Source organism: Pseudomonas sp. Sample_14 (assembly GCF_004307515.1).
Taxonomy (GTDB): Bacteria; Pseudomonadota; Gammaproteobacteria; order Pseudomonadales; family Pseudomonadaceae; genus Aquipseudomonas; species Aquipseudomonas atacamensis.
Window position 1 is genome coordinate 124,754 of the sequence record NZ_RCOC01000067.1, and the last position, 40,640, is coordinate 165,393.

Genomic DNA, 40,640 nt, shown 5'->3' on the forward strand with positions numbered 1-40,640 from the left:
AGCGAGCTTGCTCGCGAATGCATTGGGTCAGGCAATGAAGATGTTGAATGTGCCGACGTCTTCGCGAGCAGGCTCGCTCCTACACTGGATTTTGCGTGTCGCCGGGATTGGCACACGCCGCGAAAACCTGTGGGAGCGAGCTTGCTCGCGAATGCATTCGGTCAGCTATGACGATGTTGGATGTGCCGCCGTCTTCGCGAGCAGGCTCGCTCCCACACTGGATTTTGCGTGTTGCCGGTATTTGGCACATGCCGCTCCCACAGGGATTGGGGATTGAATGAAGACCGATGGTTCAGCACAAAACAGTGTAGGAGTGAGCCTGCAGCGAGGCTCAGACTTGCAACAACTGCCGGGTCATCGCCATCGAGGTTTCCAGCGACTGTCCGGTGCGCTGCAATTTGTTCAGCAAACTGGCGCCGAGCCAGAGCTGATACAGCGTCTCCGCCAACTTCCGCGCATCTCCCTCCGGCAGGCTTTTGTCGGTCTGGCCTTGTTCGATGCATTCGGTGATGCGCGCGACGATGCGTTCGGCGCCGTCGCGCAGGGTCAGGCGCATTGATTCGGAGAGGTCGGCGACTTCGGCGCTGAGTTTCACCACCAGGCATTCATCGCCGTGGCCTTCGAGGGTGCAGCGGTTCCGCCAGCCCTGCCAGTAATCCATCAAACGCTCGAAGGCAGTCAGCCCAGGCAATGTCAGGCGGCGCTCCATGTCGGCGAGGTAGTCGACGAAGTAATCCTCGAGCAGCGCCTGGCCGTACAACTCCTTGGATTTGAAGTAGTGATAAAACGAGCCCTTGGGCACGCCGGCGGTCTGCAGGATCTCGTTGAGGCCGACGCTGGTGAAGCCCTTCTCGGCCATCATCCGGTGGCCGGTGTCGAGCAAGTGTTGGCGGGTGTCGTCAAAGGTCGGCTTCATGGTGCGCAAAATTCCAGACAATAGACCAGTCGTATAGTTTTCAGGACCGGGAGTTTGCCATAACCGACGGGCAAAAACATTTTCTGAAAAAATTACTAGACGACTGGTCTAATTGGAAACTATGCTGCGCCCCGACACACAAATTCATGCGGCACCGACAACAAGCGAATCCCTCGCCTTCTGCCGATGCCAGACCAACCCAAGGGTGCTCTATGAAAATCTTGATGGTTCTGACTTCCCACGATCAACTCGGCAACACTGGCAAGAAAACCGGTTTCTGGCTGGAAGAGTTTGCCGCGCCCTACTTTGCCTTCAAGGACGCCGGCGCCGACGTCACCCTGGTATCGCCTGCCGGCGGCCAGCCGCCACTCGATCCGAAAAGCGATGAGCCAAGCGCGCAGACTGCCGAGACCGATCGCTTCCGCGCCGATCCGGCCGCACAACAGGCACTCGCCACCACTGGCCGTTTGGCTGACGTGAAGGCTGAGGATTTCGACGCAGTGTTCTACCCAGGTGGCCACGGCCCGTTGTGGGATCTGGCCGAAGACAAAGCCTCTATTGCACTGATCGAAGCCTTCGACCGCGCCAACAAACCTCACGGTTTTGTCTGCCACGCACCGGGTGTGTTGCGTCATGTGGTCCGCGCTGACGGCCAGCCAATCGTCAAGGGCCGTGATGTCACCGGCTTCACCAATGCCGAAGAAGCGGCGGTCGGCCTGACTGACGTGGTGCCGTTCCTCATCGAAGACGAGTTCCAGCGTCTTGGCGGGCGCTATTCGAAAGTTGCCGACTGGCAGGTGCATGTGGTGGCTGACGGTCAACTGGTCACCGGCCAGAACCCGGCCAGCTCTGCCGCCGTTGCCGAAAAGCTGTTGAAGATGCTCGGCTGAATCCCTCGCTCCAACCCGATCAACGCCGCGTGCGTACCGCCCGGCGTTGTTTTTTTGCCCAGTCACTAGTCGACTGGTCTAATCAGATTCAAGGCTTACTCCATGAATAACGCTTTCTTCACGCCTGCCAAATTGGGCGCACACACCCTGAAAAACCGCATCGTTCTGCCGCCCCTCACCCGCCAGCGCAGCACGCAACCGGGCAATGTCGCCAACGAGTTGATGGCCGAGTATTACCAGCAGCGCGCCGGTGCCGGTTTGCTGGTCACCGAAGGCACGCAGATCGAACCGCGCGGCCAGGGTTATGCGTGGACGCCGGGCATTCATACGCCGGAGCAGATCGCCGGTTGGCGCAAAGTCACCGAGGCGGTGCACGCCGTGGATGGCGTGATCTTCGCCCAGCTCTGGCATGTCGGTCGGGTCTCGCACACGGCGTTGCAGCCCAACGGAGACGCGCCGGTGTCGGCCTCTGCGGTGGCGACGGACCGCGTCAGCGTGTTCATCGAAACCGCGCCCGGTGTCGGTGAACTGGTGCCGCCGTCCGCGCCGCGCGCGTTGAGCACCGATGAAGTGCAGGAACTGATTCAGCTGTACATCCAGGCCGCGCGCAACGCGATGGATGCGGGTTTCGACGGCATCGAACTGCATTGCGCCAACGGTTATCTGGTCAACCAATTCATCTCCGCCCACAGCAACCTGCGCACCGACCAGTACGGCGGCTCACTGGACAATCGCTTGCGCTTCTTGCGCGAAGTGGTGGCCGGCGTCGCCGAATGCATTGGCAAGGACAAGGTCGGTGTGCGTTTCGCGCCGTTGTTTACTACCACCGATGAAGCGCGGACGTATCTGGGCCTGGTCGAGGAAGATCCGCACACAACTTACATTGCGGCGATCAAGATTCTTGAAGACGTCGGCATCGCCTACCTGTCGATCGCCGAAGCCGACTGGGACAACGCGCCAGCGATGCCGCAGACCTTTCGCCAGGCCGTGCGCGACACGTTCAGCGGCGCGATCATTTATGCCGGCCGCTACACCGCCAAAACCGGGGCGCAATTGCTTGAGTCGGGGCTGGCCGATCTCGTCGCGTTTGGCCGACCATTCATGGCCAACCCGGACCTGCCGGCGCGGATTGCCAATGACTGGCCGTTGAATCAGTTGAATCCGGCGACGGTGTATGGCGGCGGTGCCGAGGGTTATATCGATTATCCGACCTACCCCGCTTAAGAACCCCACACAAATCCCTGTGGGAGCGAGCCTGCTCGCGAAGGCGGTGGGTCAGTCAGCATTTGTATTGACTGACAGGACGCTTTCGCGAGCAGGCTCGCGCCCACTACAGGATGTCAGTGGCCGCTAAAACCTATACATAGCAAACAATCTGTATAACTATTGGAGTTCGAATCGCTCACCGGACTTCGCTCCATGCCCCCTGCCCACCGCTTGCTCCTGATCCTCGGCGACCAGCTGTCTTTCGACCTGGCCTCCCTGCAGCCACTCGACCCCCAGCACGACCTGCTGCTGATGGTCGAGGTCATGGAGGAAGCGACCCACGTCGCTCATCATCCGCAAAAAATCGCCCTGATCTTCAGCGCCATGCGCCACTTTGCCGAGGCGTTGCGCGATAAAGGCTACCGTGTCCAATACGTCCGCCTCGACGCCCCGGACAACAGCGGCTCAATTCTCGGCGAACTACAGCGCTTGCAAACCCTCACCGGCGCCGAACAGATTCATATCACCGAATGCGGCGACTGGCGCCTTGAGCAGTCAATCAAAGATTCGGGCTTGCCCGTGCATTGGCATTCAGACCGCCGTTTCCTCTGCTCCCGCGAAGAGTTCTCCAATTGGGCCAGCGGCAAGAAGCAGCTGCGCATGGAGTTTTTCTACCGCGAGATGCGGCGCAAGAGTCGGCTGCTACTCAATGGCGACGGCACGCCGGTCGGCGGTGCGTGGAATTTCGATGCGGAGAATCGCAAGGCGCTGCCTAAACACGCCAAACCGCCCTACCCGGCACGTTTCGCCAATGATGCAATCACCCAAGAGGTGCTGGTATTGGTCGGCGAGCGCTTCGCCAGCCATTACGGCACGCTGGACGACTTCAATTACCCGGTGACCCACGCCGACGCCCAAGCCCTGTGGCAATACTTTCTCGACTATGCGCTGGCCGGTTTCGGTGATTACCAGGACGCCATGGCCAGTGATGAGCCGTTTCTGTTTCACGCGCGGATCAGTGCCGCGCTGAACATCGGCCTGCTCGATTTGCGCCAGCTGTGCAGCGATGTCGAGGCGGCTTACTGGTCGGGGAGCATCGGCCTCAACGCGGCCGAAGGCTTCATTCGACAGTTGATCGGCTGGCGTGAATACGTGCGCGGTGTGTACTGGCTGAAGATGCCGGATTACGCCGAGGGCAATGTGTTTGGCAACACGCGCCCGCTGCCGGAGTTCTACTGGACGGGTGAAACGCAGATGAACTGCATGCGCCAGACCATCGGCCAAAGCCTGCAACATGCCTACGCGCACCACATCCAGCGGCTGATGGTCACCGGCAACTTTGCCTTGCTCGCCGGGATTGCGCCGAAGGAAATCTGTGAGTGGTATCTGGCGATCTACATGGACGCCTTCGACTGGGTCGAACTGCCCAACACCCTTGGCATGGTCATGCACGCCGACGGCGGTTACCTCGGCTCCAAGCCTTACTGCGCCAGCGGCCAGTACATCAATCGAATGTCGGATTACTGCGGCGACTGCGCCTACAAGGTCAAGGAAAGCAGCGCGGACGATGCCTGCCCGTTCAACGCGCTGTACTGGCACTTCCTCATGCGCCACGGCGATATCCTGCGCGGCAATCAGCGCATGGGCATGATGTACAAGAACCTCGACCGCATGCCGCTGGCCAAGCAGGATGAACTGTGGCAACGCGGACAAATGCTGTTGGCGAAACTGGATAACGGCGAGGCTTTCTAGTGCGCCTCAGGCCTGCCCGGCCATCCCGTTGCGCCCCGCCGCTTTCGCGCGGTACAGCGCCTGATCGGCGGTCTGGATCAACGCCGGCAGCGAATCCAGCTGCGCGCCCGTCCCCACCGCCATGCCGATACTCACCGTAATCCGAGCAAACGGACTGCCCGGGTGGGCGATGTTCGCTTGCTGCAAACGCTCGAGCATCAGTTGCGCCACCACCGTCGCCCCGGCGCTGTCGGTGGCCGGCATGATCACCGCCATTTCCTCGCCACCGTAGCGCGCGACCAGATCCGAGGGGCGTCGCACGCAGCCTTCAAGAATCTTGCTGACCGCTTGCAGGCAGGCATCGCCAGCGACGTGGCCCAAGGCATCGTTGAACAATTTGAAGTGGTCGATATCGATCATCAGCAAGGCCAGCGAGGTCCCGTCACGCTGCGCGCGCCGCGCTTCCACCGTCAGCGTTTCATCGAAACAGCGGCGGTTGGCCAGGCCGGTCAGAGCATCCTTCAGCGCCAGTAATTCCAGCTGCCGATTGGACGCAAGCAACTGCTGTTGGGCATCGCGCAACGCCTCTTCAGCCTCGGTGCGGCGGCGGATATCGAGAATCAGGAACCAGCCGATCAATCCGGTCAGCCCCAGCAGCCCGATCACTACCACCGCCGACAGCGCCGCTTCGATGCGCCACGCCGCCAGCGCTTCATCCTTGCCCAGGGCCACGGTGGTGATCAGCGGCAGCGTTTCGCTTTTGCGGAACGCGTACAGCCGCTCGACGCCGTCGAGGCTGGAGGTGTAGGAGGCAGTGCCGACAGAACGGTCGACGAGGTATTTGGCGTAGATCGGCGATTTGGAGAAGTTGCGGCCCATGTCCTGCTCGCGGAACGGGTAGCGCACCAGCAGCGTGCCATCGGTGTAAGACAGACCGATCGCGCCATCCTGGCCAACGTCGAGTTTGCCGAACACGCGCAGGAAGTTCTCCACCCCCAGCGTCACCGCTACCACGCCAGCGAACTGCCCGCCATCGTCGTTGAAGCGCCGACTGATGGTCACCACCCATTCGTGATTGGCACGGCTCTGGATCGGCGGGCCAATGAGGGGCTCGCGGCTCGGGCTGTCACGGTGGTGAATGAAATAGGCGCGGTCGCTGCTGTTGGCGCCCTCCGGAATCGGCCGGTTGGAGGACATCAGCCAATGCCCGTTCCGGTCATAGATGATGATGCCGCTGAGCTGGGGCATCAGCGGCTGCTGGCGGTCGATCAGGCTCTGGATGCGCTGAATCTGCGCCGGGCCGTTGCCCTCGGTTTCCAGACGTTCCACCAGCCCGAGCAAGAGCAGCGAGCTTTGCCGGACGATGCCTTCGGTGTAGGTGTTGAGCGCCTGGGTCAGGTTCAGGCCATGCACATCCACCTCGGCCAGCGCACGCTCGCGGGAAGACCAGACTTTCCAGATCGTCAGCGAAGTCAGGGAACAGCCGATCACCAGCAGCAGGAGCATTACAAGGCGAGTATCACGCTTCACGTCAGTACCTTAAGGAAGTCCGGTATCCATTCCAGCCATCATTCGAACGTCGGCACTCACGGCGGCCACGTGTTCCTGGGCGCAAGCATACAAGCAGTGTGCAGCGGCTGCAGCAACAGAGTGTGCAGCGCTATGCGGCGGGTTTGAGGATTTCCACGAGAAAATCGATGAACACGTTGATCCGGCTCGATCCACGGTGGTTGGGCAGGTACAGCGCGTTGATGCAACTGCTGGCGCTGCCGGGGTTGACTTCATAGTGCTCAAGCAAGCGCGTCAGGCGCCCGGCGGTGACGTCGTCGCGCACCAGCCAGTCGGCCAGCAGCGCCACACCGCCACCGCCAATCGCCGCTTCGCGAAGAATGTCGGCGTTGTTGCTTTGCAGGCGGCCCTGGACGTTGAGCTGAATCGGCTCTTCGTCGCCCTGAAAGGTCCAGTGATGATGGCTGCCGCCGTAGTCGAAGCGCAGGCATTGATGCTCAAGCAGATCCCGCGGATGTTCGAGCACTGCGCTGCGCGCCAGATAATCCGGGCTGGCGACAATCCAACGCTGAAAGTGGCCGACGCGTTTGCTGACGATGTCCTCGCTGACCACCGTCGAGCCGAGCCGCACTGAAACGTCGATCTGCTCGCTGAGCAAATCGCTGACCTGATCGCTCAGCGACAGACTGATCTCCAGCCCGGGATGGCGTTCAAGCAAGCGGCTCAGGTGCGGCGCAATCAGTCGCCGGCCAAACTCCACCGGCACGCTGATGCGCAAGCGGCCCTGGGCATCACTGCCACGATCGGCGACCACCGCATCGGCTTCGTCGATGGCATCGAGAATGGCCACGGCCTTCTCGAAATAGGTCTGGCCGGCGACGGTCACGCTGGTATTGCGCGTGGTGCGATTGAGCAGGCTGGCGCCCAACTCGTTTTCCAGCCCCGCCACTTGCCGTGTCACCGAAGACGTCGAAATCCCAAGCTTGCGCGCCGCCGAGGAATAGCCCCCGCAGCGCACGGTTTCAACAAACATCTTCAAGGCCAGCAACTTGTCCATAAGCGGGATCCGGTGGTGAGGGAACGCCGCTGATTGTGCATCAGCGCCCGCCACACGTCTTGTATCGTCGTGCTTGCCGGACCTCATCGCGACCTCAGACATCAGCCTTGCGACTCAGGAACAACGCCAGCGCCAACGCCGGCAACACCGCCACGGCGACGGCCGAGAGGTTCCAGCCGAAGTGTTCGTACAGCGGGCTGGCGACCAGTGAGCCGAGGGCGCCGCCAACAAAAATGCTGGTCATGTACACCGCATTCAGGCGTGCGCGGCTGTGCGGGTCGAGGGCGTAGACCTCGCGCTGGCCGAGGACCATGTTCAGCTGCACGGCAAAATCCAGCAGCACCGCACAGACCACCAGCCACACGTAACCACTGCCCGGCAGCGCGGCGATCAACAGTGACAGCGGCGCCAGCAGCAACGCCACCAAGGTACCGCGACGACCGTGCCCGGCATCGGCCAGACGCCCGGCAATCGGCGCGGCAATCGCACCCACCGCGCCGACCAGAGCAAAGATCGCCACCTGCGCCTGGCTGAAACCGTGGTGACGCATCAGCTCAATTGGCGCGAGAGTCCAGAACAGGCTGAAACTGGCGAACAGCAAACCCTGATACAGCGAACGCTGGCGCAACACAGGAAAGCGTCGGGCCAAGGCAAACACCGAACCGATCAACGCGACATAGGTGGCTTTGTGCGTCGGCACCCGGCGCGGCAATGCCACAGCGGTGATCAACGCGATCACCGCCATCAGTGCCGCCGCGCTGTAAAACACCCCGCGCCATCCGAACACTTCAACCAACAGACTCGACAGCGGCCGCGACAGCAGAATCCCCAGGAGCAGGCCGCTCATGATATTGCCGACCACGCGTCCCCGGCTGGCTTCCGGCGCCAAATGCGCGGCCAACGGCACGAGAATCTGCACCGCCACCGAGGTCAGGCCGATCAGCAAAGAGAGCAGCAGAAACAGCGACGGCGAATGAGTCAGGCCAGCACACAGCAGCGTGACACTGGCAGCGAGGGTGAAGCCCACCACCAGACGACGGTTCTCCATCAGGTCGGCCAGCGGCACCAGCAGCAACAAGCCCAGCGCGTAACCGAACTGCGTCAGCGACACGATCAGGCTGGCATTGGCGCTGGACAGGCCGATCTGCGGCGCGATCAGTTCGACGATGGGCTGCGCGTAATACAGGTTGGCGACGACCGCGCCGCAGCAGAAGGCCAGAAACGCGACCATCAGGCCGGAGAGTGAAGCAGGCTGTTCGGCCGGGGCCGCAACGGCAGGGTTGCCCGTAAGCATGGTGACACCTCGTTGAGTTCGGGAAAGTTGTGCCAAGGCTACGGTCAGCCGGCGGGGGCGAGAATCCGTGCCACTGGCAACGCACTGATGCGTGGCGCGCAACGTTGCTTGTGGCGCAACGCGCTGTTGCGCGGGCCGGTGATTCTCCGCTGCAAGGGTCTTCTCTACGCTTTGGCCCTGGCGCTGACGTCCGCATCGGCGCCCTTCCCCGGCTGCTACAAGGAGCGTTTCCATGACCCGCACTGCACTCGTCCTGCCACTGTCCGCCGCGTTTTTCTGCCGACCATGAACAGCCATTTGCTCAAATCCAGAACCCTGTGGATCAGCGTCGCCGTGCTCGCGGTGATCGGCCTGATCGTCGCCGTCGCGCTGATGTGGCGCCCGGCGATCGCACCAATCAAACGGCCGACGTCATTCGATACTGCGCAGTTGCAACGCGGCGCACGGGTGGTCGAGGCCGGCGACTGCGCGGTGTGCCATACCCGCCCCGGCGGCGAATACCTGGCCGGCGGGCTGCCGCTGGTGACGCCGTTCGGCACGCTGTACAGCACCAACATCACCCCGGATGCGCAGACCGGCATCGGCGAATGGTCACTGCCGGCCTTCGAGCGGGCGATGCGTAAAGGCATTGCCCGCGACGGCCACTTTCTCTACCCGGCCTTTCCCTACGTGCACTACCGGCGCATGAGCTCCGAAGACATCGCCGACGCCTATGCCTACTTGATCAGCGGCCCCGCCGTACACGCCCCTGCGCGGCAGAACCAGATGAACTTCCCGATGAACATCCGCCCGCTGGTGTCGTTCTGGAATCTGCTGTTTCTGCATGGCGAGCCGCTCACGCCGCTGGCCGAACACAGCGCGGCATGGAATCGCGGACGCTATCTGGTCGACGGCCCGGGCCACTGCGCCGGCTGCCATTCGCCGCTGAACCTGATTGGCGCGGAGAAATCCTCGCAATATCTGCAGGGCGGCAGCGTTGATGGCTGGGAAGCGCCGGCCCTGGTCGGCCTCGGGCAGCGCGCCAATCCGTGGAATCGCGAGCAATTGGTCGGCTATCTGCGCGCCGATGTCGTCGATGGCCACGGCACACCCGCCGGCCCGATGCGCCCGGTCAGCCTGAGTCTGGCGCGCTTGCCGGCCAGCGAAGCCGAGGCGATTGCCGACTACCTGCTGAGCCTGCAAAACCCGCACGCGGTGAGCGAAACCACCGCGAAAAAGCAGCCGAGCAGTCCAGCGGATCACAGCACCGGCGCCCTGCTCTTCAGCAGCGCCTGCGCCGGATGTCACGCACCCGCCGCGCCGATGCGCGAAATCGACGGCCGCCCAGGCCTGCAAAGCACCTCGGCACTACAAGCGGCCAGCCCGCGCAACTTTCTCAAGACCGTGCTTGAAGGCGTGCCCGCCATTCCCGGCGCGCCCGGCCCGGTGATGCCGCCGTTCGCCGCCAGCCTCGATAACGCCCAGCTCGGCGCACTGGCGGCGTATTTGCGCGAGCAAGCCAGACCCGAGCAGCCATGGACCGACCTTTCTTCCACTATTGAAGCGTTACGTCAGGAGACGAAATGAGCCAGATCACTCTCACCGTCAATGGAGCCGCCCAAGCGCTGGAGCTGGAACCGGACATGCCGCTGCTGTATGCGCTGCGCAACCACTTGAACCTCAACGGCGCCAAGTACGGCTGCGGCCTGGGCCAGTGCGGCGCGTGCACGGTGATCGTCGACGACCAACCGGTGTTCGCCTGCCTCACGCCGTGCGCAGGCCTTGAAGGGAAAAAAATCCGCACCGTGGAAAGCCTCGGCAGCGCAGACAAACCCGGCCCGTTGCAAGCGGCATTCATCGACAAGCAGGCCGCGCAATGCGGTTACTGCATCGCCGGCATGCTGATGCGCGCGCAGGCGTTGCTCGAACGCGATCCGCACCCGGACGAACAAACCATCCGCGAACACATGGCCGGCAATCTGTGCCGTTGCGGCACGCACTTGCGCATTATCGAGGCGATCAAACAGGTGGCTGGGCACAACGGGAGCCTGACATGAGCGAAGCAAACGGCTTGAACCCCAGCCGCCGGGCCTTCCTGCGTGGCGGCGCGTTGCTCATGGCTTTTACGCTGATGCCGGTAGCGCGGCGTGTCTTGGCCGACACCGAAGTCGACACCCTCGGCACCGTAGTGCTGGCCCCCGATCTGCCCGGCAGCCTGCGCACCAACCCATACCTCGACGCGTGGATTCGCATCGGCGCCGACGGCATCACCGTGTACACCGGCAAGGTCGAACTGGGCACCGGGGTGAAAACCGCGTTGCTGCAAATTGCCGCCGAGCGTTTGCAGGTGCCGGCCAGCGCAATCAACTTGCTCACCGCCGACACCGCGCTGACGCCGAATGAAGGCTACACCGCCGGCAGCCACAGCATTTTCGACAGCGGCACCGCGCTGTACAACGCCGCCGCGCAAGTGCGGGAAATGCTCGTCGACGCCGCCGCGCGCAGTTGGCAAGTCGATGCGGCACAACTGAGCACTCGCGACGGCATCATCGAAGGGCCAGCCGGTCAGCGCATGGCATATGCCGACGCGGTCAGGCATGTCGATGTGCACCAATACGCAAAGGCGCAATCACCGGCGATGGCGGCGGCCGATTTCAAACTGATCGGCCACAACCTGCCGCGCCTGGACATTCCGGCCAAGGTCAGCGGCGGCGCGGCATTCGTCCAGGACATGCGCCTGCCGGGCATGCTGCACGCGCGTGTCATCCGCCCGCCGCGTCCCGGCTGCACGCTTCAGGCGTTCGATGCCGCGTCCATCGAGGCGTTGAACGGCGTGGTCAAAGTGATTCGCGACGGCAACTATCTGGCCGTGGTCGCCCGTGATGAGTGGCAAGCGATCAAGGCCATGCGCGCCGGCATGGAGAGTGCCAAGTGGAGTGGCGGCGAGGCGATTCCCGAAGCCGCCGGGATTCACGATTTGCTCAAGCAACTGCCCTCCAAGCGCTATCCGATCAGCAACAACGGCAATCCCGGCGGCGCGACCGAAACGCGCTTCAAGGCGCGGGTGACCAAGCAGTACTTGATGCACGGTTCGATCGGCCCGTCCTGTGCGGTGGCCTGGTTCAACGACGGCGTGCTCACGGTGTGGACCCACACTCAGGGCGTCTATCCGCTGCGCGCAGGCATCGCCGAAATGCTGCGTCTGCCGCCGGACCGCGTGCGCTGCATTCATACCGAAGGCTCGGGTTGCTACGGCCACAACGGCGCCGATGATGCCGCCGCCGATGCCGCGCTGATCGCCATGCGCCTGCCGGGCACGCCGGTGCGTGTGCAATGGATGCGCGAGCAGGAAAATCTCTGGGAGCCGTACAGTTCGGCGATGGTCACCGAAATCGATGCCGGCCTCAGTCAGGGCCGTTTGCAGGACTGGAACTACGAGCTGTGGACCACCCCGCACAACGAACGCATCGTCAACGCTGGTCGCCTGCTGCCGGCACGCCTGTTGGCGAAACCCTTCGCTTCGGCGCCTTCGGTGCCGATCGCCCAGCCCGAAGGTGATGGCGATCGCAACGCGGTGCCGCTGTACGAGCTGGGCGCGACGCGGATCAACATGAACTTCGTCACCACCATGCCGCTCCGCACTTCGGCCATGCGCTCGCTGGGTGCGCACATCAACATCTTCGCCATCGAGGCAGGTATTGATGAGTTGGCGATCAAGGCCGGGCTCGATCCGCTGGCGTTACGCCTGGCGCATCTGCGCGACCCACGTGCCCGGGCTGTGATTGAGCGCGTGCGTGACGAAATCGGCTGGCCCCACAAGAGCAACGAGCCCGGCGCGGGGATCGGTTTTGCCTTCGCCCGCTACAAGAACATCATGGGTTACTGCGCCCTCGCGGTGAAATTGCGGGTGCATCCGCAGACCGGCGAGATCCGTGTCGATCATGTGGTGACAGCGGTAGATGTTGGCCAGATCGTCAGCCCCGATGGCCTGCGCAATCAGGTCGAGGGCGGCATCGTCCAGTCGGCCAGCTGGACGCTCTACGAAAAAGTCGCCTACGACGCCGGCGGCATTCGCAGCTACGACTGGAGCGGTTATCCGATTCTGCGCTTTACGCAATTGCCAAAAAAAGTCGACGTGCATTTGCTTGATCAACCGGGCGAACCCTTCCTCGGTGCTGCCGAAATCGTCCAAGGGCCAATGGCTGCGGCTCTCGGCAACGCGGTCAGCAATGCCACCGGCCGGCGCTGGCTGAATCTGCCGCTGACTCGCTCGACCCAACCCGCCTGAACCACGCCCGCGTTCATCAGCGATGAGCGCGGGTGCCGTTGCGTTGCGCGCAAAACTGCGTAGCGCCGGCCACGGATTATCAGCCCCGCCACCCCCGGTTAAGTTACCTGCACAGCGCGCGGCACCTGGCTGCCGCACTTGAACCCTACTCATCGACATCCGGAGCTACCCATGACCCGTCGCCTGTTTCAACCCATCGTACTCGGCCCTTACACCCTTGCCCATCGCGTGGCGATGGCGCCCCTGACCCGCTCGCGCGCTGGCCAGCCGGGCGACGTGCCGACCGCAATGAACGCCGAGTACTACCGCCAACGCGCCAGTGCTGCGCTGATCATTACCGAGGCCACGCAGATTTCCCAACAGGGCCAGGGTTATGCGTGGACGCCGGGGATCTACACCGATGCGCAAGTTCAGGCCTGGCGCGAAGTCAGCACGGCGGTGCACGCGGCCAACGGTCTGATCTTCATGCAGCTGTGGCACGTCGGCCGGGTCTCGCATCCCAGCTTCCAGCCGGACGCCGGTTTGCCGGTGGCGCCGAGCGCCCTGCCTGTGCCGGGCAAGACTTTTATCGTCGATGAACAAGGCAACGGCGTGTGGGGCGATGTGCCGGTGCCGCGCGCCCTCGAAACAGCGGAAATCGCCGACATCGTCGAAGACTACCGCCGCGCTGCGCGCAACGCGCTGAACGCAGGCATGGACGGCGTGGAGATCCATGCTGGCAACGGCTATCTGCTCGACCAGTTTCTCAACAGCAACAGCAACCAGCGTGATGACGCCTATGGCGGCAGTGTGGAAAACCGTGCGCGGTTTCTGCTCGAAGTGGTCGCCGCCGTCGCTGATGAAGTCGGCGCCGAGCGCGTCGGCGTGCGTCTGACGCCAATGGGCCGCTTCATGGGCATGGGCGATGACACGCCTGAAGCGACCTTCGGTTATCTGGTCGAGGCGCTCAACCAGTGGAATCTGGCCTACCTGCACCTGGTCGAGCCGGCCATGGTTGGCACGGTCAAGGACGAAAACTTCGACCCGCGCTGGGACGCGATCATCGCCCAGTTGCGCCAGACCTGGAACGGCGTGCTGATCCTCGCGGGCGGTTACGACGCCGAGTCCGCTGAACAGGCGCTCAACGCCGATCGCGCCGACATCATCGCCTTTGGCCGGCCATTCCTGGCCAACCCGGATCTGCCGCGTCGGCTGCACGATGGCCTTGAGCTGAACACGCCTGATCCGAGCAGTTTCTTCGGCGGCGATCAGCATGGTTATGTCGATTATCCGTTTCACGCCTGAGGCTTGGGCTTCATAACTTTTAAGGTTTGTTTAAGGACTTTAAATAAAGCCTGCGGCCAGACTTTGCCCATCGATCAGGAGAGCCGCCATGAACCCGCAATCGGTGAAGTCAGACCCTTCCTGCCACTCGGCTCGCCCACTGGGCGCACTGTCCGGCTGGCAGGAACGCCGCGCCAAGGCCTACATGCTGCACGATCTGAGCCGCAGCCTGCGCGTCAGCGAGATTGCCGAACATTGCAATCTTTCACGCAGCCACTTTTCCCGGGCGTTCAAGATCGTCACCGGCTGCTCGCCTCAGGAATGGATGCTGAAGATGAAGATCGACAAAGCCAAAGGGCTGTTGCTGACCTCGATGGCGATTACCGAGATTGTTTATGAATGCGGATTTTCCGATCACTCGCACTTCACCCGTACGTTCGGGCGCATGGTGGGGATGCCGCCGAAGGTCTGGCGCCAACTGATGTGCGGAGCGCGGGTGGCGCTGGTGGATGCGGATGTCTGGCGGCTCAGCGATGGGTTGCTGAATTCGACGATGGGCCAGCGCTTGACGGAACTGCGGCCCTGAGTCGGATTTCAAAGGGTTTTGTTCACTCCTCCCTTTTGGCCGCGATTTTTCGCGGCTTTTTTTTGAACGGCGCACCGCCGTTCGGCATTGGAGTGGCGGTGAATTCACCCCTCACCCCAGCCCTCTCCCCGAGGAGAGGGAGCCGATTTGTGTGCTTTTCCAATCCTGAGTTCAACTCGGACTTTCACGTCGGCGTATCTCCCCCAAACACCCCGGTCAGTCCCCTCTCCCTCCGGGAGAGGGTTAGGGTGAGGGGCTTTTGTTTTTGCCAAACCTGAATTCAACTCGGTATTGCACGTCGGCGTATCTCCCCCAAACACCTCGGTCAGTCCCCTCTCCCTCCGGGAGAGGGTTAGGGTGAGGGGCTTTTGATCCTGGCGTCCGGCGCCAGCGGCAGTCTGAAGCAGATCCGCGCGCCCTCTTCGCTGTCTTCCACGCGCAACGTCCCGCCATGGGCGCCAATCACCGTTCGGCAAATCGCCAGGCCCATGCCCATGCCGCTGCCCTTGGTGGTGAAGAACGCATCGAAAATTTCTTCACGCTGATGCTCGGCGATCCCCGGCCCGTTGTCTTGAAAAGCCACGCAGACCTGCCCATCGGACAGCGTCGACGCAATCACCAGGCGCCCGTCAGTCACGCCCTGCCCAGCCATCGCTTCCAGCGCGTTGACGATCAGGTTGTAGATCACCTGCTGGATCTGCACCCGATCCCCCAGCACCGGGTCAGCAGCGTTGAGTTGCGTGTGCAAGCTCACCCCGCGATTGTGCAAATCGCTCGCCGTCAGTTGCACGACCTCACCGATCAACGCGTCAATCGACACCGGCAATCGTTGCAACGGCGCCTGCCTGGCCAGGGCGCGCAAGGCCTGGACGATCTCGGTGGCACGGGCGCTGTCGGAGCGGATGTCTTCCAGTCCCTGGATAGCCTCGTCGAGATCAGGCGTGTCGCGCTTGAGCCAGCGCAGACTGGCCGAGGCGTTCGATGAAATGCCCAGCAGCGGCTGGCTGATTTCGTGGGCGATCGAGGCCGATAGTTCGCCCATCATTTTCAGGTGCGAGTTGCGCGCCAGTTCCGCCCGCGAGCTGCGCAAGTCGGCTTCCATCTGCGCGCGCAAGCGGTTGTCTTCGACCAGTTGCGCGTAGAGCCGCGCGGTCTGCAGCGACACCGCTGCCTGCGAGGCGAGGATTTCCAGCATGGTCAGGCGTTCGGCGCTGAACAGCTTCGGTACCAGGCTGTTTTCCAGATACACCAGACCGATCAGCGCCCCCTGCTTGAGCAACGGCAGGCACATCAGCGAGCGCGTCTGCCGTTGCTGCAGATCAGCGCTGTAGGCTTGCGGGCAGTCGGCGCGGGCATCGTCAAGCACCAGCGGCGTGCGCGTGCGCATGGTCGAATTGAGTACTGAAACCGGCGCGATCTGCTCCAGCGAGCGATCGTTGTCCTGACTGACCCGCACGTTGCCCGCCTCGACATGCGCGGCAGCGGCCAATTGCAACTCACCCTCGGCGACCAACAGCAGCGCGCCGCGATCGGCACCGGCCTGAATCATCAAGTGATTCATCAAGGTCTCCACCAGCCGATCGAGCAACACCTCTTGCGAGACCGCGCGTGCCGCTTCAATGCCGACTTCCAGGTCAAGGCGCACCCGCGTCACCGGCGTTCCCGCTTCCAGGGAATGCTCGTGGGCGAGAAACGGATACTGCGCTTCGAGCTGGCGCGCCTTGGCTTCAGCGCCCCACAGCACATAGCAGTCGCGCGCAACACGCAGGTGATGATGCGTGCCGGAGACCAGGCCGTTGGTCAGGCAGACCTCGGCCAGTTGCTCATGTGCCAGTGCTTGCTCATGGATAAATCCGGCAGCGGCCGCCGCGATTTGCGCTTGGTCGAAGCAGCGAATGGCGGCCAGCCCTTCGCCGCGCACGCGGGCCATCGCGCCTTCGATCAGCAGCAGTTTGTTGCTGAAGGTCGAAGGATTGAGCTCGACCCATGGGAGAAAACGCTGCCGTTGCTGCTCCAGTTTCTGCAGTTTTTCGGCAACAGAGCCCGGCGCCTCGGGACTGGCCAGTGCCAAGCTGTAGAACAGGTAGTAATGCGCCAGATCAATGTGCGCCGGCAGCGACCAGGTCAACGCCTCGGCGTCTTCGAAACGGCGCAACGCGTAACGCACTTCGCCGAAATGCAACGCCGACATGCCCGAATACAACCACATCCACAACAGCGTCGGCTGTGAAACACGGTCGCGATGCAGCGGGCCAAAACGGTCATGTTCCAAAGCATCCAGCATTGCGATCGAACGAGGCTCAGGCCCGTTGCGCAAGTCGCTGGCAAACGCCTGTTGCGCCAGCAGAATGCGCTCGATGTCGATGTAGTGAAACTGCCGCACCCAACTCAGGCCGACGTCCAGCTCGTTCAACACGTTTGGCAGCGGCTCGCCCATGAACAGCAGATCGGATCCGATGTGGTTGCAGGCGTAACACGACATGCCCAGATCGCCGCCGGCCTGACCGCACTCAAACGCGGCGAAAGCCTTCTGCCGCGCGTAGGCCATCGGCCGGGTCCACGCGCTGACCTGATCCAGCGCCACCAGCGTGCCGGTGCGCCCCGCCTCATAGCCGTGCAGATCAGTCAGTTCCAGCGCCAGTTCGGCGAAAGCAACACCATCCAGATATTCGCCATAACGGTCGGCGATCATCACGCCGTACCAGGCGAAACCGTAGCCGCTGCTCGGCGTGGTGCCATGGAGCAAAGTCAGTTCGACCATCTTCGCCAAGTGCAGAAAAGCAATGTCGTCATGCACAAAGAACGAGGCGATCAGCGTGCTCAGCAGCTCCATCGCCACTTCGATTCGCGGCTCGTTGGCTTTGGGCAACGCCGTCAACTCAGCGATCCGTCGCGCACCGACCAATTGCCGAACCCGTTCGAACGCTTCGCCCAGTTGCGCCTTCGAGGGGTGTCGCTGCAGGTCGATGTCGAGCAACGCGAGACCGGCCAGCGCTTCGCGGATCGCGCCGTGGTAATCGGAATGCAAGGTGCGCAGGCTGGCGCGCAGGCGGTAGGTTTTCGCACGGTCCAGCACGGTGGCAGCGTGTTCCAGGCAATCGTCGAGACGCTGTTGCGCGCCGGGCAGATCCGCCAGCAACATCGCGCAGTCGGCTGCCAGCCAGCGCGCCGCGAAGGCTTGCGGGTAGAGCTGCGTCCAGCCGTTGTCGCCGAGTAATACCTCGGCGCTGCGCAAATAATCCACGGCCTGCTCGACAGCGGCGCTATCGCGGGCGCGCTCGGCAGCTCCGAGCAATAACTGGATGAACTCAGCGCGTCGAGGCGCTTGCAGCGCATTGCCGGCGCTGCGCTGAATCTGACTGGCGATGTCGAAGACCCGCGCCTGCCGCTGCTCGCCGCATTGATCGAGCATGGCGGCCGCGATGCGCGCATGCTCAGCCGAACGCCCGGCCGGTGCGGTCAGCGCAGCGGCGGCTTCCAACACTCGATCGTGGGGAAACACCAGTTGGCCCGGCTCGCGCAGGAGAAATCCGGCGCTGACCAGATAATCCACGTCACGCAGCAATTGCGCCGGATCGTCCCCCAGCAAATCGCCCAACAGCGTTTCGTCACAGCGGCCACCGACGTAACCCGCGGTGCGCAACACTTCACGGGCACTGGCCGGCAGACGCTGCAAGCGTTGCACCATCAATTCGGCCACGTTGTCGGCGTAGCGATAGCCGTTCACTTCGGCCTGATCCCACACCCAGCGCCGCGTCGTCGCGTCGAAACGCAGCAGACGCTCGTCCACCAGCGCGCGCGCCACCTGGCTGACGAACAACGGATTGCCGGCTGTTTTGAAATGCACGACGCGGGCCAGCGCCTCGAGGTTGTCGACGTCAGCATCGAGTTCGACCGCCATCAGCTGCGCAACGGCCTGCACCGACAGCGGCCCTAGTCGAAGGTCACTGACTGGCAGCGCGGGTGCTCTGCGCATCTCATCGAGCCAGCCGCCCGGATGCTCCGTCAACTCGCCCTCGCGATACGCCAGAACCAGCAGCAGATGCCGCGTCGGTCGGGCGATAAAGGCTTTGAGAAACGCCTGCGTCGAGTCGTCAGCCCACTGCAAGTCGTCGATAAACAGCAGCAGCGGATGCCCCGGTTGCGCGAAGACTTCGAGCACATCGAGCAGCGCCCGATTGACCCGGTCGAGGGCGTGGCGCGCCGGCATGTTCGGCAGTTCGGCGGTGGCGCCAATCAGCAGTTCGGCTTCCGGCGCCAGGTCCAGCAGCAAGCGGCCACGGCCCTTGAGGGTTTCGCGCAGTTGCTCGGCCAAGGCCTGCAAGGCCAGCGTGGGCTTGGTCAACACTTGGCTGATCAGAGACTGAAAAATCTGCGCCAGCGGCGCGAAAGGCCGGTCATTGTTCAGCAGTTCGATCTTGCCGCTGGCCCAATAACCGAGTGCCTGGCTACGCAGGAGTTGCTGGATCAGCGTCGACTTCCCCGCTCCCGGTGCGCCGGCAACCAGCAGCACCCGAGCGATGCCGTCGCTGCGCACGCGCCGGATCTGTTCAAGCAGTTGCTGACGTTCGTCTTCACGACCAAACAGCACATCGCCGCGCGTGGCCGTTGCGCGAGCATCGAAAGCACCGAGGCGGAACGCTTCGATCTGGCCTTTTTTTTGCCATTGGCGCAGGCACCAGGTCAGATCGGCGGCCAGCGATTCGATGCTTTGATAGCGCGCGTCCGGCTCCTTGGCCAGGCCCTTGAGCAGCACATGACAAATGCCTTGCGGCAGGTCGGGTTGGTATTGCGCTGGCGACACAGGCTGGACGGCGGCGTGCACATGCAGCCATTGCGAGGCGTCGCGAGCGATCAGCGGCGGGCGCCCGGTCAACGCCTCGTAGATGATTGCCGACAGCGCATAGACGTCGCTGCGCTCATCGGAATCGACGCCGTCGCGCTGCAGCTGTTCCGGCGCCAGATAAGGCCAGTGTTCCAGGCTCGGCAGTTCAGTCGCCGGCGTTTCCTGCGCGTGGGTGTGAAAGCCCATCAGCCTGACGCTGTCGTCAGCATCGACCAGCAGATGCCAAGGCAATAAACAACACTGTGGGAGCGAGCCTGCTCGCGAAAGCGGTGGGTCAGTCAGGGGTGATGTCGGCTGGAATGACGCTTTCGCGAGGAGGCTCGCTCCCACAGGGTTTTGCGGTGATTCCGGATGGCGAGAGTGGACCAGCGCATTCGCGGCGGCGACGGCGATATTCAGCACCCGTCCGAGTGGTAAGCCGGCGGCGTCGATCAGTCCAGCCAGCGGCGCGCCCCATTGCGGGTAGACCAACACCGGCCCGTCCGCCGAGCGAATCAGCGCGAGCGGGTTGAGCGCCCACTGCGAAGGCAACTGCAAATGGAAATCGCGCTCCAGCCGCTGGCACAGCGCCGGACGCTGGATCGGCGCACGCACGGCGAACCAGTTCTGGCCCGAACGGCCGTCTTGAAGGCTGAACCAGGTCAGTTCATGGTCACGGCGCAGCAGACTGAACCGACAGTTCTCCAGCCATGCTTCATCGAGCATCGGCGCATCGGCCGCGCGGGAAATTGCAGATGAAGAAGGCTGGCCGGGCATACGCATTCACCGCTGGAAATGGGATTCAGGCTGGTGGCGAAGTATACCCAGCGTTTTTTTGCCAGAGGGCCAGCCGCTGTGCTGATGTCCGTCCGCAGCCTCAAGATGGCCGTCCAGAGCCTTGCGCGGCTGTTTCTTGCGCTATACAAGCGCACGTCTTATCCCTCGGGATAATTGCTTTATGCCAGGCCGTCCCCTAGCGTACGAACCTGATAACCCGGCGCCCGCGCCCTGTCCTTCTCACCGCAACGCAGAGGCCCGCATGATCCGACTCGGCCAAGCCACGATTTCTTTGGAACGGCGCGAAGCCTTTCTCGATGGCCGGCCCTTGCGCATGGGCGGGCGGGCGTTCGAAATACTTTCGGTACTGATGCAGGCCGATGGGCGCATCGTCAGCAAGGACGAGCTGATCAATCAGGTGTGGCCGGACATCGTCGTCGAAGAGAACAATCTGCAAGTGCAGATTTCCTCTCTCCGCAAACTGCTCGGGGAAAAAGAAATCATCCAGACGGTTGCCCGTCGAGGTTACCGATTATTGAAAGACCGCGAATCCAAACTGCCCGTGTTCAACGCCTTGGCCTCGGCGCCGATGGTGGCGCAGCCGCCGTTGGTCGATACGCAATCGGTGCCGGTGTTCATCGTTGACGATGAGGCCTGCGTGCGCAGCGCATTGAGCCGCTTGTTGCGCGCCGAAGACATCGAACACCGGATTTTCCAGTCCGCCGAAGAACTGCTCGAGGCCGACATCGCCAGCGGCCCGGCGTGCCTGTTGCTCGACGTCAGCCTGCCCGAAACCACAGGCCTGCAATTGCAGGCGGCGCTGAACGAGCGCGGCTTGCCGTGGCCGGTGATCTTCATGACCGGCCACGGCACGATTCCGATGTCGGTGCAGGCGATGAAGGCCGGCGCGGTGGAGTTTCTGACCAAGCCATTCAATGACGATGAACTGCTCGGCATTCTGCGCAGCACCCGTCAACACGCCGCGACTGCGTTCAATCAATGGCAACGGGTTCAGCACGTGCGGCAATTGGCGGCGCAGCTGACACCGCGTGAGCGCGAGGTGCTGCCGCTGATTGTCGGCGGTCTGTCGAACAAGCAGATCGCCAACCAATTGGGCACCAGTGAAGTGACCGCCAAGGTTCATCGCAAACACATCATGGCGAAGATGCAGACCCGCTCGCTGGTCAACCTCGTCGAACTCTACGGACTGATCAGCGCTGCGCCTTCGCCTGGCCCATCGAGCCTGTCGTGAGCGCCCCGGCGGGTCGTCCGACGGCGATCGAGAACCCCCGACCGACGATTGTCTGCATCGTCGATGACGACGCGTCGGTGCGCAAAAGCCTGTCGAATCTGCTGCGTTCGGTCGGTTATCGCGCGCAGGTTTATGCCAGTGGCGAAGCGTTTCTCGCCGAAGCCGACTTCGCCGAAATCGCCTGCCTGCTGCTGGATCTGCGCATGCCCGGCCTGTCCGGCATCGACGTGATGCGCGAACTGCCGCGACAGTTTCCGGTGATCTGCATGTCCGCCCATTGGGACGAGGCGGCGCTGGCTGAGTCCGGGCATTACCAGGCGTTTGAATGCCTGTGCAAACCCTTCGAAGAAGAGGTTTTGCTGGCGGCACTCGACAAGGCCCTGCACCGCCAGCACTGATCGCTTCAGCTGTCCTGCGCGTCTTGTTCCGCAGTTTCGATCGCGGGTAGCGACTCAGTCATCGAAGCGTGACACACCGCCAGAATCTCATCGGCCAGCGCCGAGTCATCCGGGCAGGCGCGCGACAGCATGATCGCCCCGACGGCGCGGGCCAGCAGGTCGATCATCCGGGTTCGGCCCTCACCTTGCGGTGCATCCGCTGCCGTCGGGTATTTCTCGCCGAGCGTCTGCAACGTGCGCTCAATGCCTTCAGCGAACGCCGCTTTCACATCCCCCGACTGCCGCGCCGCATCGCCGCACAGCGCTGCCATGGTGCAACCGGTGGAGCGGCCGTCGCGATGCTCGCGCGACACGTACACGTCGATGAAATCCTCCACGCTCATGCTTTCGGCGGCGGCCGTGGACTGCGCCAGGCTGTTGGCCGAGGCTTCGGCCATCAAGTCGGCTTTGGAGCCGAAGTGCTTGTAGAAACCGCCGTGAGTAAAACCGGCGGCCGCCATCAGGTCAGCCACGCCGACCCCGTCATAACCGCGCTCGCGGAACATCACTGATGCCGTTTCGACAATGTGCTCGCGATTGGCCTGTGCCTGAGCTTTGGATACGCGCATGTTGAATACCTCCAGCGCTGAAAATTCATGGGCCGATGATACATAGATGTTGGCCGTAATCAAAACCGTTGACAGCTTAGATTTGGATCATCATCCTAAAGGCCCGCAATCAGTCTTCAACTGACAAAGAGCCCACACCATGACTACTCGCCCTACTGTTCTGATTACTGGCGCCTCCACCGGCATCGGCGCGGTCTACGCCGCACGTTTCGCCCAGCGCGGGCACGATCTGGTGCTGGTCGCCCGTGACCAGTCTCGTCTGGACACCCTCGCCGCCGGTTTGCGCGCTGAACACAACGTCAATGTCGAAGTGCTGCAAGCCGATCTGACCCGACTCAGCGACCTGCAAACCGTCGAGGCGCGTCTGCGTGACGACGCGCGCGTCGGCATCCTCGTCAACAATGCCGGCGCCGCGCAGTCCGGTACCTTCATCGAGCAGAGCACCGACAGCGTGGCGCAACTGGTCGCGCTCAACACCACGGCGCTGGTGCGTTTGGCCAGTGCCATCGCCCCACGTCTGGCCAAGGCCGGCGACGGCGCGATCATCAACATCGGCTCGGTGGTGGGCCTGGCGCCGGAGTTCGGCATGTCGGTGTATGGCGCGACCAAGGCGTTCGTACTGTTCCTCTCCCAGGGCCTGAGCCTGGAACTGTCGCCACAAGGCGTGTACGTGCAAGCCGTGCTGCCTGCGGCCACCCGCACGGAAATCTGGGACCGCGCCGGTATCGACATCAACACCCTCACCGACATCATGGAAGTCGGCGATATGGTCGATGCCGCGCTGGTCGGCTTCGACCGTCGCGAAGTCGTGACCATCCCGCCGCTGCACGAAGGCGAGCGCTGGGATGCCTTGCAAGCGGCGCGTCAGGGGCTGTTGGGGCAGATTCGCCAGTCGGCGGTGGCGCAGCGTTATCTGACTCAGGCCTGACCTCATCCAGACCCGCCGCTATGCCGGTGGGTTTCTACCGACAAGAGCATCCGCAATGAAGGCATTTTTCATCGAGCGCTACGGCAAGCAGAACGGCCGGATTGGCGACCTGCCCGAACCGATGGTTGGCGCGCACGACGTGCTGATCGAAGTGCGCGCCAGCAGCGTCAACCCGCTGGATCTGAAGATTCGCAGCGGCGAATTCAAGATGATCCTGCCCTATCAAATGCCTTTGATATTGGGCAACGATGTCGCCGGTGTGGTGCTCAGCACCGGTGCGGCGGTCAAGCGTTTCAAGCCGGGCGATGGGGTTTATGCGCGTGCGCCTGAAAACAGGATTGGCACGTTTGCCGAACGCATCGCTGTCGATGAAACAGCGATCGCGTTGAAACCCGCCAATCTCGCCATGACCGAGGCGGCTTGCATGCCGCTGGTGGCGTTGACGGCGTGGCAGGCACTGGTCGAAGTCGCCAACGTGCAAAAAGGCCAGAAAGTGCTGATTCACGCCGGCTCCGGTGGCGTTGGCACGGTCGCCATTCAACTGGCCAAACACCTCGGTGCTTTTGTTGCGACTACGACCAGCACGGCGAATGTCGATTGGGTCAAGGCGCTGGGCGCTGATGTGGTGATCGATTACAAGCAGCAGGATTTCGCCATTGAGCTGCGCGACTACGACGTGGTGCTCAACAGCCTCGGCGGCGATGTGCTGGAGAAATCGTTAAAGGTGTTGAAACCGGGCGGGCAGCTGATTTCCCTGTCAGGGCCGCCGACTGCGCAGTTCGCTCAGGAGCAGGGTTTGTCCTGGCTGCTGGGGCTGGTCATGCGTCTGCTCAGCAGTGGCATTCGGCGCAAGGCGCGCAAGCATGGGGTGGATTATTCGTTTCTGTTCATGCGTGCCGATGGCGTTCAGTTGCAAAAAATCACTGCGTTGATTGAGGCAGGAGTGATCAAACCGGTGGTTGATCGTACTTTTCCGTCCGATCAGATAGCTGACGCGTTGCACTACGTTGAACAAGGTCGGGCTAAGGGCAAGGTTGCCATCGCGGCCAACCTCAAAAGCCCCTCACCCTAGCCCTCTCCCGGAGGGAGAGGGAACTGACCGAGTTGTTTGATCGAGTGATTCCAACCTGCAATACCGAGGTGAACACAAGTTCTGAAAAGCCACCAATCGGCTCCCTCTCCCCGGGGAGAGGGCTGGGCGGGCGGCGTTCCGATGAGGGGTGAATTCAACGCGGTGTTTGTATATGTGCATTGCAACTGCACGCCCGACTCGCCATCCCCGCTGAAACGTCGAGAAACCCCTCTCAACTTGCATTTTGCCCATCCTGCACCACGCTGTGATTCACAGAAGTGCACGTTTTCCTGGCAAAACTGCGGTTAACTGAATGGTTAGTTACCGTTATAATCCCGCGCTTCATTCAAACGGGACTTTCAATGTGAACCACAGTCAACGCGTCTCAGGCGTTTCAACGTTCATTCTGGTCGGCCTTGGCGTGATCATCGCCCTGCTCGGTCTGGCGCTCGCGGCCGGCGGTGTGAAGCTGGTCAGCCTGGGCGGTTCCTGGTACTTCCTGGTCGGCGGTCTGGCGATGACCGTTTCCGGGGTGCTGATCGCACTGAAGAAAACTGCAGGCGCCTGGCTGTTCGGCGCATTTCTCGTGGCCACCGCGATCTGGGCCGTGGCTGACGCGGGGCTGGTGTTCTGGCCGGTGTTCTCGCGGCTGTTCATGTTCAGCGCGATCGGTATGGTCGTCGCTCTGGTCTACCCGCTGCTGGCGCGTGCCAGTGGCCGCGAGGCGGGTCGTGGCGCGTATGCCGTGGCCGCTGTGCTCGCGGTCGGTGTCGCGGTTGCGGCGGGCAACATGTTTGTCGCTCACCCGACGGTTGCGGCGACTGGCGCTGGCCCGGGCCTGACACCGGTCGAGCCGGCCAAGGCGCAGAAAGACTGGGCGCACTACGGCAACACCGAAGGTGGCAGCCGCTTCGCCGCGCTCGATCAGATCAACCGCAACAACGTCGACAAATTGAAAGTCGCGTGGACCTACCACACCGGTGACGTCGCCGAGAGCGATGGCAACGGCGCCGAAGACCAGCTCACCCCGCTGCAGGTCGGCAACAAGGTGTTCATCTGCACCCCGCACAACAACCTGATCGCGCTGGACGCCGACACCGGCAAGGAAATCTGGAAAAACCAGATCAACGCCCAGTCGAAAGTCTGGCAGCGCTGCCGTGGCATGGCCTATTTCGATGCCACCGTCACCATCGCTCAGCCGAGCAACTCTTCGATCATCGAAGCCAAACCCGAGCCGGCCGCCAACTGCCAGCGTCGTCTGCTGACCAACACCATCGATGCCCGCCTGATCGCGGTCGATGCCGACACCGGCGAGTTCTGCCAGGGTTTCGGCAACAACGGCCAGGTCGATCTGAAGGCCGGTCTGGGTGATGTTCCGGACAGCTACTATCAGTTGTCGTCCGCGCCATTGATGGCTGGCACCACCGTGGTGGTTGGCGGTCGTGTTGCCGACAACGTGCAAAGCGACATGCCAGGCGGTGTGATCCGTGGTTTTGACGTGATCACCGGCACCATGCGCTGGGCGTTCGACCCGGGCAACCCGCAGGATCGCAACGCGCCGGCCGACGGCAAAACCTACGTACGCAGCACGCCGAACAGCTGGGCGCCGATGTCCTACGACGCGGCGACCAACACCGTATTCCTGCCGATGGGCAGCTCGTCCACCGACATCTATGGTGTAGAGCGCAGCGAACTGGACCACAAGTACGGCGCCTCGATCCTCGCGCTGGACGCCAGCACCGGTGAAGAACGCTGGGTGTTCCAGACCGTGCACAACGATCTGTGGGACTTCGACCTGCCGATGCAGCCGAGCCTGATCGACTTCGACAAGGACGGCCAAAGCGTTCCGGCGCTGGTCATCGGCACCAAGGCCGGGCAGATCTATGTGCTCGACCGCGCCACCGGCAAGCCGCTGACCGAGGTCAAGGAAGTACCGGTGAAAGCCGCGAACATCCCCAACGAGCCGTACTCGCCGACTCAGCCGAAATCCGTGGGCATGCCGCAGATCGGCGCGCAGCACCTGACCGAATCGGACATGTGGGGCGCCACGCCGTACGACCAGTTGCTCTGCCGCATCGACTTCAAGAGCATGCGCTACGACGGTCTGTACACCGCACCGGGTACCGACAAATCGCTGAGTTTCCCGGGTTCGCTGGGCGGCATGAACTGGGGCAGCATCTCCACTGACCCGGTGCACGGTTTCATCTTCGTCAACGACATGCGCCTGGGTCTGTGGATCCAGATGATCCCGTCGCAGAACAAAGGCCAGGCCGCTGGCGGTGGCGAAGCGCTGAACACCGGCATGGGCGCTGTGCCGCTCAAAGGCACGCCGTACGCGGTGAACAAGAACCGCTTCCTGTCGGTGGCCGGCATTCCGTGCCAGGCGCCGCCGTTCGGCACCTTGACCGCGATCGACATGAAGACCCAGAAAGTCGCATGGCAGGTTCCGGTCGGCACCGTTGAAGACACCGGTCCCCTGGGCATCCGCATGCACTTGCCGATCAAGATCGGTCTGCCAACCCTCGGCGGCACCCTGTCGACCCAGGGCGGCCTGATCTTCATTGCCGGCACCCAGGACTTCTACCTGCGCGCCTTCAACAGCGGCAACGGTGAAGAAGTCTGGAAAGCCCGTCTGCCGGTCGGCAGCCAGGGCGGCCCGATGACCTACGTTTCGCCGAAGACTGGCAAGCAGTACATCGTCGTCACTGCTGGCGGCGCACGCCAGTCGACCGATCGGGGCGATTACGTGATGGCCTACGCCCTGCCGTAATTCGCTGCCGCACCACCAACCTCCTCCAAGCGCGCGGTGCCCCAAAGCACCGCGTCGCCGTTTTATTGCGTTAAAGATTTCAGCAGGAAGGATTCACATGTCATCGGCTGTTCGCTTTTCTCGTACCACGCTTTCCACTGGCCTGTTGCTGGGCCTGAGCTGCACCACTGCCCTCCCCGCGCTGGCCGCCAGCGATTCCGATCTACTGACCCGCAGCACCTTGACCGGTGACTGGGGCGGCTTGCGTCATCAACTCGATGAAGACGGCGTCAAGTTCACTGGCGATTACAGCGGCGAAACCGCTTACAACGCCGACGGCGGCCTGCACCGTTCGGCGCGCTACTCGCAGAACATCAAACTCGGCGTGCAGTTTGATCTGAGCAAACTTTACGGCGTCGACAACGCCGGCAAAGTGCAACTGACCATCAACGACCGGCGCGGCAACAGCGCTTCGGAAGATCTGGTCGGCAACCGCCTGCCGATTCAGGAAAACTACGGCGGCCTGTACACGCGCCTGACTGAACTGAGTTACGAGCGCAGCCTGTTCACCCCAGCGCTGAATGTGAAGCTCGGTTACATGGCCATGGGCAACGACCTCGGCGGTCTCGACAGCGGCATTCTGTGCAACTTCATGAACGCCGGCTTCTGCGGTCACCCGCTGAACATGTCCGGCGGCAGCGGCTGGACCAACTACCCCAACGCGCGTCTGGGCGTGCGGGTCAAATACGATTTGTCGCCGTCCTGGCAGCTGCGTGTGGCAGCGTTCAACGTCGACCCCGAGAGCAACGGCAATTCCAGCCGCGCCTGGCATCTGGGGCCGAAGCACACCACTGGCACCGTCGTGCCGATCGAGTTGGTGTACAAGCACGCCGGCGAGCTGCCGGGTGAGTACAAGCTCGGCTATTACTACGACAGCTCCGACGTCAAACGCATTGGCAGCGACGATGAAGTGTCCGGTCGTGGCGGACATTATTTGTTGATCGATCAGGCCGTATGGCGTTCGCCGACCTCCGAAGGCCGCAGCCTGCATGCCTTCGGTCAGTATTCGGCGGCCAGCGAAGCGGCCTCGCCGTTCAGCAAGTGGTACGGCACCGGTGTGGTTTTGTACAAACCGTTCGAAGGCCGCCCGCGTGACACCCTGGCGCTGGGCTACGGCCGCGCCGTGCCAAACCCGCGCAGCCGCGATGTGCAGCAGGATGCCGCGCTGGCCAATGGTGCTGCGTTCCCGAACCTCGATAGCGCCGAGCAGTTGATCGAGTTGGGTTACGGCTACCAGGCCACCCCATGGCTGACCCTGCGCCCGAACCTGCAATACATCATCGAACCGGGGGCGTTTTCCGGGCAGGACATCGATAATGCGCTGGTGGTGGGTTTGCAAGTAAAGGCTGCACTTTAAGCCTTTGGTGAAAGGCTGCCGTCATCGCGAGCAGGCTCACTCCTGCAGGATTGGCGGCGTGCGCAAAATCCCTGAAAAACACAAAACCACTGTGGGAGCGAGCCTGCTCGCGAAAGCGTCGGGTCAGGCGACTGCGATGTTGAATGTAGCGCCGCCTTCGCGAGCAGGCTCGCTCCCACAGGGGGTTTGGGTCAGGTGGGAAAGTTGGATTCGCCGCTGCAATTGTGGGAGCGAGCCTGCTCGCGAAAGCGTCGGGTCAGGCGACTGCGATATTGAATGTAGCGCCGCCTTCGCGAGCAGGCTCGCTCCCACACGGGATTTGTGTTGGATCAGGGAATTGTGATTCGCCGCGCAAAATTGTAGGAGTGAGCCTGCTCGCGATGGCATGGGCTCAGGCAACAACTATCTTGAATGCTCCAACCAAGCTCTTCAGCGCACCGACCACCCGCCCCACCTGTCGAAATTAATTCCAGCCTATCGGTGAATTATTTCGTGTCTGCATGTATCTGAGCCAGAAGAGCCGGCGCCATCATGGAGATGGCATCGCAGCGGTAATCTGGATCAGCGAGCGGGAACAGCGCAATGAAATCACGCAAGAACACCGTCAAACCGATCGGTTTGAAAGACATCACCATCGTCGACGACGCCAAGATGCGCAAGGCGATCACCGCCGCCGCACTGGGCAACGCCATGGAATGGTTCGACTTTGGCGTCTACGGCTTTGTCGCCTATGTGCTCGGCAAGGTCTTCTTCCCCGGCGCCGATCCCGGCGTGCAAATGATCGCCGCGCTGGCGACCTTCTCCGTGCCCTTCCTCATCCGTCCGCTTGGCGGTTTGTTCTTCGGTGCGCTCGGCGACAAATACGGACGGCAGAAAGTCCTCGCCGCGACCATCGTCATCATGTCCCTGAGCACCTTCGCCATCGGCCTGATTCCGTCCTATGCCTCGATCGGCATCTGGGCGCCGATCCTGCTGTTGCTGGCGAAAATGGCCCAAGGTTTCTCGGTCGGTGGCGAATACACCGGCGCCTCGATCTTCGTCGCTGAATACGCGCCCGACCGTAAGCGCGGCTTCCTCGGCAGTTGGCTGGATTTCGGCTCGATCGCCGGTTTCGTCTTCGGCGCGGGCGTGGTGGTGCTGATCTCGACGATTCTTGGTGAACAGCGCTTCGAAGAATGGGGCTGGCGGATTCCGTTTTTCCTCGCCCTGCCGCTGGGCATGATCGGCCTGTATCTGCGCCACGCCCTGGAAGAAACCCCGGCGTTCCAGCAGCACGTGGAAAAACTCGAACAAGGCGACCGCGAAGGCCTCGCCGGTGGCCCGAAGGTGTCGTTCAAGGAAGTCGCAACCAAACACTGGCGCAGCCTGATGACCTGCATCGGCGTGGTGGCGGCGACCAACGTCACCTATTACATGCTGCTCACCTACATGCCGAGTTACCTGACGCACAACCTGCACTACAGCGAAAACCACGGCGTGCTGATCATCATCGCAATCATGGTCGGCATGCTCTTCGTGCAGCCGCTGATCGGTTTCATCAGCGACAAGATCGGCCGCAAGCCCTTCATCGTCGTCGGCAGCATTGGCCTGTTCATCTTCGCCATTCCGGCGTTCATGCTGATCAACAGCGGCAGCATCGGCCTGATCTTCTCCGGCCTGCTGATCCTCGCGGTGCTGCTCAACTTCTTCATCGGCGTGATGGCCTCGACCCTGCCGGCGATGTTCCCCACGCACATCCGCTACAGCGCGCTGGCCAGTGCCTTCAACGTCTCGGTGCTGATCGCCGGTCTGACCCCGACTGCCGTGGCCTGGCTGGTGGAAAGCACCAACGATCTGTACATGCCTGCGTATTACCTGATGGTCATCGCCGTGGTCGGTCTGGTCACTGGCGTGACCATGAAGGAAACCGCCAACAAGCCCCTGCGCGGCGCGGCCCCGGCGGCTTCCGACCTGGAAGAAGCCAAGGAGCTGTTGCAAGAACACCACGACAACATCGAGCAGAAAATCGAAGACATCGATGCCGAAATCGCCGCGCTGGAAGCCAAGCGCAAGGAACTGGCGCTCCAGCATCCGCGCATCGATTGATCAGTGCGGCGTCGGCAATCGGTCCGACGCCGCGCCGAGCTTGAGCTAGCCTTGAAACCGGATCGCATGCCATTCAAGGAGTTCACATGTTCAAGCTGATGAAAAGTTCGGTCGCTGGCGGATTGCTCTTCGCCAGCCTCCAGGCCGAAGCCGGCGGCATCATGATTTACGAGGCCGGCCACGAAGGCACCGGGCTGGCCAACGCCGGCTCTGCGGTCATGGCCAGCGACCCGAGCATTCTGATGACCAACCCGGCGGGCATCAGCCAACTGGCGGGCACGCAGATCAACTTCAACGCGCAGTTGATCCTCGGCGACGTCAGCTTCTCCCGCGACAACGCCAATACCTTCGGCGGCAACGAAGGTGGCAACGCCTTGAAGTACCTGCCCGGCTCCAGCTTCTTCATCAGCCATCAACTCGATGAGCGCTCCTCGATCGGCTTCGGCATGTACGGCAATTTCGGTCTGGCGCTGGACTACGACGATGACTGGGCCGGGCGCTATTTCGCTCAGGAGTCGGCCATTATCGGTGTGTCGTTCCAGCCCACCTATGCCTACAAGATCACCGACGACCTGTCCGTCGGCCTCGGCCCGCGCTTCATGCTTGGCTACTTCCGCACCGAAGTGGCGGTCAACAATAACGTGCTCGGTCTGGGCAACGCCGAGGATGGTCAGTTGCGTTACAAGGACACCGACTGGGGCACGGGCGCCAACGTCGGCGTGCTCTACAACCTCAACGAGCGGACCAGACTCGGGCTGGCGTGGACCAGCAAGATCAAGCTCAAATTCGAAGACAAAACCGAGCTGAAGAAAATCACCAATCCGCTGCTGCGTCTGGCGCTCAACCGTCTTGACGCCGATCAGCTGAACGTCGACATGAACGTGCCGCAGACCGTCACCACCAGCGTGTCCTACCAGCTCGATCCGCAGTGGACGCTGCTCGGCAGCCTCGGCTGGCAGGACTGGAGCGATTTCGGCAAGGTCGGCGTGGAAGTCGATACCGACCTGGGCTCGACTGCCAGAACGGCGCAGCGGCAATACAAGGACACCTGGCATGCCTCGATCGGCGCGCAGCACCAGATCAACCCGAAACTGCGCTGGAACGTCGGCCTCGGTTACGACTCCTCGGCAGTGGATGACAAGGATCGCACCGTCGACAACCCGATGAACGAAGCGTGGCGCCTGGCGACCGGGGTCAGTTATGCGTTGCAGGAAGATGTCGACGTGCACATGAGCTACACGCTGATCTACCTCGGTGACATGGACGTGCAACAGACCAAAGCACGCTCCGGCGGCTCGGTCTCCGGCGAATACAAAAACGCCGCCCTGCATGTGCTGGGCGGCGGCGTGGTCTGGCGTTTCTAGGGATCACTGATCCTTCGGCGCCTGCGCCGGTGCGGTGAACCACTGCTCCGGCGGCACGCGTTTTTCCTGCTGTGGATCGCCCAGGTAATGCGGCGACATGATCTGCACGCCGTATTCATTGAACACGTCCTGAATATTGGCGTGGAGCATGCTCAGCAACACCGCGCGCGGACGTGGCTGGCTGGGGATGGCCTGGGCCACCAGTCGATACTCGGGATAGAAGTCCGACAGCGCGGTCTGGAACACCTGCGCCGGCGGGTCTTCGAGCACGCCCGGCGTGCGTTTGGCCGCCTCCAGCAGCATCGCTTCGACCTGGCGCCACGGCGTGTCATAGCCGATGGTCACTACCGTGTCGACCACGTAGCCCGGGCCTTGCACGGTGCGCGAGTAGTTCTTGGTCACGGTGCCGGTGATCATCGAGTTGGGCAGCGTCAGCACTTCACCGAGGCCGGTGCGAATCCGCGTGGTGAACATGCCCAATTCGGTGACGGTGCCTTCGTACTCGCCGATCCTGACAAACTCGCCGGGGCGCAAAGTCCGCGTGTAGGTCAGGATCAACCCGGCCGCCGCTTGCCCGACAACACTGGTGGCGCCAAGGGAAATCATCAGGCCGATCAGCACCGACAAGCCTTTGAACGCATCGGTCCCGGCGCCGGGCAGATAGGGATAAGCCATCGCCAGCGCAAACAGCCAGACTGCCAGTGCGGTCAGGCGTTGCGTCGGTTGCAGGGTTTCATGGTTGAGCCAGCTGAACGTCCCCGGCGCGGCCATCCGGCGCAGGATGCGTCGGGTAAATGCGGTCACGCCCCGGGCGATAAAGAAAATCGCCAGCGCCACGCCCAGCCCCGGTATCGCATCGACGATGCCCTGCAACAGATAACTGGCCAGTTCAACGAGATAGTTGTTGAGGCTTTCGCCCCACGGCCGCGTATACGGGAAGCGTGACAGGACAAAACCGAGCCATTCGTAGGACAGCAGCAGGATCAGCAACCAGCGCAGGAACAACAGACAGCGGCTGACCAACGGGTAGAGAAAATTCGAATCGATCAGTTGCACCCGCCCGACCTTCAGCGCCTTGGTGTGGCGATCCATCAGCGCCGGCAGTTTCGCCAACAGCTTGTGGCGCAGCCATGACAGGCACCACAGCAGCGCCAGATAGATCAGCGTGGCCACCGCCGCCAGCGCCAGCGAACGCACAATCATCTGCACGTTGCGCGCCTCACGGGTCTCGTTGACCACTTGGCGCAGTTTTTCCGCTGCGCCTTCGGCGGCTTCCTGCACCGAGGAATAGGCCAGGCTGTCGACGTCTTTCGGTGCAACGATGAACGCACGGGTATTGCCGATCAGCACCATGTAACTGTTCTGGATCGAATCAGTGCTGATTTTCAGCTCAGGGTCTTCCTCCAACGCTTCACTGATCACCCGCTTCGCCCGCTTGACCCGTGAGGCCGGCGCCTCGCCAAGAATGGTTGCGCGAAACAGCATGATGCTGCGGTTGGCCACTTTCAGTTCTACCGCTTCGTCCGTTGCTGTCGTGGTGTCTTCCTGTGCCTGGCCGAGCCCGGACCACAGTGTTGCAGCCAGCAGCATCGCCAGCACCATCAGCCTGTTACGCATGCGCCGTTCCTTATGGCTGATTGTCGTGAGGGGTTTCGTCCAGCACTTCGCTGACGTCGGCCGGTTGATAGACCCAGCCGATGAACAATTCATAACCGACCGCCAGGATCACCGGCCCGGTGAACAGGCCGATGATGCCGCTGGTGACCATGCCGCCCAGCGCGCCGATCAGCACCACCGGCATCGGCACGGCCACGCCACGGCCGAGTAGCATCGGCTTGAGCACGTTGTCGGAGAGCCCGGCGATCACCATCCACACGGCGAAGATGATCGTGCCGGGGCCGACGCCATCATGGGCAAAGACAAACACCACCACCGGCACGGTAACCAGCAGCACCGGCAGTTGCATGATGCCCAGCAGCAACACCATCAACGCCAGCACGCCGGCAGCGGGCACGCCCATGATCACCAGTGCCACGCCGATCAAGATCATCTGGATAAAAGCGATACCGACCACGCCCTGCGCCACCGCGCGAATGGTCGAGGTGCACAGTTGCGCGATCTGCGGGCCACGCACCGGGCCGGAAATCCGCGTGGTGATCGCCACCGCCGTGCGATGGCCGCGTTCGCCGTGGGTCATGATCAGTCCGGCGACAATCAGCGCGACGACAAACACCACGATGCCTGCACCGACGCCGGCGGCCTGATGCAACAGCACCCGACCCCAACTGGTCAGGTGCGGCGCCAGTTCCTTGAATACCCAGCTCAGGTCCTGCGAAGCGTGCATCCAGATGCCATACAACGGCGCGCCGATCAGCGGCCAGTCGGCGACATTGGCGGGTGGCGGCGGAATCTCGAACTGCCCCGCTTCCACGGTTTGCATGCCCACCTTCACCGAATCGGCCACGGATGCGCCGAGCAGACTCAGCGGCACCATCAGGATCACCAGCCCCAGCAATACCAGCACAATCGCCGCCCAACCGTAGCGGTTGCCGAGTCTGGCGCCGAGTTTCTGGTTCAGCGGATACAGCGTGACCGCGAGGATCAGCGCCCACAGCATCACATTGAGAAACGGATGGAAAATGTCGTAGCAGAACAGCACCAGGGTCGCGATCAACCCGGCGCGGATCAGTACGTCTAGCAAGGCTTTGGAACTGTTGAAGGCAATCAGCGGCTTATCTTCCATGGCAACATTCCTGAGCGGTGCAGCATTCGGGATGCGCTGAGCCTAGAACATGTTGCGCCGGTCTTCCTGTGGGGCGCGGGATTATCGGTTTACACAACACACTGTGGGAGCGAGCCTGCTGGCGAAAGCAGTATTTCAGGGCCAAGACCCTTTTGAATCTGCCGGCGCCTTCGCGAGCAGGCTCGCTCCCACCGGGCTTTGCGTTAATCCTCAATCTCAACCCGCCCACAAATCCAGTGTGGGAGCGAGCCTGCTCGCGAAAGCGCAAGGTCAGGCAGCACGGATGCTCAGGCCATCTACCAACAAAACCATCACCCCACCGATTACTCCGCCCGCCGCATGGTGTTAAATAGGCGCCAGTCCCGACCTTGTCGCTTCAAGCCGTGCCACGAGAACCGCTATGAAAACCCCTGCCCAGAACATCCACGCTCAACAGGTGACCCGATGATCGAAGTCACCGAAGTCTCCATCGCCCAACTGCGCGCCGCCCTCGAATCCGGCCAGACCACTGCCGTGGAACTGGTGCAGGCCTATCTGGCGCGCATTGATGCCTACGATGGCGCCGACACCCCGACGGCACTCAACGCCGTCGTCGTGCGCAACCCCGAAGCGCTGAACGAAGCCCGCGCCTCCGATGCCCGCCGCGCCAACGGTGAAACCCTCGGCCCGCTCGATGGCATCCCCTACACCGCCAAGGACAGCTATCTGGTCAAGGGCCTGACCGCTGCTTCCGGCAGTCCGGCGTTCGCCGATCTGATCGCTCATCGCGACGCCTTCACCATCGAGCGCCTGCGCGCTGCCGGGGCGATCTGCCTGGGCAAGACCAACATGCCGCCGATGGCCAATGGCGGCATGCAACGCGGCGTCTATGGCCGCGCTGAAAGCCCGTACAACGCTGACTACCTGACCGCACCGTTCGCCTCCGGCTCGTCCAACGGCGCCGGCACCGCGACCGCTGCGAGTTTCGCTGCGTTCGGCCTGGCCGAGGAAACCTGGTCGAGCGGTCGCGGCCCTGCGTCGAACAACGGCCTGTGCGCCTACACCCCGTCGCGCGGCGTAATCTCGGTGCGCGGCAACTGGCCGTTGACCCCGACCATGGACGTCGTCGTGCCGTTCGCGCGGACCATGGCCGACCTGCTCGAAGTGCTCGACGTGGTCGTCGCCGAAGATACCGACACCCGTGGCGACCTCTGGCGCTTGCAGCCGTGGGTGCCGATCCCGCGTGTCAGCGAAGTGCGCCCGGCTGCGTACAGCGAACTGGCCGCCGACGCCAAAGCCCTGGCCGGCAAACGCTTCGCCATCCCGCGCATGTACATCAATGCCGACCCGGACGCTGGCACCAGCGAAGCCCCCGGCATTGGCGGCCCGACCGGTCAGCGCATCAACACCCGCGCGTCCGTGATCGATTTGTGGAAACAGGCGCGTCAGGCCCTTGAGGCCGCTGGCGCCGAAGTCATCGAAACCGACTTTCCGCTAGTCTCCAACTGCGAGGGCGACCGCCCTGGCGCGCCAACCGTATTCACCCGTGGGCTGGTGTCGAAAGAGTTTCTGCACCATGAACTGTGGGATCTGACTGCCTGGGCGTTCGACGACTTCCTGCAAGCCAACGGTGACCCGAAGCTTAATCGTCTGGTTGACGTCGACGGGCCGAAGATCTTCCCGCACGACCCGGGCACCCTGCCCAACCGCGAAGGCGATCTGGCCGCCGGCATGGACGAATACGTGCGCATGGCCGAACGCGGCATCACGCCGTGGAATGAAATCCCAACCGTGCCTGATGGCTTGCGCGGTCTGGAGCAGACCCGACGCATCGACCTCGAAGACTGGATGGACAGCCTCGGCCTCGACGCCGTGCTGTTCCCCACCGTCGCCGACGTCGGCCCGGCGGATGCGGATGTGAACCCGGCCTCGGCGGATATCGCCTGGAGCAACGGCGTCTGGGTGGCCAACGGCAACCTCGCGATCCGCCACCTCGGCGTCCCGACCGTCACCGTGCCCATGGGTGTGATGGCCGACATCGGCATGCCCGTCGGCCTGACCTTCGCCGGCCGCGCGTACGACGACTCGAACCTGCTGCGCTTCGCCGCCGCCTTTGAATCCACCGGCAGCAAACGCCAGATCCCACCGCGTACACCGCCGCTGGCTTGATGCACTGTGTCAGCTCCCGCAAACCCTGTGGGAGCTGGCTTGGCAGCGATGGCGGCCTGACAGCCGCCACAGTTCTACCTGACTGTTCCGCTCCCACAGGGTTTGGTGTGAGGGCTGCCAACTCAGCACACCGGCCCAATCCTTTCCAGGCCAATCCGCCGATCATCAGCGCCATCCTGATTACCACCGGCCCTGACCATGATCAACCGCGCCCCCTCCCGCCTCACCCTGCTTGCCATGCTCTGCGGTCTGACCGGCACCGCCCACGCCAGCGGCTTTTTCGACGACGCCGAAAGCGATGTCCTGCTGCGCAACTTCTACCTCAGCAACGACTACCGCTCGCCCACGCCCTCCGGGAAAAACTACAAACAGGAATGGGCACAAGGCTTTATCGGCAACTTCTCATCCGGTTTCACCGAGGGCACAGTCGGTTTCGGCATCGACGCCCACGCTTTCGCCGGCCTGAAACTCGACGGCGGCAAGGGCCATTCCGGCACCGGCCTGCTACCGGTCGACAGCGATGGCCGCAGCGAACACGACTATTCCAGCGCGGGCGGTGCGCTCAAATTGAAAGCTTCGCGCACCACTCTGGCCTTCGGCGAAATGACCGTAGAAACCCCGGTCTTCGACACCTCCGACAAACGCCTGCAACCGGAATACGCCACAGGCTTTTTGCTCAACAGCGCCGAGTTCGACAACGTCAATCTGGTCGCCGGGCATTTCACCGCGTTCAAGAACCAGGACAGCTCTTCCGGCCAAGGCGATTTCTTTGGATACGGCGCCAACACCGAAGCGGGCGGCATCAGCTTCGTCGGTGCCGATCTGTTCAGCTCAAGCCCGATCGGCGGCGCGTTGTATGCCTCGGAACTGAGCGACACCTGGCACCAGTACTACGGCAACCTGCACTTCAAACAGTCCGGCGTGCTGCTCGACGCCAACCTCTACCACACCCGCGACACCGGCCGCGCATTGGCCGGCGAGATCGACAACAGCGCCTTCAGCCTCTCCGGCAAATACAACTTTGGCGCGCACGCGGTGATGCTCGGCTGGCAACGGATCAATGGCGACACGCCGTTCGATTTCGTCGGCGGCGACTCGATCTACCTCGCCAACTCGATCAAATACGCCGACTTCAACGGCGCCAACGAACGCTCCTGGCAAGCCCGCTACGACCTCGACCTCGGCGCCTTCGGCATCCCCGGCCTGAACTTCATGACCCGCTACGTCAGCGGCAGCCACATCGACGGCACGCACGCGCCGAAGGGCGGCGCCTACAACCCGTTCGACGCCGTCAGCGGCGACTATCAACCGCAACAAGGCAGCGGCGGCAAGCACTGGGAACGCGATATCGACCTGAAGTATGTCGTGCAGTCCGGCGCCGCGAAGGATCTGTCGGTGCAGCTGTCGCACGTCACCCACCGCGCCAACGAAGCGCAGGCCGGGGATGATATTGACCGGATTTACGTGGTCATCCAGTACCCGCTGGGTTTCTGAGGTAACACGATCAACCCGCCCACAGGTTCCTGCGTCGGCCACAAACCCTGAGGTTGCTCCCTGAGATCCAAATCAATTGATTTCAGCGTACCGCAGCGCCTACAGCGGCTAGCCAAGTGCCATCACCTCGTTTATTCTGCGCCCCCGCATAAAAAGCCAAGCCAGGAAGGCATTGATTGACCTTCCTGTTTGTAGTCAATCAACGCAAGCAGATTCAGGGATGTACATGTTTCAGCTATTCAAACTCGGAGCGGCCGTCGTGCTCGCCGCGACGCTCAGCGGCTGCATTACCGAAAGCGCTTCCTGGGTCAGCGAACCCTTGCAACCCAAGGCAAGCGAGCCAGTCAGTTATCTCGTTGGCTCAATCGGGCCGCAATCACTCAAGCAATCAGCCGCTGACAACCAGCGAATCTTTTTCCGCAAACGCGGTTCCGAATACGGTGCGGCCGGCGTCTGGAAAATGGCCGGTGCTTACTCCACGCCGCAGGATGTTCAGGACGGTGTCGGCGCAGCGAGCGTATTCGTGCTTCCCCTGAAGCCGGGCGATTACGAGTTCTATGATTTCCAGTTCTTTTCCGCACGTTATCAACCTGGGCTAGGCACTGTTTTCACCTCGAGAGAGGCGCGGGAAAAATTCAACCTGCCGATGCGCCTGGAACCCGGCAAGGCCTATTACATCGGCGAGTTCCGCTCGTTCTGCCTGACAGCCGGTTTCTGCGCGTTCCGCTGGAGTGATCAGAACGCCCGCGATGCGCTGATTGCGCAACGTCTGGCGCCAGGATTGCCAACGCTGCAACCGCTGAAACTCGACCTCAACCGTGCTCAGCCCTACATCTTCACCGGCCCCATTCCGGGTATTGCCGTGGATGCCAAACCATGAAAAAAATCATCGCCCTCACCGCCGCCGCTCTGTTGACCGGTTGCGCGGCGACCAACACCTTGCCCGAGCGCACGCTTACGGACGCTCAGGATTATCTGCAGCCGATTCACGTTATGGTCGATGATCCGGAAAACGGCTCCAGCCTGCGCAACCACCTGCGTCAGACCGGTGTGTTCCGCACTATCGAAACCGGCAGCGGTAAAGCTGACGAGTACAACGTGCAGGTCAAACTCAATGTGGAACGTCACCTGCCGCCGTTTCCGGTGATTCTGCTGAGCACCGCGACGTTGTTCTTGCTGCCGCTGTCGAACGAATTCGACACGCAAACCGAATTCACGGTGTTCCAGGGTGACAAGCGACTGAAGCAATACACCTATCGCAACATCACTCAAAAATACGTCTGGCTACTGGATCAGGGCGGCGAGATGCGCGAACAGAACCTCGGCCGCATCGCCCGCGCCTTCGCGCAGGATGTGCAGCAGGACCGGCTGATCCCGGCAGTCGCGCAATGAACCGCGCGATGATAAAAGTCGCCGGCCTGCTCTGTGCCTCACTGATGCTGGGCGGCTGCGCCAACACCTTGCAACCGCTCGATTACCATGCCGATCAGGCCTACGTGCCGGTCACGCTCGGCATGGGGCCGGCCTATACGCGCATCGACGAGCAGCATCAGCGCGAAACCGTCAGCGTCCTGAAAAAGACCGGCGCGTTCTCGATGCTCGACGGCGGTTACACCCGCAACGGCTACAGCCTGTTGATCACCGAACCCAGCGACGGCAAGGTCAACTGGCTGGCGCTGGTCAACGTCTTCACCCTGTTCACCTTCCCTATGCCCTACCACTACCAGGACAACCTGCGCGGCTCGGTCTTCAAGGATGGCCAACTGCTCAAAACCTACAACTACTCCCGCGAAGGCTGGAGCGTGATGACGTGGTATGTGCCGATTCCCGGGGTCGAGAACAAACGGCAGATGCTCGACCAGTTGTTGGTGGAAATGGACCGGGACAAGTTGATTCCGTATCAACCATAAGGTTGGGTGATGTGGGCTGGTGCGGTGGACTGCGGCGCAATTCTTTGATTTAAACGAAGCTGTTTAAAAGACACCTGCGGACACGGTCTCAAGGCTACAAATCCTTGCGCCATTGCCTACAGCCAAGCCAGAATCCGCCGGCTTGTGCGCC

Annotated in this window: 29 protein-coding genes; 21 read left to right on the top strand and 8 right to left on the bottom strand. The window is 62.4% G+C overall.

All coding sequences use genetic code 11. The features are described from left to right. Positions 1–331: 331 nt before the first annotated feature. The gene (locus tag D8U61_RS16140; RefSeq protein WP_130927283.1) at positions 332–916 is read right to left on the bottom strand and encodes a TetR/AcrR family transcriptional regulator; all 585 of its coding nucleotides are present in this window, start codon (positions 914–916) and stop codon (positions 332–334) included. Between the two features lie 212 nt (positions 917–1,128). Here D8U61_RS16140 and D8U61_RS16145 point away from each other — a divergent pair, with 212 nt between their 5' ends. The 3 genes from D8U61_RS16145 (at position 1,129) to D8U61_RS16155 (ending at position 4,764) form a co-directional block, all read left to right on the top strand. Continuing rightward, positions 1,129–1,806: a type 1 glutamine amidotransferase domain-containing protein gene (locus D8U61_RS16145; protein WP_073476243.1), complete on the top strand. Its 678-nt coding sequence runs from the start codon at positions 1,129–1,131 to the stop codon at positions 1,804–1,806. A 102-nt stretch (positions 1,807–1,908) separates the two neighbouring features. Next, the gene (locus D8U61_RS16150; protein ID WP_125927083.1) at positions 1,909–3,030 is read left to right on the top strand and encodes an alkene reductase; all 1,122 of its coding nucleotides are present in this window, start codon (positions 1,909–1,911) and stop codon (positions 3,028–3,030) included. Between the two features lie 195 nt (positions 3,031–3,225). Next, on the top strand, positions 3,226–4,764 hold the full coding sequence (locus D8U61_RS16155; protein WP_125927084.1) for a cryptochrome/photolyase family protein: 1,539 nt from the start codon (positions 3,226–3,228) through the stop codon (positions 4,762–4,764). Positions 4,765–4,770: 6 nt separating this feature from the next. Here the strand turns inward: D8U61_RS16155 and D8U61_RS16160 are convergent, their stop codons facing one another. The 3 genes from D8U61_RS16160 to D8U61_RS16170 all read right to left on the bottom strand — a co-directional run bounded on the left by D8U61_RS16160 (position 4,771) and on the right by D8U61_RS16170 (position 8,603). Beyond that, the gene (locus tag D8U61_RS16160) at positions 4,771–6,273 is read right to left on the bottom strand and encodes a sensor domain-containing diguanylate cyclase (protein ID WP_130927284.1); all 1,503 of its coding nucleotides are present in this window, start codon (positions 6,271–6,273) and stop codon (positions 4,771–4,773) included. Positions 6,274–6,403: 130 nt separating this feature from the next. Further along, entirely contained in the window at positions 6,404–7,309 is a 906-nt protein-coding gene (locus D8U61_RS16165; protein WP_130910788.1) for a LysR family transcriptional regulator, read from the bottom strand. A gap of 94 nt (positions 7,310–7,403) precedes the next feature. Next, the gene (locus D8U61_RS16170; RefSeq protein ID WP_122505585.1) at positions 7,404–8,603 is read right to left on the bottom strand and encodes an MFS transporter; all 1,200 of its coding nucleotides are present in this window, start codon (positions 8,601–8,603) and stop codon (positions 7,404–7,406) included. A gap of 285 nt (positions 8,604–8,888) precedes the next feature. On the opposite strand from D8U61_RS16170, the gene D8U61_RS16175 reads away from it, so the two are divergent. The 5 genes from D8U61_RS16175 to D8U61_RS16195 all read left to right on the top strand — a co-directional run bounded on the left by D8U61_RS16175 (position 8,889) and on the right by D8U61_RS16195 (position 14,719). Next, positions 8,889–10,169, top strand: a complete 1,281-nt coding sequence (locus tag D8U61_RS16175; protein WP_130927298.1) for a c-type cytochrome — start codon at positions 8,889–8,891, stop codon at positions 10,167–10,169. After that, a complete protein-coding gene (locus D8U61_RS16180) occupies positions 10,166–10,639 on the top strand; it encodes a (2Fe-2S)-binding protein (protein WP_130902671.1) in 474 nt (157 codons plus the stop codon). The genes D8U61_RS16175 and D8U61_RS16180 overlap by 4 nt, the downstream gene beginning before the upstream one ends. Beyond that, entirely contained in the window at positions 10,636–12,870 is a 2,235-nt protein-coding gene (locus tag D8U61_RS16185) for a molybdopterin cofactor-binding domain-containing protein (RefSeq protein ID WP_130927285.1), read from the top strand. Before D8U61_RS16180 ends, D8U61_RS16185 begins: the two co-directional genes overlap by 4 nt. Positions 12,871–13,041: 171 nt before the next feature. Beyond that, the gene (locus D8U61_RS16190) at positions 13,042–14,154 is read left to right on the top strand and encodes an alkene reductase (protein ID WP_130927286.1); all 1,113 of its coding nucleotides are present in this window, start codon (positions 13,042–13,044) and stop codon (positions 14,152–14,154) included. Positions 14,155–14,242: 88 nt separating this feature from the next. Further along, on the top strand, positions 14,243–14,719 hold the full coding sequence (locus D8U61_RS16195; protein WP_073476234.1) for an AraC family transcriptional regulator: 477 nt from the start codon (positions 14,243–14,245) through the stop codon (positions 14,717–14,719). Positions 14,720–15,071: 352 nt separating this feature from the next. On the opposite strand, the gene D8U61_RS16200 is transcribed toward D8U61_RS16195, so the two are convergent. Next, positions 15,072–20,321 carry an AAA family ATPase gene (locus D8U61_RS16200; RefSeq protein ID WP_241663629.1) on the bottom strand — a complete coding sequence of 1,750 codons (5,250 nt, stop codon included), beginning with the start codon at positions 20,319–20,321 and terminating at the stop codon, positions 15,072–15,074. Positions 20,322–20,583: 262 nt separating this feature from the next. Between D8U61_RS16200 and D8U61_RS16205 the strand changes: the two genes are divergently transcribed. Continuing rightward, on the top strand, positions 20,584–21,573 hold the full coding sequence (locus tag D8U61_RS16205) for a response regulator (RefSeq protein WP_130927287.1): 990 nt from the start codon (positions 20,584–20,586) through the stop codon (positions 21,571–21,573). Then, positions 21,570–21,971, top strand: a complete 402-nt coding sequence (locus D8U61_RS16210) for a response regulator (protein ID WP_241663630.1) — start codon at positions 21,570–21,572, stop codon at positions 21,969–21,971. The genes D8U61_RS16205 and D8U61_RS16210 overlap by 4 nt, the downstream gene beginning before the upstream one ends. A gap of 5 nt (positions 21,972–21,976) precedes the next feature. Here D8U61_RS16210 and D8U61_RS16215 read toward each other — a convergent pair whose 3' ends face one another. Continuing rightward, complete coding sequence (locus tag D8U61_RS16215; RefSeq protein WP_130927288.1) at positions 21,977–22,579, bottom strand: TetR family transcriptional regulator; 603 nt, start codon at positions 22,577–22,579, stop codon at positions 21,977–21,979. Between the two features lie 139 nt (positions 22,580–22,718). Between D8U61_RS16215 and D8U61_RS16220 the strand changes: the two genes are divergently transcribed. From D8U61_RS16220 to D8U61_RS16250, 6 genes are all read left to right on the top strand, one after another. Then, on the top strand, positions 22,719–23,507 hold the full coding sequence (locus D8U61_RS16220; protein ID WP_130927289.1) for an SDR family oxidoreductase: 789 nt from the start codon (positions 22,719–22,721) through the stop codon (positions 23,505–23,507). 55 nt (positions 23,508–23,562) lie between these two features. After that, positions 23,563–24,579, top strand: coding sequence for an NADP-dependent oxidoreductase (locus tag D8U61_RS16225; RefSeq protein WP_130927290.1), 1,017 nt, complete (start codon positions 23,563–23,565; stop codon positions 24,577–24,579). Between the two features lie 364 nt (positions 24,580–24,943). Beyond that, entirely contained in the window at positions 24,944–27,349 is a 2,406-nt protein-coding gene (locus D8U61_RS16230; protein ID WP_130902679.1) for a glucose/quinate/shikimate family membrane-bound PQQ-dependent dehydrogenase, read from the top strand. A 97-nt stretch (positions 27,350–27,446) separates the two neighbouring features. Further along, entirely contained in the window at positions 27,447–28,745 is a 1,299-nt protein-coding gene (locus D8U61_RS16235) for a carbohydrate porin (protein WP_016774803.1), read from the top strand. Positions 28,746–29,327: 582 nt separating this feature from the next. Beyond that, positions 29,328–30,830: a glycine betaine/L-proline transporter ProP gene (proP, locus tag D8U61_RS16245; RefSeq protein WP_024013032.1), complete on the top strand. Its 1,503-nt coding sequence runs from the start codon at positions 29,328–29,330 to the stop codon at positions 30,828–30,830. A 98-nt stretch (positions 30,831–30,928) separates the two neighbouring features. Beyond that, positions 30,929–32,194, top strand: a complete 1,266-nt coding sequence (locus tag D8U61_RS16250; protein WP_241663632.1) for an OmpP1/FadL family transporter — start codon at positions 30,929–30,931, stop codon at positions 32,192–32,194. Between the two features lie 3 nt (positions 32,195–32,197). Here the strand turns inward: D8U61_RS16250 and D8U61_RS16255 are convergent, their stop codons facing one another. Together D8U61_RS16255 and D8U61_RS16260 are read right to left on the bottom strand one after the other, a co-directional pair. Further along, a complete protein-coding gene (locus D8U61_RS16255) occupies positions 32,198–33,811 on the bottom strand; it encodes a mechanosensitive ion channel domain-containing protein (RefSeq protein ID WP_130927293.1) in 1,614 nt (537 codons plus the stop codon). Between the two features lie 10 nt (positions 33,812–33,821). Further along, positions 33,822–34,937: an AI-2E family transporter gene (locus tag D8U61_RS16260; RefSeq protein ID WP_130927294.1), complete on the bottom strand. Its 1,116-nt coding sequence runs from the start codon at positions 34,935–34,937 to the stop codon at positions 33,822–33,824. A gap of 444 nt (positions 34,938–35,381) precedes the next feature. On the opposite strand from D8U61_RS16260, the gene D8U61_RS16265 reads away from it, so the two are divergent. The 5 genes from D8U61_RS16265 to D8U61_RS16285 all read left to right on the top strand — a co-directional run bounded on the left by D8U61_RS16265 (position 35,382) and on the right by D8U61_RS16285 (position 40,489). Beyond that, entirely contained in the window at positions 35,382–37,085 is a 1,704-nt protein-coding gene (locus D8U61_RS16265) for an amidase (protein WP_130927295.1), read from the top strand. Positions 37,086–37,283: 198 nt separating this feature from the next. Then, the gene (locus D8U61_RS16270; protein WP_130927296.1) at positions 37,284–38,579 is read left to right on the top strand and encodes an OprD family porin; all 1,296 of its coding nucleotides are present in this window, start codon (positions 37,284–37,286) and stop codon (positions 38,577–38,579) included. Between the two features lie 172 nt (positions 38,580–38,751). Beyond that, the gene (locus D8U61_RS16275) at positions 38,752–39,459 is read left to right on the top strand and encodes a hypothetical protein (protein WP_241663631.1); all 708 of its coding nucleotides are present in this window, start codon (positions 38,752–38,754) and stop codon (positions 39,457–39,459) included. Then, complete coding sequence (locus tag D8U61_RS16280) at positions 39,456–39,971, top strand: hypothetical protein (protein WP_122706290.1); 516 nt, start codon at positions 39,456–39,458, stop codon at positions 39,969–39,971. Before D8U61_RS16275 ends, D8U61_RS16280 begins: the two co-directional genes overlap by 4 nt. An 8-nt stretch (positions 39,972–39,979) precedes the next feature. Next, a complete protein-coding gene (locus tag D8U61_RS16285; protein ID WP_024013039.1) occupies positions 39,980–40,489 on the top strand; it encodes a hypothetical protein in 510 nt (169 codons plus the stop codon). Positions 40,490–40,640: the final 151 nt, after the last annotated feature.

Bases quoted from the DNA above. Each gene is read 5' to 3' on its own strand.
- D8U61_RS16145 (WP_073476243.1), top strand. From the start codon at position 1,129: ATGAAAATCTTGATGGTTCTGACTTCCCACGATCAACTCGGCAACACT.
- D8U61_RS16185 (WP_130927285.1), top strand. From the start codon at position 10,636: ATGAGCGAAGCAAACGGCTTGAACCCCAGCCGCCGGGCCTTCCTGCGT.
- D8U61_RS16225 (WP_130927290.1), top strand. From the start codon at position 23,563: ATGAAGGCATTTTTCATCGAGCGCTACGGCAAGCAGAACGGCCGGATT.
- D8U61_RS16180 (WP_130902671.1), top strand. From the start codon at position 10,166: ATGAGCCAGATCACTCTCACCGTCAATGGAGCCGCCCAAGCGCTGGAG.
- D8U61_RS16195 (WP_073476234.1), top strand. From the start codon at position 14,243: ATGAACCCGCAATCGGTGAAGTCAGACCCTTCCTGCCACTCGGCTCGC.
- D8U61_RS16250 (WP_241663632.1), top strand. From the start codon at position 30,929: ATGAAAAGTTCGGTCGCTGGCGGATTGCTCTTCGCCAGCCTCCAGGCC.
- D8U61_RS16265 (WP_130927295.1), top strand. From the start codon at position 35,382: ATGATCGAAGTCACCGAAGTCTCCATCGCCCAACTGCGCGCCGCCCTC.
- proP (WP_024013032.1), top strand. From the start codon at position 29,328: ATGAAATCACGCAAGAACACCGTCAAACCGATCGGTTTGAAAGACATC.
- D8U61_RS16260 (WP_130927294.1), bottom strand. From the start codon at position 34,937: ATGGAAGATAAGCCGCTGATTGCCTTCAACAGTTCCAAAGCCTTGCTA.
- D8U61_RS16150 (WP_125927083.1), top strand. From the start codon at position 1,909: ATGAATAACGCTTTCTTCACGCCTGCCAAATTGGGCGCACACACCCTG.
- D8U61_RS16165 (WP_130910788.1), bottom strand. From the start codon at position 7,309: ATGGACAAGTTGCTGGCCTTGAAGATGTTTGTTGAAACCGTGCGCTGC.
- D8U61_RS16220 (WP_130927289.1), top strand. From the start codon at position 22,719: ATGACTACTCGCCCTACTGTTCTGATTACTGGCGCCTCCACCGGCATC.
- D8U61_RS16285 (WP_024013039.1), top strand. From the start codon at position 39,980: ATGATAAAAGTCGCCGGCCTGCTCTGTGCCTCACTGATGCTGGGCGGC.
- D8U61_RS16280 (WP_122706290.1), top strand. From the start codon at position 39,456: ATGAAAAAAATCATCGCCCTCACCGCCGCCGCTCTGTTGACCGGTTGC.
- D8U61_RS16235 (WP_016774803.1), top strand. From the start codon at position 27,447: ATGTCATCGGCTGTTCGCTTTTCTCGTACCACGCTTTCCACTGGCCTG.
- D8U61_RS16140 (WP_130927283.1), bottom strand. From the start codon at position 916: ATGAAGCCGACCTTTGACGACACCCGCCAACACTTGCTCGACACCGGC.
- D8U61_RS16255 (WP_130927293.1), bottom strand. From the start codon at position 33,811: ATGCGTAACAGGCTGATGGTGCTGGCGATGCTGCTGGCTGCAACACTG.
- D8U61_RS16175 (WP_130927298.1), top strand. From the start codon at position 8,889: ATGAACAGCCATTTGCTCAAATCCAGAACCCTGTGGATCAGCGTCGCC.
- D8U61_RS16190 (WP_130927286.1), top strand. From the start codon at position 13,042: ATGACCCGTCGCCTGTTTCAACCCATCGTACTCGGCCCTTACACCCTT.
- D8U61_RS16155 (WP_125927084.1), top strand. From the start codon at position 3,226: ATGCCCCCTGCCCACCGCTTGCTCCTGATCCTCGGCGACCAGCTGTCT.
- D8U61_RS16270 (WP_130927296.1), top strand. From the start codon at position 37,284: ATGATCAACCGCGCCCCCTCCCGCCTCACCCTGCTTGCCATGCTCTGC.
- D8U61_RS16215 (WP_130927288.1), bottom strand. From the start codon at position 22,579: ATGCGCGTATCCAAAGCTCAGGCACAGGCCAATCGCGAGCACATTGTC.
- D8U61_RS16200 (WP_241663629.1), bottom strand. From the start codon at position 20,321: ATGCCCGGCCAGCCTTCTTCATCTGCAATTTCCCGCGCGGCCGATGCG.
- D8U61_RS16205 (WP_130927287.1), top strand. From the start codon at position 20,584: ATGATCCGACTCGGCCAAGCCACGATTTCTTTGGAACGGCGCGAAGCC.
- D8U61_RS16170 (WP_122505585.1), bottom strand. From the start codon at position 8,603: ATGCTTACGGGCAACCCTGCCGTTGCGGCCCCGGCCGAACAGCCTGCT.